Genomic DNA, 50,279 nt, shown 5'->3' with positions numbered 1-50,279 from the left:
ACTATACCATGTTATCTTTCGCTTTGCAACTCTTTTTTAAATCTTTTTTGATTTGTCTGATTTGCTTAGCTATCGCTTTTCAACAACAAAGACTATAATAGCATTTATTAAGTTGTCTTGCAACACTTTTTTTAAATATTTTTTGATTTGTTTATTTCGCGTTGCGTCGTTATTTAACGACAAAAACTATATTACCATGGCGTACTGACTTCGTCAATACTTTTGTTATGATTCTATAAAAAAAGAAGCCCAAAGGCTTCTTTTTCATTATTTGATAACTTCTACACCATTCATATAAGGAACTAACACCTTAGGAACGGTAATACTACCATCTTCATTTTGATAGTTTTCTAAAATAGCTGCAACAGTACGGCCTACTGCTAAACCGGATCCGTTCAAGGTATGAACATATTGAATCTTACCTTCTTCATCACGGTAGCGAATTTGTGCACGGCGTGCTTGGAAGTCAGTACAATTTGAACAACTTGAAATTTCACGATAAGTGTTTTGTGCAGGCATCCATACTTCTAAGTCGTAAGTCTTAGCTGAAGTGAAACTCGCATCCCCTGTTGATAATGCAACAACATGATAAGGTAACTCAAGTTTTTGTAATAGACTTTCAGCATCTTTTGTCAATTTTTCAAGTTCATTCCATGACTCTTCAGGCTTGGTAAATTTAACCATTTCTACCTTATTAAATTGATGCAGACGAATTAAACCACGTGTATCACGTCCAGCACTTCCTGCTTCTGATCTAAACGCTGGTGTTAAGGCTGTAAAGTATGTTGGTAATTGATCATCACTCAAAATCTCGTGTGAGTAGTAGTTAACTAGAGGGACTTCGGCCGTTGGAATTAATGTTAATGGACGTTCCCCATCTATAATAGTATAAACATCTTCAGTAAATTTAGGAAATTGACCTGTCCCTGTCATCGCTTCATTGTTTGCTAAGTATGGTGGGATGACCTCTTCATAACCTTCTTTTGCATGTTCATCTAAGAAAAAGTTGTAGATAGCTCTTTCAAGTCTAGCTCCTAATCCTTTGTAATACAAGAAACGACTTTCGGCAACTTTTGCACCACGTTCAAAATCTAAAATACCTAAACCTTCACCTAATTCATAATGTGCTTTAGGTTCATAATTAAATTTTGCTGGTTCATGCCATTTGCGTAATTCAACATTGTCATCTTCACTTTCACCAACTGGGACAGATTCTTCTGGAAAGTTAGGTAGACGTAATAGGATATCAGTTGTTTCTTCTGATAATTGACTGAGTTGTTCATCTAATGATTTGATTTCTTGTCCAACTTGTTTCATGTCAGCAATTTCTTGTGTTGCATCTTCTTTTTGACGTTTCTTTTGTGCAATTTGTTCAGATACTTGATTTCTTTGCTTTTTCAATTCTTCACTTTTAACAATCATTTGACGACGGTTTTCATCTAATTGTAGTAAGTGGTCAATTTGTTCTGCTTTAATACCTCGTGTCCCTAAACGTTCTTTAGCCCATTCAGGATTTTGACGGATTCTTTTAATATCTAACATCTTTAACAACTCCTAATTTTTTGTATAAAAAAAGACCGTATCCGTTAAAGGGACGAATCGGTCAATTCGCGGTGCCACCCAGATTTAGCTAAAAGCTACACTCATTAGTGACAATAACGCTGTCTGGCGTATGGCATTACCCATCCACTTTACGAAATCGGAAAAAGACACTGTTTACTTTCAGCAAAACGTAAACTCTCTGTACTCGGTCTATAAATTTCGACGTGTTTTAATTATTTATTAATCTTATTATATTAAAAAAGAAAATTAAATTCAACTATTATCTACTCAAAGTCATATATTGTGATTGCGTTAATCGATAATAATTCTCCACTGACTCAAACAAGTCTCCTATAAATGATGTTAGCTGTGAATAATCGAGTTGATACATATAGTTAAAACCTAATTTTTTAAGTAAATGCTGACAGCCTTCATTGTCAATATAACAAGCAGCCCACACCTCTAATTGGTTTAAATCTTTAAATAAGTAGTCAATCATTCGAGATAAAACTTCAGTCATTATTCCTTGACCCCAAAAACTTTGATCAACTAAAAACCCGACTTCTTTTGTTCTATCTAAACCTGATGTTTCATCAATACCGCGTTCGTTGATTTCAAAAACGCCGATTACTTCATGCGTTTTTTTTGACTCTATCGCAAATGTCAGCGAACTCTTCATGTAAGTTTTGCACAGATTGACAGCATCTTGTCTTGTTTTAACATCTGGGTATCCGGCTCTTTTTTTGTAAACCGGATTTTGTCCCCATTTGTACAAGACTTCACTATCTTCTAATTCAAACGTTCTTAATTTTGTTTGTTTTGTTTCTAAACTCACGCGATTTCTAGCCTCCAAACAATTGCATAATCCACTTAATCACTTGATCCAGTGCCAAACTGTAAACCAAAATCGTCCATGGCTTCAGTAAGATAATAACCATTAAAAACTTCTTGAATGACATTTTGGTTAGACCTGCAATCAAACACAATAAATCATCAGGTGCTACTGGAAATAAAATGGCCAAAGCAAAGAACCAGTCAAAAGCCCTTTGATTTTTCACTTTACCAATATATTTATTATATGTCTTTTCAGATACTATTTTCAAAATAAATTCTTTTCCATAATAACGAGCTAAAAAGAAATTGATGATAGAACCAATTCCTATTCCAATATAATTATACCAAAATCCCCAAAACGGGCCAAAGAATACAACGCCTACAACCAGCGTTATACCGCCTGGAATAACTGGAAATACAACTTGAATAATTTGAATTAAGATAAAAATAAATGGACCTGTCACTTGTTTGTCAGATAAGTAGGCTTGCATTGCTTCTTGAGAGTTAAAAATCCCAAGAGAATACCAGTACCAACCCAAACCTATAAAAATAATAATAGAGATAACTGTTGCGATATTAATTAGTCTTCTTGATGTTTTTGCAGACATAAAAATCCCCCTTACCAAGTATAAGGATAACATGTTGTTATCTTTGAAATACTCAGCAAAGGGGACTTATTACTAATTTTTAATTAATTAAAAAATAAGATGGAATAAGTAAACTGCTAAAATAGCAGCTACAGTTGGGGCAACTACTGGCACCCAAGCATAATCCCAACGAGATGTTCCTTTATTTTTTAAAGGTAGGATTGCGTGTAGAATACGTGGACCAAGGTCACGAGCTGGGTTTAACCCAGGACCCGTTGTTCCACCTAGTGAAGTTACTAACGCAGCTACTAAAAATCCTAAACCAATAGCAACAAAAGCTGTACTTGATTGAGTCATTTTTGCGTGGTTAGCCATTGTTAAAGCTGCAAAGAATAAAACAAAACTACCCACAAACTCACTGATAAAACCGCTCAATTTACTTTCAGTCTTTTCACGTGTAGAGAAAATACCATAAATAGCGTCAGCACTAGTTGTTTTTCTCAAGTACGGTAAGTAAAGACCCACAACAAGAAGTTGTCCAATAATTGCACCCACAAATTGTGCAACAATAAAGTAGAACGCTTTATCAAGTGGTGTAATACCGTTTACAAATTCTCCAATAACCATAGCTGGATTAATGATAGCTCCAGAAACAGATTTAAACATTAGAGCAGGTATCATAACACCGATACCAAATCCCCATGCAATTAAAAACCATGACCCTTTGTGGCCATTTGTACCTTTTAATTCAACGTTTGCAACAGCTCCGTTACCTAAGGCAACCATAAAAGCTGTTCCAATAACTTCCGCAATAATTTGCGTCCAAAGCGAATATTCCATTTACGTATAAACTCCTCTAAAAAAAATAATTAAACAGACCTATATAGCTTATAAGAGTTTTTTACAAAATGCAACAAAAAAACACACATTGTCGTGTGATTTTTTAAATTTTTTATTAAGACATCATTTTTTTAGTGAAATTTTTAATACGTTCGTTTTTGCTACTAAAGAATCCTTCAGCCAGTCCATAGTAATTAACTTGACCATCTTCAAGAAACAATATATGATCTGCAATTTCTTTTGCAAAGTTCAAATTATGAGTGACAACAATTTGTGAGTTGCGTTTTTTTGCTAAATCTTTAATTACTTTTAACACTTCACCTTCTAGTTCTGGATCTAGTGCACTGGTTGGTTCGTCATATAAAATAAATTCCGGTTCCATCGCTAACGCCCTTGCAATTGCTACACGCTGTTGCTGTCCACCTGACAATTCATTTGGAAATGAATCTGCTTTTTGAGCTAATCCAACTTGTTCAAGTAATACTTTAGCTTTTTCTGTCGCTGCAGTTTTTGATTGCTTTAGTACCTGTATAGGACCTTCAATTACATTCCCTAAGGCCGATAAGTGAGGGAATAGTTCGAAATTTTGAAAAACCATCCCAAAATTTTGACGATAATGACTGACTTCTTTTGCTGGATACTGCTTAGGGAATACAAAACTAGTTTGATTTAAATTCAAGGTCCCACTTGTTGGATAGTTCAATAAGTTAATCGTTCGAAGTAACGTTGACTTACCCGATCCAGAGGGGCCAACAATAACCGTGGTTTGGTTCTCATTAAAATCAGCAGAAAAATCTTTTAATACTTGTTGCTGATCAAATGAAACATTAATATCTTTTAAACTAAGCATGTGTATTGCCTCCTACATGTTTTGTTGTTCTTTTTTCTAAGTAACTTTGGATTCCAACTAAAATTGTTGAAATCATTAAATAGAAGAAAGCAACTACAATATACATAATTAAAGGCTGATAAGTTCTAGCAGCAACACGTTGTGAAACTAAGAACATCTCAACTAATGTAATACTTGCAGCAAGCGAAGTCCCCTTAACCAAACTAATCAATTCATTAAAAAGTGGTGGCAAAGCAATTCTGAAAGCCTGCGGTGCAATAATACGTTGCAAAATTTTCAAACGTGACATACCTAGTGACCTTGCGGCATCCCATTGCCCATTTGAAATTGACAAAATAGCGGCTCTAATTGCTTCAGAAGCATATGCCCCACTGTTTAGCCCAAACGTAATAACAGCAGCAGTCCAAGCATCAAGCGTCAATCCTAGACTTGCTAATCCAAAATAAGCAATGAAAAGTTGGACAATCAAAGGTGTTCCTCTAAAAATCCACACATACGTTGCAAAAACAAACCGTAAAATACGACTGTTTGATATCCTCGAGACAGCTGTTATTCCTGCGATTATTAAAGCTAAGATAAACGATACAATAGTTAATGGTATCGTAACTTGTAAACCTGCAATAAATATCGGTCCTAATGCTTGCCTGACCATATCAATAATTGACATTAAATCCATACTAACCTTCTTCTATCCTTGTGTAATATCTTTATTAAAGTATTTTTCTGAAATTGATTTCAATGTGCCATCTTGTTTAAGTTGTGTCAAAACTTCATCGACTTGCTTAACTAAATCTTCTTGTCCCTTTTGGAACATCGCAGCTGATGGTGTTGAATCTTTGACTTGATTGACAATTTTGATATTTGCATTTGGATTTTGTTTTAAGTAATCGTAAAATGATACATCACTATTTAACGTTGCATCTGCACGTCCTTGCGCTACTAAATCAGCTGCTTTACTAAAGCCATCCGTGCTGACTAAAGTTGCCCCGTAGCTTTCTGCTCTTGAACCATAGTTTGAAGTTAATGATTGAGCACTTCTTTTACCTTTTAAATCGGCAAAGTCTTTGATATCGTTGTTATCTTTTGCAACAATTAACGCTGCTCTAGAATATGAGTAAGGAGCTGTAAATAGGAAGTTTTTTTGACGTTCGGGTGTTATTCCAACTTGGTTGAAAACAACGTCAGTTTTCTTAGCATTGAAAGCTGCAAGCATTGCATCCCATGGTGCATCTTCAAACTTCACTTGATAGCCTAGCTTTGAAAAAACAGCTTTGGCAACATCTACATCAAAGCCAACTAATTCATTTTTTTCGTTAAAATATGAAAAAGGAGCATATGTCCCCTCTGTTCCGACCGTAATAACTTTTTGACCCGATTGACTGGTACCAGACTGATCAGACTGTGAATTTCCTTTCGTAGCGTTAACGCCGATAGCAACTGCTACAATTGCAACAATTGCGATTATTAAACCGATAATACCATTTCTTTTATTCATAATAGCTTCTCCTTCAAAAAATAAGTTGCACGCAACTAAAACCCCATAAATAAAAAGGACAGGCTAAGCCTGTCCTTTTCTAGTAATAAAACTTAAAGATAGGGAGTCTTAGCTACGACAAATTGTTTGGTCTTGTTCGTTGTTTTGCATTTGACACATGGACATTGAACAACAGTATTTTGTCATAACTAATGATTCTCCCTTCATAACTGATTTACTTATTAATTGTAACTATAGTTTATATTTAAACTTTTCTCAGCTATAAAGTCAACTCTTTTTTAATTAAATTCTCACTCTTGTTAATAATTGGTAAGCAACACGGTCATTATCAGCAACTTCTGGAAGATAAATCATGCCCACTTCTTCATATCCAGCACGCATGATTGTCTTTCTCATTGCAATATTTTTAGGATGAGTGTCGATTCTTAAATCGTGATACTCTAATTCATTTGCTTGAGCTTGTAGCATCTCTAAAAATCTCAATCCAATTCGTTTACCCTTAACAGAAGAATCAACCACAACACGATGCACAATCATATAGTTTGATTCAACATGGTTGTTGAAATTAACTTCTGAACCTTCTTCGTAAACTTTATCTGGACATGAGCTTAGCGCTGCATATCCTATAATTTTTGAGTCTAGGTCCTCATCGACTAAAACATATCCCTCACCGTGATTAATATCATTTTCAAAATCACTAGTTAACGGATACTTCCCATCGTGCCATTGAGGAATCTGCCTCTCGGCAAGTACCTTGATTGCAGAATTGATTAAATTCATAACGGTTGGTAAATCTGCCATAGTGGCTTGTCTGATAGATAGCATAATTCCCTCCTTGAAAATCATAAAAGTTTTTTGTCTTTAAGAATATAACGTGATTAACATAAAATCGTCAATAAATTTTATTTTTTGTTTTTTTTATTATATTTTTAAAAGAGCTAAACATTGATTTAACAGAGTTTCTAGCTTTTGAAAAATTACTACTTTTTCATGTTTTTTTCATGTTACTTTTGATGGAACACATGAAAAAAACACGTTTAAAAACGTGTTTTATAATTCAATTACCAATTTTCCAATCATCTGACGGGTTTCTAAAACAGCATGTGCTTGCTGAATATTTTCAACAGTTAATCCCGTTAAAGTCTGTGTTAATGGGGACTTGAGTTCTTTGTTATCTATCCATTGTGCAATTTGGTGTAGTGCTTGATGTTGTGAATTTAGATTTTGAGTCTTATAAAATGATTTTGTAAAGACAGATTCAAAACTCAAACTTAAGCTTTTTGACTTAAAGTCTTCACTATCAACAGTTAATTGTCCATCACCTACGGTACAAAGACGACCATTTGGAGCTAACAATTCAATTACTTCATCAAAATGACTGTCTAAACCATGTAAATCCAAAACATAATCAAATTCATATGCGGCGGGTCCTAGTAATTCACATTCGTCTACTAAATTGTGATGATGATTAATAACCGCATCAGCACCCATTGATTCAACCCATTGTCTGGTTTCATCTCTTGAAGCACTTGCGACAACATTTAACCCGGCAATTTTAGCTAGTTGGATTGCCATTGAACCAACACCACCTGCACCATTCAAAATCAAAATAGATTGCTTGGTTTTTGAATGCATTGGAATTGCTAGTCGTTCAAACAACGCTTCATAAGCAGTCAAGCTCACCAACGGCAAAGCAGCAGCTTCACTAAGTGAAACAGATTGTGGCACATGAGATGCCATTTTAGGATCTACTACTTGGAACTGAGCATTGCTACCCGGCTTAATCTTTGAATTAAGGTAATAAATTTGATCACCGACTTGATAATCACTGACGGCTTTACCGACCTCAACAACTTCTCCAACACCATCAAAGCCTAAAATACGTGGGCGTTTAATGGCTTGTCGAAGCCCCATACGAATTTTAGTATCAATTGGATTAACTGAGAACGCTTTAATTTGAACTAATAGCTCATCTTCGCTTGGATGCGGAACCTCAGTTTCAAAAGCGACTAAACTTTCTGGATTTGTGATGGGTAATGACTCTTTAACACCTATTGCTTGCATATTACTCACGGCAAAATAACCTCTTATCTTGTTAATTATAGGTCAGCAATGGCTTGTGAAATTGGTGTTTCACCATCAGACAAGTCAATTGTTTGATGGTTAATCGCATTATTTCTAACAACTTCAGCTAAAAATTCTGCGACACTTTCACGACTAATTTCAGATTGCAGCCCTTTGCGACCTACATTAATCAGACCATCTGAAGAGGTATCTGTCAAGGCTGTTGGTTGCGCAATCACATAGTCTAAGTCTGTTTGTCTCAACCATTCATCAGCATAGTGTTTTGAAATATAGTAATCGTGTAGTGCTTGACCAGGGAATGTTTCAGGACGATCTGCGTTAACCGCACTCACCATAATATAACGCTTAATACCAGCTTCTTTAGCAGCTGTCATCGTTTTAACTGCGCCATCTAGGTCAACTTTCAAGACATCTTTACCTGCCGATCCTGCCGCAAAGATAATCGCTTCACTTCCCTTGAAAGCTTCAGCCATTTGGGCAGCATCTTGATGTAAGTTAAATTCCACATAATTTACATTGTCAGCTTCAACTAAAGACTGTGTTTTAGGGTCACGAACACCTGCAATCACTTCATCTTGCTTTTGAGATAATTTTTGAACAACATGACGACCTACGCGACCATTTGCACCTACTACAAAAATTTTCATATTATTTTCCTCCTGATTACTTTATAAATCTGAAATAACTTCATGAATAGCTTCATCACCATTAGAGATATCGACCGTTAATCGATTAGCGCTTTGCTTTCTAACTACTTGAGCTAAGAATTCTGCAACATCTTCACGGCTAATATCATCTGATAATTTAGCATAATCAGATGATATTTCACCGGTTGCTGGTTTGTCACTTAATGTGACTGGCTGTACAATAACATAATCTAAATCTGTTTGTTTTAACCATTCATCAGCGTAATGCTTACCAATGTAATAATCATGTAAGGATTGACCCGGCCATGTCTCTGGATGGTCTGCATTGACAGCACTAACCATAATGTAACGCTTGATACCTGCTTTTTCAGCTGCTTTCATTGTCTTAACAGCACCATCTAAGTCAACTTTAGCAACATCTTTGCCAGCTGATCCTGCAGTAAATATAACTGCATCACTATTTGAAAAAGCCTCAACCATCTGATTAATGTCTTGATGCAAGTTAAAGGGTACGTAGGCTACATGATCATGCCTTAAAATGGACTGTGTTTTTGGATCTCTAACACCAGCTAAAACATCATCATCTTTTTGGATTAACTTATTGACAACATGACGACCGACACGGCCATTTGCACCTGCTACAAATACTTTCATTTATAAAACTCCTTCACTTCTTTTTTGTAAGTAATAGTATAACACATCTTTTTTTATTGGCCAAACCGACTACATTTACGTTAAAATTTAGTTAAGACTATTTAAAATTTTTTAAAAGGAGTGCTCAAATGAACAAATTGAGTCAAGAACTATTCTCACTAATTGGTGGTAAGAATAAGCTGACAGCCTTAGGACATCGAAAAGATTCTCTATTTTTTGATTTAGAAAGTGTCCCTGAAGTTGAAAAGCTTGAAAAATTGCCACATGTTAAATCAGCTACTGTTGAAAAGAACCACGTTTCTTTAAAAACTAATAAAGAAGCAACGGCTCTTTACTATGAATTGCTAGATGACCCCGATGAAACACAAAGCAAACCCAATCTATTCAATCGCTTACTTGATACTTTATCAGGTATCTTCATGCCTATCTTAGGATTCTTAGCTGCAACAGGGATGCTAAAAGGGTTGATGTCGGCGTTATCTGCTTTAAAACTAATGGACAGTCATAGTGGTACTTACCAAGTATTATATGCTATTTCTGATGGCTTCTTCTATTTTCTACCTATTGTTTTAGGATATAGCGCTTCAAAAAGGTTTAAAACCTCACCACTTATCGGTATTACAATTGGTGCAACGTTAACTTATCCTAGTATTGTTCAAATGGCTAGCCCAGAATCTGCTACGCCTTTATTTACACTATTTGCAAATACACCACTTCAGACACACGTTTTTGATACGTTCTTTGGAATTCCATTAATCATGGTTAACTACACCAGTTCAGTTATTCCTGTAATTGTAGGGGTTTTATTAGCTTCAAAACTTGAAAAATTCTTTACGAAATGGATTCCAGAAATCATCCAAAACTTTATTGTGCCATTTTGTACATTGATTATTACCATTCCACTTATATTTTTAATCATTGGGCCATTAACAACCTGGCTTTCTCAAGGAATGGGCTGGATTATTCAAACACTTGTCCAATTAAACCCTGCTATTGCTGGTTTAGTGCTGGGTGTACTTTGGCAGCCACTAGTTGTTCTTGGACTTCATTGGGGAATTATTCCAATTGCTTTTATCAACATTGCAACTGTTGGACAAGATCCAATTATGGCCTTAACTTTTGCAGCACTTTATGCTCAAATTGGAGCTGTTTTGGGAGTTATGCTTAAAACAAAAGATAAAAAATTCAAAGCTCTTAGTTTATCCGCTTTTATCACTGGGGTATTTGGGATTTCAGAGCCTTCCATGTTTGGAGTTACCATTCCAACTAAAAAGCCGTTTGTTATCAGTATGATTGGTGCTGGTATTGGTGGCTTAATTATGGGATTATTCAATACACTTGTTTATACTGTTGGTGTTCTTGGATTTTTCACTTTCCTAACATATATTCCAAATGACGGTAATTTAACAGGATTATTTGCGGCTATCGCTGCTTGTGCTGTTGCCTTTATTTTTAGCTTTATCGTGTCATATATTGTTTATACTGACAAAGATAAACCCACTGTTTAACCCTTATCAAAAAAGCTTAGGTCACTAACCTAAGCTTTTTCTTTTTGATCTAATTTTGTCATCAAATACGCAATGCCAATCCCAACTAAAAATAAACCCGCACAACTGATAATCGTCACAACATCATATGTGACGTTAAGTGGAATAATCACAATAGTTGAAGCAATGACGACACCAATTATGAAGTTGAATAATCTTGAATGATAGTTTTGAAGGATTAAATTAACTAATTTAGATAATGTTACCAAACTCAAAATACCACCGATTGCTAAAGGAATTACAATCCCTAAATCAAAAGTCTTCAACCCATCTGTCATCGGTTGATACATCCCCATATAAATTAAAAAGTTAGAAGGACTTAATCCTGGAATGATCACACCTAAACCAATCAAAAAGCCTGATAGAATCCAAGTAAAGAAATTCTGAGGTATTTGACTAAATAATCCCTGTCCAAAAATCAAGAATACCGTCATAATCAATGCTGTAGTAATTAATATAATCGTATCAGCTGTTGTTCGTTTAGTTTGCTCGGTTGATTGTCGAAATAAAGTTGGTAATGTCCCAACAATAGCACCTATAAATACCCACAGCATTTGGTATTCATATTTAGCTAGGGCTACACTCATCAACAATGAAAAAACAACAATACCTAAAATACCACCTATACCAAGTGGTAAAAAAAACAACACATTTTGCTTGAAGTTTTTTCGTATGTTGGCTAAAAATGTAATCACACGTTCATAAACACCAAACACGACTGCTAATGTGCCACCACTAATTCCAGGTAAGATAAATCCGGAGCCAATGAGCATCCCTTTAAATACACGTAAAAACCAATCCATATAATTCTCCCATCAGAAATATGATAACTATTATTTTACGTTATTTTACAGCTAATGCCGATAGTCTTTATCATTTTTTAAATAAAAAAAGATGATCTCCCAACTTTGGTTGATCATCTTTTAAGCACTAAGTGTGTGATTTAACTTTTCTACGGCTTCTTCAATTGTAGCGCCATCAGCATGATTGCCTTTGACATCACTAACTGTGAAAACCTGTGTTAATGTATTAAGTTGAACTTTATGTTGTAACATATTACTAGTACTCCCTTCAAAAATATAAAAGTACGAAAGGCTAGTAGCGAAATATTATCCCTTATACTAACAGGTTTTATCCAAATGTCAACAACTAACAATCAAAATGGCCCATACTATTTAATGACGCTGTCTCTTGTCTTGATGTAATGAACTAAATGAATAGTCAATAAAATATCAATACCTAGTAATAATACCATCTTAGGCATTATCGTTAATCCCAAATAAACTGCTAATTCTACTCCTAAGTAGATATACGCTCTATGTCTATTTTTAGGCAACATTGCAATAGCTCGGATTAACCAAATCATTGTCATACTAGCAAATAGTGTCAAAACAAACAGTAATCTGATTCCTAATGATTCATGGCCCTCTAAAATCAGATGTAATGCTATTCCACTAGTCATAATTAAATAAATATCACCTAAAAACAGCAATCTCATAGCCAGCATTTTAACAGCAGACTTCACATTAATTTCTAAGTCACCCAAGATACTATAAAAAATTGCTGCAGCTGAAGAAATCAAAACTGCACTTAAAACAAATCCGACAATTTTTTCAGTATAAATAGGATATTTTAAACTAGTATAAAACCCAGCAATTACTTCTCCAAGCGTTATCATCATTATTAATCCATAACGCTCTATCAAAGAATCTTTTATAGCATAATCTAAACTATGTTCTTCGTACTCTTTTTTCATAATTGGTGATAATAAAAACAGTCCAAAATAATTTATCAATAAACTGATGATAACTATCACCTTAGCTGATTCTAAACTAGCAAAGTAACCACTACTTAAAAACAATAAAACCATCATATATAACAACGCACATGACAATGCAACTTGCCTATGGATTTTGTCAAAATAACTTACTATTAACCAAATGATAATCATTAATAACTCAATAGCCATGAAAGCAATAATAATATGGCTAAAATCACCTTCAACTGCTTCTGGAATAAAGAGTGTCGCTATTCCCGTCAGAATGATTTGAGAGTTCATAATAACAGTATTAATAACACCTAGATTCCCATGATCATCGAAATAAACAGAGGTCTCATTCCAACTCCATAAAAATAAAAAGAACAACACAGTTGTATTTAAAAAGTTCTCAATTGTAAAATGATGCACTAACCCCTCTGTCAAATCCAACAAAACAACTGTAAAAATTAAATCATAAAACAATTCTAACCAAGTGACACTTCGATTTTCAATATCCTCTGTAATCTTTCGTGGTCGCTTAAATAAATTTTCCATTTTCAATTACCCCCAACTTTCTCTCCTTCATCATAAAACAAAAATAAAAAAAGTAACAGCTCCCTAGCGGGATGCCATTACTTTTTTGTTCAATTTATCTTGATACATTTCAACTTCATCATCTGAACAATAGATAAAGTGTCCGGGTGTTATTTCCTGCATACGACGTTCTTTATCATCTTCAACAGGTTGATAACTAACACGCTGACGAGAGCGTTCATACTCAGGATCGGGCATTGGAATGGCAGAAAGTAAACTTTCTGTATAAGGATGAACACCGTTATAGTAAATTTCATCACTTGAAGCAACTTCAAGTAATTTACCGTGATGCATCACACCAATACGATCACTAATATGCTTAACCATAGATAAATCGTGAGCAATGAATAAGTAAGTTAACTTATGCTCTTTTTGTAAATCTTGCAACAAGTTCACAACTTGTGCTTGGATAGAAACATCAAGAGCTGAAATTGGTTCATCAGCTACAATAAATTTAGGATCAACAGCTAGCGCACGAGCAATCCCTATACGTTGTCTTTGCCCACCAGAAAATTCATGAGGATATCTTGTCGCGTGGTTAGGATTCAATCCCACAATTTCTAGTAATTCATTAACACGTTTAGTACGTTGTTCTTTGTTTTTAACTAGGTGGTTAATGTCTAACCCTTCAGCAATAATATCTTCAACTTTCATACGAGGATTTAAGGATGCATAAGGGTCTTGAAAAATCATTTGCACATTTCGACGGAAGCGACGCATATCCTCTTTTGATTTCAAAGCCAGCACATCTTGGCCATCAAAAGTCACTTCGCCGGACGTTGGATTTTCAAGACGCATAATACTACGACCAGTCGTTGACTTCCCACTTCCAGATTCACCAACTAAACCAAAAGTTTCTCCTTCATAAATGTGAAAGCTAATGTCATCAACAGCTTTAACTTCGTCTTTACGACCTACGTTAAAATATTGTTTTAAATTTTTAACATCAAGCAAAACTTTATTATTCATTATCTTTCACCTCTTTTGCGCGTTTTAATTCTTCAAATTTCTTCCAACGCTTTTGAATTTCTTCAGGCGGTGTCACTTCAGGTGCTTGAGGTGCTAGTAACCAAGTTGCCGCTTTGTGCGTTTTTGAAACTTCAAAGTAAGGGGGTTGTTGTTCTGCATCGATTTTTAAGGCGAATTCGTTACGAGGATAGAAAGCATCACCTTTTGGTGGTTGCAACAAATCAGGAGGCGTTCCTGGAATTGCGTAAAGACGAGAAGCCGAGCTTTCAATAGAAGGCATTGACCCTAGTAGTCCCCATGTATAAGGATGTCTTGGATTATAAAAAATTTCTTCTGCTGTCCCAATCTCCACAATTTTACCCGCATACATAACCGCTACACGGTCAGCAATATTAGCTACAACTCCCAAATCATGGGTGATAAAGACAATAGATGTTTTTACTTTTTTCTGCAAGTCTTTTAATAATTCAAGAATTTGGGCTTGAATTGTTACATCAAGAGCCGTTGTAGGTTCATCGGCAATCAAGACTTCTGGATTACAGATTAATGCAATTGCAATAACAATACGTTGTCTTTGTCCACCAGAAAATTGATGAGGATAATTCTTGAAACGATCTTTTGCATTGGGTAGTCCGACCATTTCAAGTAATTCTAAGGCCTTTTTGTAGGCTTCTTTTTTAGAAGCTTGATGATGAATCATCAAAGGCTCTGCCACTTGTTTTCCAATTGGCATTGTTGGATCTAGTGAGGTCATTGGATCTTGGAAAATCATTGAAATTTTACTACCACGTAGTTTACGCATTTCACCTTCACTTTTTTCCAGGATATTTTGACCATCAAATAAAATTTCACCGTTTTCAACATTAGCATTGCTTGCTAATAATTTCATTAAACTTCTTGTTGTTACTGATTTACCACTTCCGGATTCTCCTACGATTGCAAGCGTTTCTCCTTTTTTAAGGTCAAAACTAACATTACGAATGGCTTGAACTTTTCCGGCAAATGTATCAAAAGAAATTTCTAAATTTTTAACTTCTAACATTTTTTTCATTCTTGTCACTCTTTCATCTTAGGATCTAAAGCATCACGTAGTCCATCAGCTAATAGGTTAAATCCAATCATGATAATAGATAACACAATAGCTGGAATCCACATTTGGTAACCTAAATATTGCCATGTCTTGTAACCATCACTTAGTAACATACCTAGGGATGCACTTGGTGGTTGAATTCCTAGTCCAATGAAACTTAGGAAAGCTTCGAAAAAGATAGCTGATGGAATACTAAACATCATTTGAACAATAATTACGCTAGAGATATTTGGCAAAATATGTTTAAACGCAATTTTTGAACGACTTTCACCTAAGGAAGTTGCGGCAAGTACGAACTCTTGATCTTTTAATTTCAAGGTTTGTCCACGAACCACACGTGCCATTGGTACCCAGTTAGTAATCGCCATAGCAGCCACAATTGAAAATACACCTGGTTTTAATACAACTAGCATTAAAATCATTACAACTAGGTTAGGAATACCCGAAATAATTTCGAGAAACCGTTGCATAATATTATCAACGCGGCCTCCTAATAGCCCTGAAATCAATCCGTATGTTACACCAAAAATAATATCTAATGCTGCTGCTGCAAAAGCAATTAATAATGAAATTCTAGTCCCAACAAGCAATCGGCTCAATAAATCACGGCCTAAACTGTCAGTTCCTAAGAAATAATGCACACCCTCTGGAATACCAGCTTGAGCGTACTTATCAACTAATTGACCCCCAACCATTGCTTTACCGTTTAATCCGTTGATATCGATTCCCGGAAACTTGGGTGGTAAGTTAATATATTTCAAATTTTGTGCAGTTGGATCACTAGGTGACACAAAAATAGTAATGATAGCAATTAAAACAATAATTACTAGTAAACTTAAACTAATCATTGCGGCCTTATTCTTTTTAAGGCGACGCCATGAATCTTGTAAGAAAGTTAATGAAGGTGCAGAAATTTGTTCACGTTCATCTTTAGTATTTTTAGCTAAAGGTTGGAATTCAGAAGCAGGAATTTGCTCAATTTGCTTTAATTTTGCTTTAGTCATAATTAATCCTTGCTCCCTTCTGTAATACGAATTCTAGGGTCTACAATTCCGTAAAGAATATCGACAACTAAAATGATAAAAATTAGTAAAGCAGAGTACAAAATTGTAATTGCCATAATTGTTGGATAGTCGTTTGTGGTGATTGATTTAACAAACTGTTCACCGATACCTGGGATTGCAAAGATATTTTCGACAACAAGTGACCCTGTCATCAATGCTATAGCTAAAGGTCCAAGTAAAGTTAGCAATGGAATTAAACTATTTCTCAAAGCATGCTTGTAAACGATTTGCCAACGGCTTAATCCTTTAGCCCGTGCTAATTCAATATAATCACTGTGCAAGACTTCTACCATTTCAGTTCTAATGAAACGAGCTGAATCGGCAAGCGGTGACATTGCTAACGCAAGCATTGGCAAAATAGTATATGAAAAATCTTCCCACTTTGCAATTGGTAAAATACGAAGCTGTAATGCAAACACAAACTGTAATAAAACAGCAAACACAAAGTTAGGAATTGAACGTCCTAAAATTGCAATTAAAGTTGAACCAGTATCAATCCATGTATTTTGCTTCATAGCTGAAACAGCACCTAGTAAAGTTCCTACAACTGTCCCAAATAATAAAGCTTGGAATCCTAATTGTAATGATGGTGCGATTCTTCCTAATAATAAGGCTGACACAGATTGGTTCTTAAATTGATAAGATGTTCCAAAATCTAAGTGGAACATATTAACAATATAGTTGAAATATTGCACAATAACCGGTTTATCCAACCCGTTTTGACGGTTCAATTGGGCAACTTGATCGGGTGATAATTTTTCAATGTTTGAATATGGACTACCTGGCAGTAATTTCATCAAGAAAAATGTTATCGTGATGATAATTAGTAAGGTAATGACCATGTAGAACAAACGTTTAAAGAAATACTTCCAAAAACTACTCATGATTTTCCTCCTAAACTTTGACTTATTCATAGAAATTAGATAAATTTAACTACATATTGATAAAATGAAAGGTCCACATATTTATGAAGCTAAATAAATCTACTCTATGGATAAGTACGGTTGCGCTTTTCTTTTCACTCATCTTTTCGATTTGGCGAAATAATCTATCCTGGCTGCACTTATCAGATATACTTTTTATTATAAGTCTTTTTTTCCTAATTGTGGGAGGATTTTTATGGGTTTTTGCTTCTGGTTCTTTTGATTTCTTCCAGAAGTCATTACACCTAAAGCAAAAAACCAATTACGAATCCGAGTGGAAACTTTCCACAATTGGAAAAGAACACAAGTGGTTCTTTTTACAACCAGGAATCACGTTGTTAGTAATCAGTGTCATTTTTTTAATCATAGACACCCTCTTCTAACTTTTTTAAAACAGGCTGAGAATTTAATTCTCAGCCTGTTTTTTATTCAACTATTTAAAGTGCTTAAATTAGTTTTGAATTTCCACCCATTTATAATCAAATTGGGCACCTGCTGGATGTGACACAAGGTTTTTAACTTTTGAGTTAATCATATGTGCTTCAGCTTTTTGATAAAGTGGCGCAACACCTTGAGTATTCATCAATACTTTGTCTGCATTAACTAAGTCTTCAAAGCGTTTTTCTGCATTTCTTGCGTCTTGGCCAGAAGCTGCATTCACGTAGTTATCATATTCAGTATTGCTATATTGACCTCTATTGTATGAGTTTCCTGAAACAAATAAATCAGTAAAACTTGAAGCATCTAGATAATCTGCTCCCCAACCACTCAATAGAACATCAAAGTTACCGGCTGTTGAACGATCCAGACGAACAGAGAATGGAACAGGTGTTAAACTAACTTTTACACCGTCCAATGTTGATTGGATTGCATTTTGTAAGTATTCAATAACCTTTTTAGATGAATCTGCATCTGAAGATAAAATACTAAAGTTTAATGTAGAAATACCTAATTCTTGTTTAGCTTTATTCCAATATTCTTTAGCTTTTTGAGCATCAAATGAAACCAACTTACCAGCAGAAGCTGTAAAGTCTTTACCATCCGGTGAGGCCATTGTTGTCTTAGGTACAAGTCCTGTTGAGGCAATTGAGCCATCACCTAAGATAGAGCTTGTTAATGCATCACGGTCAATAGAATATGAAATTGCTTTACGTAAGTTTTCATTTCTAAACGGTGAACTTTCTGTACGTTGATTAAATTCTAAATAATTAGTTGATGCTTGAGGTACAGCTGTAAATGCTGGGTTATTTCTATTTTGTTGTGCTAATTCACCAGTTAAAATAACGTCATCAGCTTTGTCATCATTGAATAGATTCAATGATGTTGAAGCTTCCTTAACAACATTAACATTAATGTTTTCAACTTTTACGTTGCTGTTATCCCAGTATTGGTCATTCTTTTTATATGTCCAGTCTGTATCAGTACCTGGGCCAGAAAAATTAGTTAGTGTAAACGGACCGTTATACACAGCATTTTCACTTGTTGCAGCATAATCTTTACCATACTTGTCAACTACCGCTTGATTTTGTGGGAAAAATGTTGGAAAGGCAAGTAATCTTTCAAAATAAGGAGTTGGTTTATTTAACTTGATTTGTAGTTCATAATCGCCAACTGCTTTAATCCCAAGATCACTGACATCTTTTTTCCCTGCCGTGATGTCTTCAGCATTTTCAATAGGTGCAAATAAGTATGAGTACTGTGAAGCTGTCTTAGGATTTACAGTTCGTTGCCATCCATATACATAATCTTGTGCCTTCACTGCATCCCCATTTGACCATTTTGCATTTTGTCTTAACTTAAATGTATAAGTGAGACCGTCTTCTGACACTTGAGGTTTTTCAGAAGCTCCTGCTAATTCTAGGTTGTTGTCTTTATCTTGACGATACAACCCTTCATAAACATTATTTAAAGCTGTAAAACTGATTGTATCAGTTGCCAAAGATAAATCTGCTGTTGGCATTTCTTGTTGTACAACAACATTTAAATCTTTAGTACTACCTGAGCCTGATGTCTGAGTTCCTTTTCCCGTTGAACATCCGGACAATACTAAACTAGCTGTCATTAAAAACGCAGCCGCTGCCCATCTTTTTTTCATAATATAACGCTCCTTCGTCCATTAAAAAAATATTAATATACTTAAAATTATACCCGATTTTAAATTAAAAAATCAATAGTGATTTTTAATAATAAAGCCATTATGAGACCTAATCTAATAGTAAACTCCTGCAATAGGGGTTTTCTTAGCCTATACGAAATAAAAAGATAGATTAAAAAATATTTTTTCAATCTACCTTTAATATAAATCTATTAATTTATTCTACAGTTAACCACTTATAATCAAACTTTGCTCCAGCTGGATGCGCAACATAATTTTTAACTTTTGGATTGGTCATATGAGCTTCAACAGCTTGATATAGAGGTGAGACACCTTGTTGTGACATCACAATTTTTTCGGCGTTTACTAAATCATCAAATCGTTTTTGCGGACTTTTAACATCTGATGTGGCAGCGGAATTTATAAGCTCATCATACTGAGTATTACTCCATTGTCCTCTATTATAGGAAACGCCTGATTTTAGTAGGTCGCTAAAACTTGATGCGTCTAAGTAATCTGCCCCATAAGAACCCATTAATAAATCAAAGTTTCCAGCAGCAGCACGATCTAGTCTTACTGAAAATGGAACGGGAGTTAGATTAACTTTTACACCTTCAAGATTTGTTTGAATTGCATTTTGCAAATATTCCACAATTTTCTTTGAAGCGTCCGTGTCTGAAGACAAAATACTGAAGTTTAAACTTTTAATTCCTAGTTCTTGTTTGGCTTTTTCCCAGTATTCTTTAGCTTGATTAGTATCTTGATTCAAGTAATTACCAACTGCATCAGTAAAGTCTTTACCATCAGGTGACTTCATAATATTTTTAGGCACAAATCCACTTGAAGGCATAGATCCGTTTCCTAAAATGGATTCAGTTAAAGCTTTTCGATCAATTGAATATGAAATTGCTTTTCGTAAGTTATCATTTTTAAAAATCGAATTACTATCACGTTGATTAAATTCTAAATATTGTGTTGTTGCTTGTAAAATTGACTGATAAGCTTCATCGTTACGATTTTGTTGAGCTAATTCTCCGGTTAAGACAATGTCATCAGCTTGGTTATTCTTAAATAGATTAAGTGCAGTTGAAGAGTCTTTCACAACACTGACATTTATACTATCTAAATTAACAGCACTTTTATCCCAATATTGTTCGTTCTTTGCATAGGTCCAGGAATCATCTGTCCCAGGTCCCGAGAAATTTTTCAAAACATATGGCCCATTATAAACAGCATTATCGCTATTAATAGCATAATCCTTACCATACTGTTCAACAACTTTTTGATTTTGAGGGAAGAATATTGGCAAGGTCAATAACCTTTCAAAATAAGGAATAGCTTGGCTTAATTTGATTTCAATTTCGTAATCGCCAACCGCTTTAATTCCTAAATCAGAAACCGCTTTTGTTCCTGCATTAGTCTCTTTCCCATTTTCAATAGCACTGAACAAATAAGCATATTGAGAAGCTGTTTTAGGATCAACAGTTCTTTGCCATCCATATACGTAATCTTGTGCTTTTACCGAATCACCATTTGACCATTTTGCATCTGGTCTTAATTTAAACTTATAAGTTAAACCATCTTCTGACACTTCTGGCTTTTCGGAAGCTCCCGCAAGTACTAGTTCATTGTTTTTATCTTGACGGTAAAGCCCCTCATAAACATTATTTAACGCTGTAAAACTAACAGTATCACTAGCTACAGATAAATCTGCTGTTGGCATTTCCTGTTGCACAACAAAATTCAGTGATTTTGCGTTTGCATTATTAGCCTGCTTACTACCACCTGTTGAACAACCAGACAATAGTGTCCCCACTGTTAATAATGATGCAAATACTGCCCATTTTTTTTGCATATCAACTACTCCTTCTAAAAAATAAGTACTATTAAATTATACATTTTTTTAGTAAGTAAGCCAATAATATAACTGCAATTTAATAAGTGAAAACAAAAAAAGATAATGCAACTGCATTATCTTTTTTAACAATTTTTATTCTACTTCCAACCATTTGTAATCAAATTTTGCACCCGCTGGATGTGATACAAAGTTTTTGACTCTTGAACTAATCATGTGCGCTTCAACACCTTGATAAAGCGGCGTCATACCTTGAGTATTTGACAACAATTTATCAGCATTAACTAAATCTTCAAACCGCTTATTTACATCATTAACATCAGTTGTTTTTGATGCTTTAATCAAGTTGTCATATTCACTATTGCTCCATTGTCCACGATTATACGAATTACCCGTTACAAATAAGTCGGTAAAACTCGAAGCATCTAAATAATCTGCTCCCCATCCACCTAATACCAAATCAAAGTTTCCAGCTTTTGAACGGTCTAAACGGACAGAAAAAGGTACTGGGTTCAATGAAACTTTTACGCCGTCCAAGTTAGACTGAATAGTATTTTGTAGGTATTCCAGTACTTTCTTAGATGAATCACTATCAGAAGATAAAATACTAAAATCAAGTGAACTAATTCCCAATTCTTGTTTAGCTTTATTCCAGTACTCTTTTGCCTTACTTGCATCGTAAGAGATTCCAGCGCTAGCAACATCTGCAAAGTCTTTCCCATCCGGTCCTGTCATTGTACCCTTGGGTACCAGACCAGTAGCAGGTTGAGAACCATCTCCCAAGATAGAATTAGTTAAAGCCGTTCTGTCAATTGAATAACCAATTGCTTTTCTTAAGTTTTCGTTTTTGAATTTAGAATTTGCATCTCTTTGATTATATTCTAAATATGATGTTCTTGCATCTGCAACAGCTTTGAATTGTGAAATATTTCTGTTTTGTTGAGCTAATTCTCCGGTTAAGACAATATCATCTGCTTGGTTACTATTAAATAAATTTAGTGAAGTCGCAGATTCCTTGACCACATTGACATCGATTTTATCAATTTTTACATTACTTTTGTCCCAATACTGGTCATTCTTAGCATAAGTCCAAGTCGTATCTGTACCAGGACCGTCAAATCCTTCTAACTTAAAAGGACCATTGTAAACCGCATTATCACTTTTTGTTGTGTAATCCTTACCAAATTTTTCAGCGACAGCTTGATTTTGTGGGAAAAACGATGGAAATGCTAATAATCGCTCAAAATACGGTGTTGCTTGACTCAGTTTAATCTCCAAATCATAATCACTTGTCGCCTTAATTCCTAATTCATTTTTATTTTTTTTACCTGCCGTAATATCCTCTGCATTTTCAACAGGAGCAAACAAGTAAGCATACTGGGAAGCAGTTTCTGGACTCACGGTTCGTTGCCAACTATACACATAATCTTTCGCTGTTACTGGATCGCCATTTGACCACTTAGCATCTTCTCTCAATTTAACTTTATAAGTTAGTCCATCAGAAGAAACTTCTGCTTTTTGACTAGCCCCAGCCGGAACTAATTTATCATCTTTATCTTGACGATATAGCCCTTCATACACATTATTTAACACTGTAAAACTAATTGTATCTGTGGCTAATGATAGGTCTGCAGTAGGTAACTCTTGCTGAGCTACGAAATTCAAAGATTTTAAATTGCTAGTTTCTCCACTTGAATTTTTACTGTTACTTCCTGTTGAACAACCCGAAAGTACTAAAGCAGCTGACATTAATAATGTTGCAGCTGTGAAACGCTTTTTCATTTTCATTCCTCCAAAAATTAATTTTTTATTAGTGTTTTTTAATTATACATGAGAACAAAATAAAAAATCAACGGTTTTTATTCATATTGTTTTTAATTATCGATGTGGTCGTCATTAAAAGCCTATAGTGTACCATCTATATCTTATGATAAAATAACTGAAAAAGAAGTTAACAGGAGAGTTATTATGAAAATTAGTATTATCGGTGCTGGTAAAATGGGCACAGCTATTATTAAAGGACTCATTAACAACGGGCAAAATCCAAAACAAATTTTAGTTAAAACAGGGCATTATGAAAACGCCCTAAATCTGCGACAGTCACTAGGGATTACAGCTGTTCAAGCTCTATCTGACTTAGCAACTAGTGATATTTATATTCTCGCAACCCCGGCTACTTTAATTACTAAAACATTATCTGAACTCAGCAATATTAACCAACAAAATGCGCCTATTATTTCCGTAGCTGCTGGGGTCTCGTTTGATGAGATGTTAGCTATCTATCCCAATGCACCATTATTAAGATGCATCCCCAACACTCCTGTTGCAATCAATCAAGGAATGACCAGTTTCAGCACTAGCTCACACCTTTCTGATAATCAAAAGACGTTAGCTATTAATTTACTCAATCAATTAGGACATACCATTGAAGTTCCTGAAGACAAACTAGGAATTGCGGGAACTATTGCTGGCTGTAGTCCAGCTTTCATTGATGTTTTCATTGAAGCTTTAAGCGATGCGGCTGTTACAAATGGTCTTGATCGTGCACTATCATATGAAATTATCACAGAAATGATGAAAGGATCTGCCGCTTTAGCTGCTGAAAGCAAGATTCACCCCGGCATCTTAAAAGATGATGTCACCTCTCCAGGTGGTGATACAATCAAAGGTGTTGTCGCTCTTGAAAAAAATAATTTTAGGTTTGCAGTCATTGATGCAATTAACACTATTTTACAAGATTAAAAACCCCCCCATTAGCCAACTTAAACTAACAGGGGGGTATTTCAGTTTCAGAAAAATCATAATTTTTTCCTTCGATGTTGTTCTATTCGAATCAATAAAATAACAGTAAACCAACGAATTTCTGCTGATAATCTCAACATGAAATCCCATCAAAGAGTGAATTAGTGATTGATGATGGTGTTTCGCTATGGCAACAATAAAGTCGACAATAAGCAATCCTAAATAAAGCAAGGTTGCACGTCGTAAATTTTGAACAAAAAATACTAAGTAAGGCGATTTTTGTGCCTGACGTCTTTCAAATTTCTTAACTTTTCTTTCTAAATAAGCCACTAAACTGACTCTTTTACTCAATTATTGGAATTCCTCCTAAATTTAATGATGATCCATACCTTCTCATAACCTCACTTTTTTTGCGAATTAAAAACCCTATGCGTAAAGTATAGGGTTTTTAATTAATCGTCGATTTGAGGGGCTTGATTGAGTTCTGCTTGTAACATCCAAATGTTCTTTTCAATTGCAGTTTTAAATCCAATAAAAATATCTTGTGTCCCAAAATCCTTTTCTTTTTCAGTAATTTCAATACCTTCTTGATAAAGGGTTGCTAAATAACGATAGTCATCAACTAAAGTTTGTAATCTTTCAGAAATCGAACGTGAAAAATCACCTTTTTCATCATCAATATGAGTATGGTCTACTAACTCTTGCAGTGTTGAGTAAGGTGTGCCATCTAGTGTGATTAATCTTTCAGAAACTACATCTAGTTGATTGTTAATTTCTGACATATAATCATCCATCAAGGGATGTAATTTCAAAAAGTTAGGACCTCTCATATACCAATGAGTCTGATGAATAACCATTGATAGTTGGCTCAAATCAGCGACCAATTGATTCAAAACGTTTTTCGTTTGTGAATATTGCATAATGAATACCTCCACTTTTAAACTAAATTGTTCACAACTTTATTATACTCATTTTTTAAAGTTTTCCAAAAAATAGGCATTTAATTCTCTTTTTCTAATTGAGTTAAACGTTCTTCAGTTAGCCTCATGTGATTATCATAATTTTCGATTTTGTAAGTCAAATGATCAATAGCATCTTGTAAATCATCGCGTTTTTCGAGCATGATTTCACGCTGTTCTTCAAGCAACGATAATTGTCTTTTAGTGTTATCTTCTTGTGCATCAAACAAACTAATATAGCTTTTTAATGATTCAATTGTCATACCTGCTGCGCGCATTTGTTTAATAAAGTTTATACGTCCAATAATGTTTTCATCAATTTCACGAATTCCTGATTCATTACGTTTAATAGCTGGAATCAGCATTTCTTTTTCATAATATCGAATAGTTGAGGCACTCACTTGTGTCTTTTGACTGGCTTCTTTAATTGAAATAGGCATCTTAAAAACTCCTTTACTTTATTAAGGGCGACTCACGCCAATACTTTGTCTTGAGTATAACTCATTTTGTTCAAGTAATTCAGCTGATAATTGGCCTAATGCTTTAATAGAAATATCATGGCCTTTAAAAGGTTCCCCTTTTAAGGAAATCTCATAATCATCAGTGCCATTATCAAACCAACCTGGACGGATAAGCGTATAGTTTAAACCACTACTTTCAACGATATCAGCTGCTCGACGATAAGACTTCAAAAATGGATTACTATTTAAATTACCACTTCCAACTAAACTTGGAATTTCATTATAAATTCCCATAGAAGTAATAAATACCAAACGTTCAACTTGGTGATTTTTCATCGATTCAACAACATTTTGCGCGATTTTGTCCAATTGACCACTTACTGCAACAAAAACAGCATCTTGATTAGCCATAACCTTTGCCAGTTCGTTAACATTAGTTGCATCACAAGACACTACTTTTTCATTTGCTTTCAAATAATTACCTGACAGATGACGTGAAACCAATGTTAATTGGATATCTTGTTTTCGGTTTAAAACACCCCTTACTTGTGAACCTACTGTTCCTGTTGCACCAATAATAATCATGTTTTTCATACTATTATCTCCCTTTAATTATTTTTAGATTTTTTGAATAAATTAAGATAATAACTGCTACTAAAGCAATTGCTATTAAAGTGGTTGTGACAATCATCGCAATATGATAACTTTTTAGGCTATCCGTTATGTTTTGGCTGATAATAGAAATAAAGGATACACCAAAACTGCCCCCAATTTGATGAAAGACATTGACTAATCCAGATGCTGCTCCTGATTCTTGTTGATTAACCTCAGCCACACCAGAAACAGTTAGAGGGCTTAATGTTAAGCCTTGTCCAACTCCCATTAAAATCATTGGTAGAGCGATTCCTAAAAGATAGCCTAAACTAGGTGAAAACAAAATTAATCCTGACACCCCAACCATTGTTATAAATATGCCAACTACTAATAATTTTTCATTACCAAATTTATGCGTTAGTTTAGAGACGGTTAAGGCAACTAAAAAGTTTACTATCGTAAGTGGGAAAAAGCCTATACCTGCCTGTAATGGTGTAAATCCTAAATTAGTTTGCATCATTTGAGGTGTTAAAAACCACAAACTAAGCATCCCACCCATATAAAAGAATCTTGCGATATAAGCACCTAATCGCTCTTTATTAGTAAATAAGTTTAGTGGCACCAATGGATTTTTGAAATTTCGTTCTCGTTTAATAAATAAAACTAACATTATAACGAAAAGTAAAATACTGATCCACCGTGCATTTTCACCAACAATACCATAGATAAGAGAAAGCATCATAACAAACGAGTAAATCGATCCTAGAATATCTAAAGATTGTTTTTGATGTACTTGAGAAGATGGCACATAAATCGCTGTCAAAATCAGCATTACCATCGCTATTGGCACATTAATTAAAAAGCCATCTCGCCAAGACAATAAACTGGCGAATAATCCGCCAATAACTAATCCTAAGCTAGCCCCAATACCTGCAGTTGCACCATAAGCTGATATAGCACGTGTTCTTTCATTTCCTTCAAAGTTTTCCATTAGCAAAGAAAGTGTTGTTGGTGCTAAAATAGCCGATCCTACACCTTGAAAAGCCCTTGATAAAATCATCATGATATCTGTTGTTGATATCGCAACCAATAGTGAGCCAAGTCCAAAAATAATAAGTCCCATTGAAAAAGCAACTTTTCGATTTAAACTATCACCCAATCTACCACCAACTAATAATAATCCGCCAAAAGTTAACGCATAAGCATTATTAACCCACGATAACATTATTGGTGTTAGATGTAGTTCTTCAGCTATTTTGACTGTCCCCGTAAAAATTATCGAGTTGTCTAATAAAATCATAAAATAACTAACCAAAATCACCAATAATATCAGTGTTTTATTCCGTTTCATTTCTGTCATCTTCTTTCATCGATTTCTTAACAATCTCTACTTTACCTCTTAAAGTTAACTTTAAGACAAGAGGTAATATTCACTTTATTGGTCAAATAAAAAAACATCTTAGCTAAAAAAGCTCAGATGTTTTTTATTTTAAGTAACGCTGAATAATATCATCATTATCCAAACGTTGTTGCTTTTCTGCTATGACTAAATCTTTAACCAAGGTATCTAGTGTCACCTTCGCCATTTCAGATTCAACCGTTTCTTGCAGTTTATCATACTGCTTTTCTAAAACAGACTGAATATTAGCACCCACAACACACTTCACATTAGTCTTTGGATCAACTTGAATTAAGTTAGTGTTACCTTCGATACTTTGGTAAACATCTAACAATGTAATTTGGCTAATCGATCGAGTTAATTTGGGGTTAGCTTTACCTGTTTGTGTCTGAATGAGTTGACTTTTTTTTAGTTGTGCCATGATTTTTCTCACATTAACAGGATTAGTTTGGACACTATCAGCAATTTTAGTACTAGATAAATAGTCTGTATTTTGATAAATCTCAATATAAAGCATAATATGAATCGCATCACTAAACTGGATTGAGTATTTCATTTTTGCACCTCAAGTTTAATTTATTGACTTATCTTATCATATTCTTTATGATGATGGTGTAATTTTAAAAAATACAGGTTAAGGATTGGAGATTTTATAATGAACTATTTAATCACAGGTGCAACAGGTGATTTGGGTTTTAAAACGCTCACCTATTTACAAAATAAAGTTGAGTCGATGCATCTTTTTGCGTTAGCTCGAAGCGAAAAAAAAGCAGCCCAGCTAAAAGAAAATGGTATTAACGTTAGACTAGGAGATTATGGTGACCTAAAAACTTTAAAGCAAGCATTTAAAGGGATTGATACGCTATTTTTTGTATCAGGTAATTCTGATAATCGCCAAGCTGAACATCAAAATGTTATTGATGCTGCAAAAACAGCAGGCGTTTCTCGTATTGTCTATACCAGTATTGCCAACCTAGACCAATCAAATAGCTTGCTTGCTCCTGATCACCGCTACACAGAAAAAGCCATCAAAGATTCTGGCATTACTCATACATTTTTACGTAACAACTGGTATCTGGAAAATGAGGCTGCTGTTTTAGATGCTGCCTTAAAAAACAAAAAACTTACAACAACTGCTCCAAATGGAAAGGTCGCTTGGGCTTTAAAACGCGAATATGCTGAAGCTGCAGCTAATGCATTACTTGATGCAACACTTCCTGAAATTGTCGAACTTTCTGGAAAACCCAAAAGTTATTTAGATTTAGTCGATGCTTTAAATCATAATAGTTCAGCAAAAATCACTATTAAATATGGTAATGATCAAGACTTTATTGACAGTTTAACTAGTAATGGACTACCAAATGAAGTCGCTCAATTCTTTTTAGCTATTCAAAAAGATATTGAAAATAATGAATTAAACTTTCATTCTGATCAATTTGAAAAACTACTGGGTCATCCCCTAATACCATTAAGTGAAGCTGTTACTGAAATTATTTCTTTTTAAAATCAAAAAGGACTCAACTAATTGTGTTGAGTCCTTTTTGGTGTCTTTTTAAGTCATTATATAACTATTGGCTATTCTAGCAAAAAGCCAAATTTGATGTAAGGATTTTTTTGAGTTGCATTTTATTTCTCAAAATGTTTTAATTTTAAACAATTAAACAATTAAACAATTGAAAGGACAGTTTTTGATGACCAATTTAACTTACTTACAACAACTCTTTTTTAACTTTAGTCACTTTAAGTAGTGCGGGCGTATAGTTGACTCGATACGAACGCACTTATTCGTTCGTATCTTAGTGATTAAAGTCAACTTGAGTTAATAACTAGATGCGATAATTTTAATTCATCTAGTGCTTAAGTTGAAAGTCTTTCTTAAAACTGTCTTTTTTACTCATTAAAACACCTAGATGAATAACAGTCATCTAGGTGTTTTTATTTTATTGGAGGAATTTTTATGCGTATTCATACCCTAGGACCTAAAACAACTGACAGCTACTTAGCTGCTGACCATTTAATTGACAACAAAAAAGCCAAGATTGTTTTACATTCATCTTTTGAAGACATTTATCAAAATTTAGATGATTTAAAAAATGACTATTTTTTAGTGCCGGTTGCTTATCAAAACCATCAACACCAGACTAGTTTTGCCAATTATCATTATCGCTACTGGCAAAAACTATCAATTATTGAGACTTTCAGCCTCGAAACAATGCCTATGGTTTTACTTAAAAATCTTGATAATCGGAATTATCAAATTGCTTTACATGCAGCAACTACTGAACTCATGAATAGTACTTTTGCTACGTCTGAGTCACCAAAGCCCATATTTGTTCAAAGTAAACCACTAGCATTTGATGCCTTTAAAAATGGTGACTGTCAGTATGCAATTGTCAGTCATAATTTTGATGAGTATGAGCTAAATCACCTAAATTATCGGACGCTAAAAACTTTTACTCCTCAAATGATTTGGTGCCTTTATCACATCAACTAATTTAATCAAAAACTTCTTTAGCAATTGTAAATGCTGACCAAGCTTTTGGCCAACCAACATAAAAAGCTAAATGTGTAATCATTTCTGACACTTCTGCTTGTGTTAACCCATTTTTTTGCCCCATTTGTAAATGAGCTTTTAATTTTTGAAAGTTTCCACCTGAGATTAATGCCGAAATTGTGATCATGCTACGATCTCTGGCTGATAATTGATCTTGTCTTGACCAAACCTCTCCAAATAATACATCATCATTAAGTTGTGCAAATTTTGGCGCAAATTCACCTAAATTATCTCTTCCTGCTGTTTGCTTAGCCGTTTTTATTCTCCTAACTGTTGATACCAATCTTCACTAACTGCTTCTAACCATTCTGGTGTTCCTTTAGTAATAGCAACATGTGAAAACCAACTATCTTTTTGAGCACCATGCCAATGCTTGACACCATCATGAGTAACGACAACATCTCCTGGTTTGAGTGCTCTGGCTGAATGGCCTTCTTCTTGATACCAACCTTCTCCACTTGTGACTAGTAGTAATTGATAACCTTGATGATGGATGTGCCAATTATTACGACATCCGGGTTCAAAAGTCACATTTGAAACGTTCACATCAATTTGATTATCATTTACTAAGCCATTTAAATAACTTTGACACATAAAGTATTTTGCAAATGCTTCATTTTTGTTTCCTAATCCAAATAAATTCGTTTTGTTTTGATTATCTTGTGTCATAATTATGCTTCTCCTTTATTATTCTTCATTTTTTCTAAATAGTTCTCAAACGATTCATCTTCATCAATTACGGCATTTTCTTTTTTGTCATACCAGTCAATTTTATGCGAAATAACTTCTAAATTACGTTTTGTTTCAGCAATTTGATCTAGTGCTCGTTTTTTAACTTCTTCTAACAATTTTTGACGTTTGCGATTAGTTGAATCGCCTTGAGCTCGAAACTGAACATAAGTTTTGATTTCTGACATTGTCATTCCGGTTCCCTTTAAATGAAGTAAAAATCCAAGCCATTTAACATCATCTTGTGTATAAAAACGGCGATTGTTGTCATCTCTTTTAGGAACTATAAGGTGTTCGTTTTCATAATATCGCAAAGTATAAGTCGACAATCCAACCAATTCTGAAAATTGACCAATCGTTAATTTTTCTTGTTTCATAACGCTCTCTCACCCCTAACGGTATATTGGCGTTTTGCCATCTGTACCTGGCTGACTAATTCCTAAACTACTAAAACTGTGTAACTCAGGATTCTTCACAATTTTAGTAATTAAATCGGCAATACTTGCTCGTGAAATTGTCGTACCCTGATAAGTTTCACCTTTTTGTGTTAACTGATAATCAATTTCATCCGCGTTACTCATATAAGCAGCCCGAATAATTGTGGCGTTAACTGCTGAGTCTTCGATTAACTGAGCAGCACGTCTTGTGTCTGCCATCACTTCGTGCCCAACTGAGTTTTCTACCCAACTGCCAAAAGGTTCTGGCACTTCATGATACAGACCTAAACCTGTAACATGAATTAAACGATTAACTGTATTTTTTGACATGGCTTGAAGAATATTTTTTACCATTGGTTCAAAAACGCCACCTAAATTAGCATAAACTAAAGCTTGGTAATCATTAACGTCAGCTTCAATAACCGTTTCTCGTTTATCATTAATTGGTTTAATGCGTTTTGCTTGACGTAAATATAAAGTCAAATGAGCATCTGTTTCTACTAGTAATCGTTTTCTTACGATTTGAGCAATTTGTCCGTGTGCACCTAAAATTAAAACATTCATCGTGCTTCCTCCTTATCATTTCTAATATGAGCCTATTACTTAGAGTAAACTCTAAGTCAAGTTTTTTGCAAAATAAATGGTGTGTTATCGTCATTGTAAACAAAGACAAATAAAAAAGGATGAGATTGTTTAAGTAATTAAACAATCTCATCCTTACTACAGTTATGATCACATCAACTTCTCCCTTAAATATAAGAGACTATATGCTAATAAATCACTTGAAAGTCATGCCTTATAACAAAAAACGCTACAATTATCAAAGATTTCAATATCAACTAATAATCCAATGAAAAAGTAGCTTTAATTCATCCGTATCAACAACATATACTGTTGACACTTTCAATAGGTTTAGGCTGACTATTATTTTAACGCTGATTTATTTTAAACAGGTGATGCAGTAACAGTCCATGTAGCGGTTCCTCTATATTCTCCAATTCGTGCAGTCCCTCCTGGAACGATTAGTTGGATGCTCTTATCATCAGCAGGTCTTTTGTTAATAATAGATTGGAAATTTCTATCGGTTCCGTTTAAAGAAAGAGAGTCTAATCGAAACGTCGTATTTGGAGATATAATGTTTTTATCAAACAGATAATTTGCGCTAAGCGCGGTCCCGTTCATGTATAAGTCAGAAATACTTCCATAAATCGTAAATGTGCCCTTTGATTTCATTGAAAATCCTTCCCATCTTAGATATTGATTATTGATAGTTGGATAGGTTGTTGTTTGGGAAGACAGTTCTATTTTCCCAAAGTCTAAAACCTCTGATTGAGCATCGGGTTTTATTGAGACATATATAAAATTGTCGTAGACATTTTTCATTTTTTTGATGCCTTCGTCTGCAATTTTTTCAATTTCTTCAATGTCTTGATTTGATGTCACTACTTTATCTTCTAATTTTTTCGTATATGCATTATAGATAGGCGTTAAGTCTTCAATCAGTTTAGTCTTACTTGCGTTATCTTTTATAAAGCTTGGCGTTAAAGAACTCACTAGCTCATCATAGGTTTGCTTCAAACGATTGGGTCTAGATGATATCCGTAGTGCTCGATATACAAGAGATTTGGGTCTTGGCCCGCTAGCGTAGGTATTCGTTTTTACGTAAGTTGCGATGTAGCTATCATCTTCAAGAGGTATCGATGAATTTTTTTTGAGTTTAATCGTGATTTTAGCCATCAAATTTTGATAAGACTCTGATGAAGTTATTCCTGTCTGAAAGGAAAAAATGCGTTGACCAGTTGAATCGGTTACAAATTGGTTTGATTCATAAGGGGTACGAATCGTTTGCTGCAATGGTCTAACTGTAACATTATCAATGTTATTCAACAATTTGTCAGAAAATGCAATATTATAGGTCGTAACCTTCTGAGCGCCCGAATCATCACCATTCAAATATCCAGCCTCATAGGTCATATAGGTATCTCCATTTAAATCAGTCACAATAGTAGGAGGAGTTGCGATTAACTTGTTAGAATCTAAATAATTACTGGTTAAGTTTGTAGTATATTCTTTATTCATAAATCCCATGGAACTTTGCTGTGTGGGTAAATCAAATGCAAACACCTCATGTTTATCGTAATTGCTTAACAAAATAAAACTTACCATTAAGCTAAATATCAGCAAAAAAAAATTTTTGTTCATAAAATATACTCCTTTTATATAAATCAAATGAAATATCTACTGCAATTATATTACCTGAACTAAATCATAACAAAATGTCGGGAACCAAATGCAATGAACTTATTGCGTGCCTTTTTCAGTTTTAATTTCAGTAAATTAGTAACTTAAATTTAATAAGAGTTTACCTAAATATGACTACGAAGTATTTTTAATGAAGTAGAGGTTATTAATTAATACCCAATACGTGATTATTTAACTAAATCACAAAAGTGCGGTAGCTTGGTTCAAGCTCATTTAACAACTAATCGAAGTTTGGAAATTACTCACCACTATATTTGAATACTAATTCAACTTTCCTAATTAGGTAGATACAATTGAAGCATTTCATATAGTACAGACAATAAACATATTTTTATATTGTAAGATTTTAAATAATGACAAATATCATCAGACAAAATGAAAATTAGTTGATGTAACAAAAAATGGACTTGTTATTAAGTACTTCTTTTTTTAATCGTATAAATCACAATTGGTATAGCTATTATAAGTTGAAAAATCAAAATAAAAAGTGCAATTGCGCTTACATTATTGTTTGTCAAAGATCCAGATATTATCACCATATCCCATATAAAATGATAAATCATTAAAGGAATAATATTTCTTATTAAAATAGCTAAGCACGAAAATACTATCCCGAAAACAAAAGTAAGAACTAGTTGCAGAAGCATCGCTCCAAAAGGTTCTCCCCCTAGAACATTAACACTATGCAATAACGAAAATGCTATTGCACTAGCTATAATTGAATATCTTATACTTCTTTTTTCCAAAAACACGTGTAACAAAATCCCTCTAAACATTAATTCTTCAGAGAACCCAACAAAAAAAGTCGTTATAATGACTATTAAGACCTGTGTAAAGTTAAGCGAAAAGTCACTCTTTACCAAAAAAAACGAAACTATTACAATTTCAAAAATAATATATGGTATTAACCAGTTACTGTACTTAAATGAATTACTAAGAAATCTCATGTTTAATTTTTTATATCCGATAATCGTAAAAATACTCATTATTAGTTCAAAAAAGACTAATACGTTAGTCATATTAGGATTTTGATATGATAAATTGAATTTAGTAACAGTAATCATTCCAATACCCATCAAAAAAATATATATAAAGGCTATAATCAAAGCTTTTTTTTCTCTTGTATGCAATATAAACATCCTCATTTCTCTCTATAATCTCTGCTATAAGTTTACACCAACTTAAGCTCATACTGTTGAGAGCACTAATATTTACTAACTTGGTTAATACACTCTTTGTACAATATGTGATGCTACTGCTTCTTTTTAATTACTCTAGACCATCAACTAGCGTCCATGAAACTTTTGATTTGTACTCACCTTCAAGTACATTGGGGGTATTAATTTGCATTTTAATACCTTTATCTGGGGGAGTATTAATTATAAAGTCACCTGATACTGGTTCTTCATTTTTTTGCTCATAATAAGTAAACACTGTATTTGGTTTATATACTTGATTATTAAAAAGAAAATCAGCGTTCAACTTTCTTCCGTTATTTGTAAAATCATCAAAAGATACTAGTATTTTCCAATTTTTGACATTGTTTCTTTTAACAATAATATTTTGATTTTCTTTTGTTTTAAATTGAACTTTATCGATCTGAGCTACAGTAGATAATTCATGTTCACCAAAATCAAAATCATTGAGTTTATTAAATGCTAAAATTGTTTGAAGTTTGCCAGTCACAATCTGCTTCGCAATGGCTACTTTACCAGATAGTTCATCAAATGCTTGTGCGGTGACTTCGTCTCCTTCTTTAAGATGAGTGTTATTTGGCAAATCATATGAAAACACTTGGTCATCATAAATCTGTAAATTGTAATACGAGTCATCTAATTCATTTAGTTGGAGCTTTCCTTTAGGTAACATTTTACTACTATCTATAAATTTCACATAAGTATTGGGTGAAATATTTCCCTTAAGATTAGTCGATTCAGTCGTTACTGGGGCTAGTGTAATAGAAATATCTGGATACCCTTCAAATAATACTCGATTAAAGTTCTGTGTTCTATAATTATTTTTCAAATCATCAATTCTAGCTTTAGATCCGCCCGTTGCCTGTACACTGTTGATGTTACCGCTGTTATAAACTGGGACTAAATTATAAATAGACTGCCAATCATAATTGGGTTTATCAGAAATATTTTTAGTATTCCATGCTTTAACTTTTGTGTTTTGAGCTTCAAACGTACCAGCAGTTTTAAACAGATAGAAGTTTCCAGCAATACTTTGCAAATTGATGTCAACTTTTTTAGCATCATTAAATGAAAAAGAGGTATTAGCATTCATATTGAGAACCTGATTACTAGTTCGTGGGCCCTTAAACTCGCCCTGTAAATCTATTACTAATATACCCTGGGAATTAATCTGAAATTGACTCCTATTTGACGCTGAGATAACAGAACTTCTAGATCTTTTATATGTTCCTAAAACTTCAAGTTTTGCTTCACTATCTACAGTTAGACTAGCATTATTATTCATTTCAATAACTGGCCTGTCTGATGTTGAAAATCCCCTACCAACACCAGTATCTGATAGTTGAATTCTTAAACTTGAATTTTTACTTAAATTGATATTGCTACTTCTACTTGGCATATTGATAGCCATTTGAGCTGAGTCAGAACGTGTGTTTATAAATAGTTGGGCATCTTGTTCGCAATAAAGACTTCCTGGTAAATAAATCACTTCATTAGAATTTACTCTGTTAGTAGGATATGAGTTATCTGAGTTCGTTGATACACTAGTTAAGTGAACTTCTGCCTTTTTTCCTAAACTCACACTTCCACCATCTCTTAAAAAAATAACATCACTTGAGTTTGCAGTTCCATAATATTTCGCACCGTCCAAAAATTTAATATCACGAGCTTCAACATTTTCTTGCCCAGACCCTTGAGAACTATAGATATTTCCGTTGACTGGTGACACATAACTAGGAACACTATCGACTTTGACTACATTAGCAAAATTTATATCCTGATAAAGTGAAGAAGTTAACTGTGCACCTGTGTAAGTAATATCTTGATACACAAAATCGGCTTTCCCACCTTCATTAATTGATCCCCAAGAGTCATATAATCCATAGAAGCATGCACCTGTTATATTCATATCAGAAAATATAATTCGTCTATTTATATTTGAAGGAATGTTCATGTCATTATAAAAATTATAACTTTTCAATTCAATATTATGACCATTCCCGTTCACTTTCATCCCTTTAACACCTGTCATGATACGGGTTTCATTATTATTCGCAACATCTCCAGCCTCAAGATCTTTTTTAATATTTATTTCTGTTACAGAAACATTTAGCATTGCTTTAATCAAATCGTTAAAAGTATAAACATCTCTTACGTTAGCATCGCTGACTGTTTTATTGTATTTTTTGAAGCTTAGTTTTTTATAAAAGGCTGGATTAAAGTTGGATATAAAGCTGGATTTAACAGCATCATCATCATTTTTAACTACCATTTTAGCATTTGATGAACTACTTATTGAAGTTGAAGCAGAACTTGTTACAAAATTATTAGTCTCTGCCATAAAAACGTGTTTTAATCCGTTCCATTTTAATTCTCCCCAGTTCAATCTATCAAAATTACCATAACCCGTTCGACTCGGTAGATTAGTACTCCCCCTACTAGACAATTCATTATTTAATGCATTAATCGTTTGATTAGTGAATTCAAAAGTGCTGCCAGTTGAAAAATCTATTACTCTGCTAAAACTAGATTCTTCACTGGTTAACTCAAGATTCACTAATTCTGAATCGGTAAGCTTAAACTGACTGCCTCGGCCTAAATCTACCAAGTTTGAATACTGTCTATTATTCATATTCGATTTCATATTTAAAGTTGCATTTTCTTCTATATTTAAAATCGAATCACTTCCTAGGCTTAGAAGAGATGTTCGAGCCGTATAATTAGCAATATCCGAGTTATTGTAATTTGTCTCAATGTTCCAAGCAGAATTAGTACCTATTAAAACAGTCGCATTGTTTCCCATTGTAATTGTATTGTTATAGCCATTGGCATTATTCGAATTGGTCGGAGACACTTTAGAATTAATAGTCAAGTGAGCATCATCAACTGTTTCAATAATAGCGTTAGCGTTCATAGATATTATATTAGATGTTTCTGTATTAATAGTATCCTTCATATTCTGAGTATCCACTGTTAAATCCGCTTGTTTTAACTTGATGTACTGATTTCCATTAGTACCGAAATTCATCAGGTTGGTATTATTTGCCATAGTTCCACTGTGACTTATATTAACTTTGGATCCTTCTTTTAACTCCATACCGGAGTTTGAAACGTTGGCAAAATTTATTAACCCGACGCTATTTGTTAGTGAAGCATAAGAATCAATAGTTAAACTAGATTTTTCTCTCACAGTTAAACCGCTTGTTTGTATGATAGCTCCATCAGACAATCCATCGTTAATTTCTAATTTAACACTATTGTTTATTTCGGTATCAAATCCCGGTGCATATTGAAATTGTGAACCGCTATACGTCATATTTTCATACGTGAATGTTCCGTTCCCATAGTTTCTGTTGTTACTTGTTCGCGCAGTCTGAATCCCATAAGCTGCTATAAACCCATATCTACTGCCATTGACTATATCAATATTTTTTATTTTGAATTCAATATCAAAACCTTCTCGGATTGGACCATTACCGTCTAAACTGATTCTAGCACGCTTATTCAAATCTATCTTATGCGTATTACCATCGATTACCAAACTTCTTAATCTATTGTTTCGGTATGTCAACACTATGTTTTCAGGTCTAGTACTTGGATAAGATATATCTTGAGTTAATCTAATATAAGTCACTTCACTATTTGTGATTGCTTTTTCAAACTCATCCCAGCTTGAAACATACGTTATGTTTTGATTGGATTCATCATTAGAATAGACTGTATCCTTTAAAGATTGATTTTCTGCAAAAATTTGCTGTTCTGTAGTAAATGCTACAACACACACAAAACCAAGAAATAACATTATCGAAAAAAATTTTTTCATCTTATATCCTTCCCTTACCCTACTTAAATAATTTGTCAAAAGTTTCTAAATAATCCAGTTGCTACTTAACTTCACAATGAAAAAGACGGAAAACATCATGTTGTCATGATGATTTCCCGTCTAAACTAATTTTTGCTATATAATAAAATTACAATTTTTATTGAACTGGAGATGTACTTAGTGTCCATGTAATGTTAGCTGTATATGCTGTATCAATTAAAGCTTGGTTTCCTGGCACAGTCAAAGTAACTTTTGATGGATCATATTTTTGAATCCATGCACCTGTACCTGTACCACTAACAGCATTAATAAGGTTCTGAGAATCATTTGATAATTGAATATCTCCTGTTTTCCCTTGAGGAGCTGTAGTTGTATTTCCATATGCTCCCTGAATGCCACCGTTTTCACCTAAACCTGCAATAGAAACTGTTGCCCCTTGCAGAGTTTTTGCAGCTTTTCCAGCATCACCGTTAGAAAATTGGAAGTTATCAATTTTGGCATTTAATGACCATCCAGCAGCAGTCCCTCTATTATCGGTTACTTGAACAAATGGCCTTTGTTGGTCTGATGGCACCAATAAATTACCATTTTGATCTTTAGCTTGATTTAAAGTATATGTTTTACTTTGAGAAGTTACTTCACCTACACCAAAGTCAAAAGAAGGAGCATAGTCGATACTTAAAGGCCCATTTGCATTTGTACCTGTATTACCCTTATCACCAGGGTTAGGTAGCTTACCGTCATCTGGTTTTTGACTTGGATTTGTAGGATCAACGGGTGGTGTTACGTTTGTCTTATTGTTATCGGGCGCTCTGAAAGTAACCTTTGCTGTCGTAGGACGACTTTGATCACCTTCAGCAGCCTTCGTAATGCCACCCATTGAAGATACAGATACACTTAGTAAAGCTGCGGCTGTTACACTGTATTTTAACAATTTTTTTGAATATTTCATAATTTTCTCCTTTCAAAAAGAAACAATGGTTTTTAGTTTGATAACTAAATTATAATAAATTAAATGCTTATATAAAGTAGGACTATCACTACATTCTTTTTTATTCCTCACCCCTTTCAAAATATTAATAATTAGTCATTCTTTTCCTCATCATCTTCATCATCTTTTCTACGTTTCCATAATAGGAAGAATAAGATTAGAATAATTAAAAGCAATAAGATAATGATAATAGTTCCCCACGGCATAACAAAAGGTGCTTTGGTAACATCTTGTTTATCAGTATCCTTATAATTATCATCCGTGATGACCAATTTTTTGTTCCAATGCCATTCATCTCCAGTTCTCTCTGACTTAGCACTACCCTCAATATCATATTCCCCGGGTTTAAGAGAGCCTTTTTTCAAAGAAGTCACAATGTCAAACTCACTAATAGGAGCAACTTGTCCCATATTGCTACTGCTTTCTTCTAACAATTCACCTTTACTATTTTTCACCGAGACATGTGTAGATAATTGTGAAATGTAGGCTGGTTTTGGGTTTTGAATTGTTGTTTTTAGAACCGGCATACTATTATCAACGGTTTGTTTAACATCTATAAAGTTAAATTCTGGTTTTACTTGACTGGTTAGATTTGATCTTAATTGAATTGCCAACGCATATTTATAAATATTTTGTATGGATACTTGAGATTCAGATTTTTTCGTTTTTTCATAATCTGGATCTTTGTATAGTGTCACTCCACCGAGTACAACTCCATCAAATTGGGTGGCCGGATAATTCAATTTGAGTGATACCTGCTGCGTACTATTAGGAGCAAGTGTCAACTTTTTACTTGCATCTTCTGGACTAACCATTTCCGATAGTCTTGGCGACTTGATAAGCTTGTTGGTAGCCTTACCATAGTCTATCGACAGCCCATTACTTGTTGTCGCATCACTGGCATCTAAGATGAAGTGTTGCTCAGTATTAGAACTGTTGGATACATTAAATGTTACATCTTGATTTGTCCCTGGATTAACTAGCAAATCCAGGTAACTAGCATTTTTACTTGTGTCAACCTGATTCTCAGGAATATTGGCAGTAATTTGAAACGGTATTTGAGATGAATCATCTGCAAAAACCCTATCACCAATCGTTCCTAAAACTGATAAAAATGCTAATGCTAAAATAGTCAGTCGTTTTACTATTTTCATAAATTTTCCTTCCTTATCTAGACAACAGTTTAGTCTACCTTTGCCTTTTGCTAAACAGGAGAAGCTGTAACTGTCCATGTTGCCGTCCCTTGATACTTACCAAGGCGTGCCCTTCCAGGTGGTACAATCAACTTAATACTGTTATTGGCTCTTGGGTTTCGATTCGTTCTTATCAAGATATTTTTTTCTTTTTTTATGTTTGGCTTATTCACACCATACCAAAACTGTTCTTCTGGATATCTGACCCTTCCCTCCATCAAATATGTTGCACCAAGAGGCTTTCCATCATGATACAAGTCTGACATAGTTACGCGCACCGTATAGTTACTCTCTGCTTTCATGGCAATTCCTCGCCATTGCATTCTTTGAGGTAGCGTGGTTTGATAAGTCATTGGTTGAGCCGAAATATCAAGTGTTCCAAAATCTAAAAAATCAGTTATTTGGTCCATGAATGCATCAGTAAAGTTATCATAAGCAGTCTGCATTGCGGCAATTCCGTCATTTGTTATTGCTACCAATTCCGTCAGATCTTGATTTGATACTACTCGTTTTTTTTGCAACATATTATAGTAATCGTCATAAATTTTTGATATTATCGCTGTCAATTTGTTACTGCTGGCAGCGGGTATAAAATTAGGGGTCTGGGCATTTCTTATCAAGCTATCACGAACTTCTTTTAATCGATTTAGCTCTGCTGGCTTTTTATTTTTAATGAAATCATCATTATGCTTCTCGAAATCAGTTAATCGGTTAGCATTTAGTATTCTTAGAGCTGTGTAATTATCTCCTATTCTTTTCTCAATTTCTTGACCTAACATATCTATTCTCTTAGAACTCATGTAAGTTGCAATATAACTATTGCTGTCAATCGGCATATATCCAACATCTTTTAAGTGAAGAATAATTCTCGCTACTTGAGGTGAATCCCCTCTTTGGACGAGAACTCCTGCAGAGAAAACTTTTTGACCATCAGAATCAATGGTAACTTTGTTGTTATAATTATAGTTGTCATTGTCTACTGAATTTGAAGACTCTACACTAATACCATCTACAAATTCAGCTAAGCTTGGTGATAATTTCACCCTATACTCTAAAACCCGATTCAGCACAGTAAATCTAGAACCTTGATATCCTGCATCGTAATAAATCAAATTATTCCCAACTGAACCTGTCTGCAAAACGGGGGTGGTGACACTCACTTGACTTGAGTCAAAAAAAAGCGAGTAAGAATCTGTATACTCTTGATCAGAAAACCCCATTGAAGTAGCTGCTGAAACAGAATTGGAATTATACACTATAGCAAAAAGACCAACAATTAAAACCGATATTATGTAAGTGATTTTTCGCAAAGGCAACCCCCCTTATCTCTTTTGACTACACGTTATTGTAACACCAAATCTAAGACGTATAAAGCAAAACTCAGCTTTTTTTTTCAGCTTTTAACTTTCTGTAAAGTGTTACTTTGCTCATACCGTTACTTACTGCAATTTGTTGTACTGTTAACTTATTTTGTTTTCTTTCGTTATACATACGAATAGCATTTGTTAATTCCTTACTTTCTGGAGTAAATTTTATTTTTCGTCCTTTATACACGCCTTTTCTTTTAGCAATTTCTATTCCCTGTCTTTGCCTTTCTAGCATCATTTCACGTTCACTTTCAGCAACATAACTAAAAAGATCAATTATTAAACTATTTAATAATTCCCTTAAGTTCCTGTTTTCTATGCCCCGAAAACTAGGCATGTTCAGTATTGTGACAGTTGCTCCTTTTTGCTGTATTTGCTGCATAATGTTTTTTATATCAGATGAATTACGTCCAATCCTATCAAGGCTACAAACAACTACTTCATCATTAACGAGAATGGTGTTTAATAGTTGAATCAGTTGAGGCCTATCAACATTTTTTCCTGAAATTTTTTCCTGAAATATTTTGTCTACTTTCACATTGGTCAATTCTTGTATTTGTCTATCAAGATTTTGACTGGGGCTTGAAACACGAGCATAACCAATTTTGCTCATTCACATCTTCCTTTAACTAAAATTAGTAAACACTAATTATATCAGTATCCAGAATCTGTAACAATAGTGTGTAAGCTAATGATTCAAAAAATGATACAATTTGGTAAAAATTACCAAATTGTATCATTTACAAACTAAATATTTAATGATTTAACATAAGTGTCTTCTATCCATTGTTTACTTGTACCTACTCTGTAATAAGTATGACCATGTTGAGTCTTTTGAGCAAATACACGCCAACTGGTATGTGGTTCTATTGTTTGACTAGTCATATTTCCAGATTCATCTCGTAAATAAATAAGATAATCAACATTGCCAGCTTCTAAAGTTCCTGTTACTGTTTTTTCGGATTTTTGTTGCGAACTTTGCAAGTATTGCTCTTGAACCCAGTACTGACCGTTATTTTCTTCAAGATTAACATACTTAATACCATCAACAACTTTAGTTTTACCTGTCAAAGTAACTGTAGAGTTATTATATAAAAAGCTAGATGCAGATGTTAATGTCCCTTGATCAAGTTTCCATAGCAAAACACCACTATCATTGAAGTAAGAAATTTTGTCAATCACCCTGTTAAGTGGTACCTGTGGGACATAACTCGTTGTTGGTATACTTTCAACGTTATTCTTCGCTAAGTCTTTTTTTAGATTTTCTCGAGCTGTCTTTATGTTTTGAGTAACACTTTCTTTATCTTGGTTGGCTGAAATCACAGCGTTCTTAGAGTCACTAAGTTTATCTTGCCCACGTTCATGGTTTTCTCTTGCTTCTCGCATTTGTTTGGGATTTAACTCATTGTTGCTTAATTTTTTCGCATAATCCAAAGCTTGAGATGCATTGGCTTGTAACTGTTGAGCATATTTAAACTCTGCGTCTTTTACTTTGTAGTCAGCTTGTGCAGCTTCCAATTTGAATTTTGATTCTGCTTTTTCAGAAACAGACTTAGAATTGTCTTTTTGGATGTCTTCATTTTCAGCATTCAATTTATTCATCAAGTCTAATGCATCATCACGGCTTAATTCTTTATCAGCCAATTCTGCTTCTGCTTTATCAAGTTCTACTTCATTTAGCCCTTCAGCTATCTGTTTTTGTGTATCTAATTGAGTTGATTTAGCATCTTTAACTTTTTGAGCTAATTGTTCAAGCATTTGTTGATTATCTTCATTTTTCTCTGTTAGTTCTGATAATTCTTTTGCTTTATCATTTTTCTCTTGTCCATCTGGAATAGAATTGTAGTCGTTTAATACCTTAAGATAATTGTTTGAATCTTGTGCATTATTATAAGCTTGTTGAGCATAAGCCAATTCTGCTTTAGCAACATCGTTATTTGTTTCTGCTGTTTCATAGTCAAAGTTTTCGATTGATTGTGTAGTTGAATCTAGCACGCTTTGTGTTTGTTGTTGTGCTGCCTTTGCCTTATTCAATGATGCTTCTGCTTGTTTCAGTGCAGCATCATTTTGATTTCCAGCAATGCTCTTTTGAACATTTAATTCTTTTGATTTAGCATCTTTAACTTCTTGAGCTAATTGTTCAAGTGTTTCTTGCTCAGAATTTTGATCCCCAAGTCTTTGTCTTTTTTCATCATCTGTAAGTTTATTTTGATTTAGCTTTTGTACATATTCCAAAGATTTAGTTGCATTATTATAAGCTTGTTGAGCATAGGCCAATTCTGCTTTAGCAACATCGTTATTTGTTTCTGCTGTTTCATAGTCAAAGTTTTCGATTGATTGTGTAGTTGAATCTAGCACGCTTTGTGTTTGTTGTTGTGCTGCTTGTTTTTCCCTTAGTGTTTTCTGAGCTTCATCAACTTTTGTTTGGTTTTGAGAAATAATTCCTTCTATTGTAGGTATTTCCTGAGCTGATACCATTTGTGTTCCCATAGCATTGTTTTGATTGTTTTCGACTACCGCTACTCCTAGTAATGCAGAGCAGGCAAACGCAGCCACAATATTTTTAGTTGTTACTTTACTTTTTTTCATCGATATTCGCTTCCTTTTTATACTTTCTCCAAAATAAACTGACTTTACTATAACTAAAATTCCCTTAACTAATTCACCTTAATATCCCCCCTTGCAAAAAACATTGTCAATTATATATTTTTTCAAGTTAAATGTCCACGTTCATATTTAGTTGTAGACCAACATAAAAACACATATAACAATTGTTATATGTGTTTTTATGTTGGTCTACAACTGCTTTAATAGTCTAAAATCCTTAGATAATACACTATCTTGCTCATAGTCAACTAAAACTAATTATGAATTTTAGTCCGTTATACCTTCAATTATTTTCGTAATATTCCAGTCCATCATACTGTAGTAAGTATCACCTGGATTCCCTGCTTTGGCTAAAGAATCGGTAAACAATGTTGAATAAATCGGCAACCCTGTTTCTTTAGCTACTTGTTCCATTGCCTTAGGTGAAACTGATGATTCTAAAAATAAGCTTTTAACATTAGCGGCTTTAATTTTAGCCAACACTGTTGTCATTTGTTCAGGTGTTCCTTGTGATTCAGTATTAATTTCCCAAATATAAACTGGGGTCACTTGATAAGCATTGGCAAAATATTTAAAAGCACCTTCAGAGGTGACTAATAATCGTTGATTTTGTGGAATAGTTGCAAATTTTTCTTTAGCTGATTGATGTAACTGTAATAATTTTTGACAATAATTTGTTGCATTTGCTTGATAAAATTCAGCATTTTTTGGATCTTTTTCACTCATTACTTTGGTAATATTTTGAACATAAATGATACCATTTTCAAGATTTAACCAAGCATGGGGATCGACTTCATTTTCATCCGTCGTCAACTGTTGTGGCGTAACTGACTCACTAGCGGAAAATACGTCCTGATTGAATACTTTATGACTGGTTTCAACTAATTTAGTAAACCAACCATTACCTCCTGTTTCTAAATTTAACCCATTATAAAACACTAAATTAGCTTCCGTCGTTTTAGCAATATCACTAGGTTGAGGTTCATATTCATGTGGATCCGTTCCTCTTTTAACAATGCTATATAAGTCAATTCGGTCCTGTCCCACAGTTTTAACCATATCTTCTAGAATCGAATTGGTTGTCACGATGTGTAATTTTTCACTTTGATTTTGTTGAGAAGTACGATTGCCTTTTCGATTTTCCAAAAACCAAAACACACTGCTAATCATTACCAAAACAGAAAGCAAACTAATTAAAATTCGTTTCATTTCATGCCACCTCGCTGTTTAAGTGTTTTTAATAACACACCTTGTTTTGGAGAAAATAGGAAAGATAAAAAGAAAATAATCGCTGCAACTAGCACAATCGCTGGGCCCGATGCCCAATTTAGCGTGTAGCTTAAGTACAACCCAATCATTGCCGATACCGTTCCCATTACTGCGGATAAAATCAATAAGTTTAATAGTCTTTCCGTCCATAAAAAGGCAGTTGCAGCTGGTGTGATTAACATAGCCACCACTAAAATAATGCCAACGGTCTGAAGTGCCGACACTGTCACTAACGTCAACATTAGCATCAATCCATAGTGAATGACCTGAACTTTTAAGCCATAAGTCTTAGCATACACTTCATCAAATGATGTAATGACTAATTCTTTATAAAAAATTGAAACAAATAAAATAACTAGCCCTAAAACAATCGCTGTTGTCATAATATCGCTGTCACTGACTGCTAAAATATTTCCAAACAAAATATGATGTAAATTAGTGGAACTTTCAGCCATTGAAATCAAAATGAATCCTAAAGCATAAAAAGCACTAAAAATAATACCAATAGACGTATCCATTTTAATTTTAGTGCTAGAAGCCACGAATCCAATCAAGATGGCTGCAATAATTCCAAATATAGAAGCACCTAACAGGACATTAACGCCTAGCATGTAGGCGATAGCCACACCTGGTAAGACAGCATGTGAAATAGCATCACCCATCAATGACATGCCTCGCAAAATAATAAAACTCCCAATAATTCCCGACATGACCCCGACCATAATTGCCGTTAATAACGCACTTTGTAAAAAGTCATATTGAGATAGTGCTTGCAAGAAATCAGTAATAGAACTCATTTGGTCTGATCCTCCTGACGATTTTTAAATAAAACGTGCGACAAGTCAGCACTAAAGGCTTGTTGAATATTTTCTGGCTTATAAACAGCTGATGTTGGACCAAAATCGACAATGCCATGATTCAAAATTACTAAATCATCAAAGTACTGTGGGGCTTTATTCAAGTCATGATGCACCACAATAATCGTTTTACCCTTTTGTTGCCAATCATGCAAAATATCCATAATAGCACGTTCACTTTGTAAATCGATACCCACAAATGGTTCATCTAAAATGACAACTTGAGCATCTTGAACAATAGCTCTAGCCACAAAAACACGTTGCAGTTGCCCACCTGAAAGTTCACCAATTTGACGGTTTTTCAACTCTAATAATCCGACTTGCTCAAGGGCGTTAGTTGCTTGCTTTTTTTCTAACTTACCTGGATTTTTAAACAGGCCTAACTTGGCGTAAGTTCCTGATAGTACAACATCAAAAACACTAATTGGAAAAGTTAAATCTAAATTCTTACGTTGTTCGACATAGGCAATCTGTTTTTGAATTGTCTTAATGGATTGATCATTATAACTAATTGTGCCATTTTGTTTCTTTACTAACCCTAGAATTGATTTCACTAAAGTTGATTTACCTGCCCCATTTGGTCCTATAATTCCTGTAATTTTCCCTGAGTGAAAAGTCACATTAATATTGGCTAAAACGGGGACTTCTTGATAAGAAACTGTTAAATCCTTAACAACTAACATACTAACCCTCTTTTCTTAAAACTTGTCCTACTAGTTTAACGTTTTTTAAGCTTGTTTACAATATTATTTAGGTTTACTTAACTTTTGAGAATAATAAAAACGCATCTTCGACTTAGTCGAAAATGCGTTTTTTGTTTAGTATTAATTATTGAAGATTTGTAACATATTTAGCTTCAATCCATTGATTGTCATTTCCTAGACAATAATAAAGTTCACCACTAATACGTTTTTGGCTAACGACTTTCCATGCTGTATTTGCAAAAATAGCTTGGTTTGTCATATTACCATTTTTATCTCTTAAATAAATCGCATGGTTGGCTGGCACATTACCAACACTTGCTACTCCTGTAGTAGGCGTTGGTTCTGCTGGTTTAAAATATTGCGTTTGGACCCATTGATCACTATCTTTGGCATTGATTCGAGTATAAGAAATACCATCAATCACTTTTTCATCGTATGTTTTAACATTTGCAAGCGATAATTCTGTCATCTCACTCGACTTCATTGCATTCTGATTTGAATTCCAAACCAAAACACCATATCCTGAAATATAATTCACGACACCAGCTTTGGATGATGGGTCTGCTAGATATTTAGTCTGCAACCACCCTCTATTATTCGCTAGTTTAGTATAGGAAATACCATCCACGACTTTTGTTTCTTTAGTTGCACGAACACTATCTTTGTGATGTTCGTAGCTAGTTGTTTGCACCGGCTTACCATCTAACATGTCCCAGATTAATACCCCTTCATTAGGTACGTGAGTAACAGTTGTTTGCTCCATATTCGCACTAATCGAGTTATAACCATTGATGTAGGCTTTTGACTTACCTGTTAAATCAACTTTAACACCATTTGTTAAGTCTTTATCTGCTTGTGCAATACCATTTTGATAATTGTCATAAGCTTGTTTATAAGCGGCCATATAACTACTACTATAAGTTCCACCAAACATAGATAAATCAGCTAATGGTCGACCATTTTCTCCATCGTTTTGTCCTGATAACTGACCGCTACCTAAGTTATTTAGGTAGCTTGAGTAACCACTATCATAACCGAATTTATAACCTACTTTATAAGCTGCTGATTTATCTTTAGTATTTGCTGACGCACCTGATAATCCACTATCTTGACCGGCTTTGGCTCCTTCAAAACCTTCAGTATAAAAATCTTGATAGTCTGGGTATTTGTTTTTGTTATTTTGACTACGACTATTAAGATAATCTTTTTGGCCATAAAGTGCTGCTTTAGTCGCTTTGTAACTATCTTGGTATTGCTTGGATTGACCAGATAAATCATCTTCTTTATTCAAACCGGACTTCAACGCATCATCATGCCCTGTTTGTGCTTCTGTGTAGCCTTTTTCATATGCTTTAGTTCTATCTGTTGGCATTGGGGTTACGCCATCTTGGTAATCTTTTACACCTTGAGCAATGGCTTCATATCCTTTGGTATAAGCTTGTCCTGAGTCGGCTGCTTTGTTGTCTTTGTTTAGACTAGCTTTCATACCTGTTTGAGTATCTCTGTACCCTGCTTTATAACTTTCACTATGAGTATCAGATTCTAACAATTCAACAGTTGGATTAGCTAAAGCTGCTTTAATTCCTTCAACACGATCATATGCTGCTACATATTGGGCATTTGCATTGTCAGGTTTTCGATTTCCAGCAAATCCAGCTTTAGCTCCATCAAATCCTGACTTAAAGTCATCATTATTACTTTCTTCTGATACTAAATCAGATTGGCTTCTACCTGCTAGTGCTGCTTCTACACCTTTTCTTGCCTCTTCTGCTTTTGGATAAGCTGTATTATATGCATCTTGATATGCTGGTGCTTTATCCGAAAAGTCTGTCTTGGCTGGAGCTTTTTCTAGACCATCTTCTGTTGCTTGTTTAGCTCCTTCATAACCTGTTTCATAAGATTGACCTTTGTCAGACTCTTTCGCAGTTTGGCTTTGATAAGCATTGCTTCCTTCAGTTCCAACTTGAGCACTAGTGAATCCTTCAATAAAGGCTTGGCTCTTACCTGTTATGGCTGTTTCTGCATTATCTTGATAAGCATCATGCCCTTTATCTGCTTGGTCATAACTTTCTTGATAATTCTTAGATGCTTCTGCTTGTTTATCTTGACCATTCACATAGTCTGATGCACCTTTAACAGAATCATACGCATAATTATAACTAGCTGATGCACTTACTTCTTTTTGTGGATTTGATTTCACAGCTTCTTGGGCCGCTCTGTAAGCATCTTGATAATTAGTTTTTGATTCTCCAGTATAATTATTTGACTTATCTTGATCTACTTTAGCATCTGCCATCGCTTTTTGACTTGTCACAATCATATTATAAGCATCTTGATAAGCTTTTGATTTTCCTGAGAATTCTGTTTTTACTGCACCATTATTATAATCATTTACACCATCTTGACTACCTGTATAAGCTTCATCATAACCTTTTTGACTGATTGGATTACTTTCATACTGTGATGCATTTACCTTATCACGGCTATTTAAGTAGTCATCACGACCTTGTAAGGCTGCTCTTGTTGCATTGTAACTATCTTGATATTGCTTAGATTTATCTGTTGCTGCTTGAGCTTCAGCACCTGACTTCAGCGCATCATCATGCCCTGTTTGTGCTTCTGTGTAACCTTTTTCATATGCCTTGGTTTTATCTGTTGGCATTGGGGTTACGCCATCTTGGTAATCTTTTACACCTTGAGCAATA

The 50,279-nt window shown here is 34.2% G+C and carries 47 protein-coding genes and 1 pseudogene; 5 read left to right on the top strand and 43 right to left on the bottom strand.

Annotation, left to right across the window (positions count from 1 at the left end; all coding sequences use genetic code 11):
* Positions 1 to 267: 267 nt before the first annotated feature.
* The 11 genes from serS to FC86_RS01655 all read right to left on the bottom strand — a co-directional run bounded on the left by serS (position 268) and on the right by FC86_RS01655 (position 9,534).
* Complete coding sequence (gene serS / locus FC86_RS01705) at positions 268 to 1,542, bottom strand: serine--tRNA ligase (RefSeq protein ID WP_056974306.1); 1,275 nt, start codon at positions 1,540 to 1,542, stop codon at positions 268 to 270.
* 280 nt (positions 1,543 to 1,822) lie between these two features.
* The gene (locus FC86_RS01700) at positions 1,823 to 2,377 is read right to left on the bottom strand and encodes a GNAT family N-acetyltransferase (protein ID WP_056974305.1); all 555 of its coding nucleotides are present in this window, start codon (positions 2,375 to 2,377) and stop codon (positions 1,823 to 1,825) included.
* A gap of 7 nt (positions 2,378 to 2,384) precedes the next feature.
* Positions 2,385 to 2,984 carry a TVP38/TMEM64 family protein gene (locus FC86_RS01695; RefSeq protein WP_056974304.1) on the bottom strand — a complete coding sequence of 200 codons (600 nt, stop codon included), beginning with the start codon at positions 2,982 to 2,984 and terminating at the stop codon, positions 2,385 to 2,387.
* Positions 2,985 to 3,071: 87 nt separating this feature from the next.
* The gene (locus FC86_RS01690; protein ID WP_056974303.1) at positions 3,072 to 3,803 is read right to left on the bottom strand and encodes an MIP/aquaporin family protein; all 732 of its coding nucleotides are present in this window, start codon (positions 3,801 to 3,803) and stop codon (positions 3,072 to 3,074) included.
* 115 nt (positions 3,804 to 3,918) lie between these two features.
* Entirely contained in the window at positions 3,919 to 4,653 is a 735-nt protein-coding gene (locus FC86_RS01685) for an amino acid ABC transporter ATP-binding protein (RefSeq protein ID WP_056974302.1), read from the bottom strand.
* A complete protein-coding gene (locus tag FC86_RS01680) occupies positions 4,646 to 5,320 on the bottom strand; it encodes an amino acid ABC transporter permease (protein WP_420835996.1) in 675 nt (224 codons plus the stop codon). Before FC86_RS01680 ends, FC86_RS01685 begins: the two co-directional genes overlap by 8 nt.
* Before the next feature lie 21 nt (positions 5,321 to 5,341).
* Positions 5,342 to 6,148: an amino acid ABC transporter substrate-binding protein gene (locus tag FC86_RS01675; RefSeq protein WP_056974300.1), complete on the bottom strand. Its 807-nt coding sequence runs from the start codon at positions 6,146 to 6,148 to the stop codon at positions 5,342 to 5,344.
* A 282-nt stretch (positions 6,149 to 6,430) separates the two neighbouring features.
* Complete coding sequence (locus FC86_RS01670) at positions 6,431 to 6,973, bottom strand: GNAT family N-acetyltransferase (RefSeq protein WP_056974299.1); 543 nt, start codon at positions 6,971 to 6,973, stop codon at positions 6,431 to 6,433.
* A gap of 225 nt (positions 6,974 to 7,198) precedes the next feature.
* A complete protein-coding gene (locus tag FC86_RS01665; protein WP_236692278.1) occupies positions 7,199 to 8,212 on the bottom strand; it encodes a zinc-binding alcohol dehydrogenase family protein in 1,014 nt (337 codons plus the stop codon).
* A 35-nt stretch (positions 8,213 to 8,247) separates the two neighbouring features.
* The gene (locus FC86_RS01660; protein ID WP_056974297.1) at positions 8,248 to 8,880 is read right to left on the bottom strand and encodes an SDR family oxidoreductase; all 633 of its coding nucleotides are present in this window, start codon (positions 8,878 to 8,880) and stop codon (positions 8,248 to 8,250) included.
* Between the two features lie 21 nt (positions 8,881 to 8,901).
* Positions 8,902 to 9,534, bottom strand: a complete 633-nt coding sequence (locus tag FC86_RS01655) for an SDR family oxidoreductase (protein ID WP_056974296.1) — start codon at positions 9,532 to 9,534, stop codon at positions 8,902 to 8,904.
* 128 nt (positions 9,535 to 9,662) lie between these two features.
* Here FC86_RS01655 and FC86_RS01650 point away from each other — a divergent pair, with 128 nt between their 5' ends.
* Positions 9,663 to 11,042: a PTS transporter subunit EIIC gene (locus FC86_RS01650; protein ID WP_056974295.1), complete on the top strand. Its 1,380-nt coding sequence runs from the start codon at positions 9,663 to 9,665 to the stop codon at positions 11,040 to 11,042.
* Between the two features lie 29 nt (positions 11,043 to 11,071).
* On the opposite strand, the gene FC86_RS01645 is transcribed toward FC86_RS01650, so the two are convergent.
* From FC86_RS01645 to opp3b, 7 genes are all read right to left on the bottom strand, one after another.
* Positions 11,072 to 11,884, bottom strand: a complete 813-nt coding sequence (locus tag FC86_RS01645) for a DUF368 domain-containing protein (protein ID WP_056974294.1) — start codon at positions 11,882 to 11,884, stop codon at positions 11,072 to 11,074.
* A gap of 120 nt (positions 11,885 to 12,004) precedes the next feature.
* Complete coding sequence (locus tag FC86_RS06690) at positions 12,005 to 12,136, bottom strand: hypothetical protein (RefSeq protein WP_269082353.1); 132 nt, start codon at positions 12,134 to 12,136, stop codon at positions 12,005 to 12,007.
* A gap of 116 nt (positions 12,137 to 12,252) precedes the next feature.
* Positions 12,253 to 13,395 (bottom strand): low temperature requirement protein A, encoded by a 1,143-nt coding sequence (locus FC86_RS01640; RefSeq protein WP_056974293.1) that lies wholly within the window; start codon positions 13,393 to 13,395, stop codon positions 12,253 to 12,255.
* A gap of 63 nt (positions 13,396 to 13,458) precedes the next feature.
* Entirely contained in the window at positions 13,459 to 14,403 is a 945-nt protein-coding gene (locus tag FC86_RS01635) for an ABC transporter ATP-binding protein (RefSeq protein ID WP_056974292.1), read from the bottom strand.
* Entirely contained in the window at positions 14,396 to 15,454 is a 1,059-nt protein-coding gene (locus tag FC86_RS01630; protein ID WP_056974291.1) for an ABC transporter ATP-binding protein, read from the bottom strand. The genes FC86_RS01635 and FC86_RS01630 overlap by 8 nt, the downstream gene beginning before the upstream one ends.
* Positions 15,455 to 15,459: 5 nt before the next feature.
* Positions 15,460 to 16,497 carry an ABC transporter permease gene (locus FC86_RS01625; protein WP_056974290.1) on the bottom strand — a complete coding sequence of 346 codons (1,038 nt, stop codon included), beginning with the start codon at positions 16,495 to 16,497 and terminating at the stop codon, positions 15,460 to 15,462.
* 2 nt (positions 16,498 to 16,499) lie between these two features.
* Complete coding sequence (gene opp3b, locus FC86_RS01620; protein ID WP_056974289.1) at positions 16,500 to 17,441, bottom strand: oligopeptide ABC transporter permease; 942 nt, start codon at positions 17,439 to 17,441, stop codon at positions 16,500 to 16,502.
* An 83-nt stretch (positions 17,442 to 17,524) separates the two neighbouring features.
* Between opp3b and FC86_RS06710 the strand changes: the two genes are divergently transcribed.
* On the top strand, positions 17,525 to 17,863 hold the full coding sequence (locus FC86_RS06710; RefSeq protein ID WP_082618819.1) for a DUF3899 domain-containing protein: 339 nt from the start codon (positions 17,525 to 17,527) through the stop codon (positions 17,861 to 17,863).
* Positions 17,864 to 17,931: 68 nt separating this feature from the next.
* On the opposite strand, the gene FC86_RS01615 is transcribed toward FC86_RS06710, so the two are convergent.
* The 3 genes from FC86_RS01615 to FC86_RS01605 all read right to left on the bottom strand — a co-directional run bounded on the left by FC86_RS01615 (position 17,932) and on the right by FC86_RS01605 (position 23,212).
* Positions 17,932 to 19,575, bottom strand: a complete 1,644-nt coding sequence (locus tag FC86_RS01615; protein WP_056974288.1) for a peptide ABC transporter substrate-binding protein — start codon at positions 19,573 to 19,575, stop codon at positions 17,932 to 17,934.
* 217 nt (positions 19,576 to 19,792) lie between these two features.
* Entirely contained in the window at positions 19,793 to 21,430 is a 1,638-nt protein-coding gene (locus FC86_RS01610; RefSeq protein ID WP_056974287.1) for a peptide ABC transporter substrate-binding protein, read from the bottom strand.
* A gap of 135 nt (positions 21,431 to 21,565) precedes the next feature.
* Positions 21,566 to 23,212 (bottom strand): peptide ABC transporter substrate-binding protein, encoded by a 1,647-nt coding sequence (locus FC86_RS01605; protein WP_056974286.1) that lies wholly within the window; start codon positions 23,210 to 23,212, stop codon positions 21,566 to 21,568.
* A gap of 186 nt (positions 23,213 to 23,398) precedes the next feature.
* On the opposite strand from FC86_RS01605, the gene proC reads away from it, so the two are divergent.
* Positions 23,399 to 24,172 (top strand): pyrroline-5-carboxylate reductase, encoded by a 774-nt coding sequence (gene proC, locus FC86_RS01600; RefSeq protein ID WP_056974285.1) that lies wholly within the window; start codon positions 23,399 to 23,401, stop codon positions 24,170 to 24,172.
* Here the strand turns inward: proC and FC86_RS01595 are convergent.
* The 6 genes from FC86_RS01595 to FC86_RS01570 form a co-directional block, all read right to left on the bottom strand.
* Complete coding sequence (locus FC86_RS01595) at positions 24,161 to 24,523, bottom strand: hypothetical protein (RefSeq protein WP_056974284.1); 363 nt, start codon at positions 24,521 to 24,523, stop codon at positions 24,161 to 24,163. The two genes, proC and FC86_RS01595, sit on opposite strands and share 12 nt — an antisense overlap.
* 101 nt (positions 24,524 to 24,624) lie before the next feature.
* Complete coding sequence (locus FC86_RS01590) at positions 24,625 to 25,092, bottom strand: Dps family protein (RefSeq protein WP_056974283.1); 468 nt, start codon at positions 25,090 to 25,092, stop codon at positions 24,625 to 24,627.
* Positions 25,093 to 25,172: 80 nt separating this feature from the next.
* Positions 25,173 to 25,571: a MerR family transcriptional regulator gene (locus FC86_RS01585; RefSeq protein ID WP_338033312.1), complete on the bottom strand. Its 399-nt coding sequence runs from the start codon at positions 25,569 to 25,571 to the stop codon at positions 25,173 to 25,175.
* Positions 25,572 to 25,592: 21 nt separating this feature from the next.
* Positions 25,593 to 26,186, bottom strand: coding sequence for an NAD(P)H-binding protein (locus tag FC86_RS01580; protein ID WP_056974282.1), 594 nt, complete (start codon positions 26,184 to 26,186; stop codon positions 25,593 to 25,595).
* 4 nt (positions 26,187 to 26,190) lie between these two features.
* Positions 26,191 to 27,537 carry an MFS transporter gene (locus tag FC86_RS01575; protein WP_156403320.1) on the bottom strand — a complete coding sequence of 449 codons (1,347 nt, stop codon included), beginning with the start codon at positions 27,535 to 27,537 and terminating at the stop codon, positions 26,191 to 26,193.
* 133 nt (positions 27,538 to 27,670) lie between these two features.
* Positions 27,671 to 28,141, bottom strand: coding sequence for an Rrf2 family transcriptional regulator (locus tag FC86_RS01570; RefSeq protein WP_056974280.1), 471 nt, complete (start codon positions 28,139 to 28,141; stop codon positions 27,671 to 27,673).
* Positions 28,142 to 28,240: 99 nt separating this feature from the next.
* On the opposite strand from FC86_RS01570, the gene FC86_RS01565 reads away from it, so the two are divergent.
* Both FC86_RS01565 and FC86_RS01560 read left to right on the top strand, forming a co-directional pair.
* Positions 28,241 to 29,089 carry an SDR family oxidoreductase gene (locus FC86_RS01565; RefSeq protein ID WP_056974279.1) on the top strand — a complete coding sequence of 283 codons (849 nt, stop codon included), beginning with the start codon at positions 28,241 to 28,243 and terminating at the stop codon, positions 29,087 to 29,089.
* A gap of 453 nt (positions 29,090 to 29,542) precedes the next feature.
* Positions 29,543 to 30,079 (top strand): hypothetical protein, encoded by a 537-nt coding sequence (locus FC86_RS01560; RefSeq protein WP_056974278.1) that lies wholly within the window; start codon positions 29,543 to 29,545, stop codon positions 30,077 to 30,079.
* Position 30,080: 1 nt separating this feature from the next.
* Here the strand turns inward: FC86_RS01560 and FC86_RS01555 are convergent, their stop codons facing one another.
* From FC86_RS01555 to FC86_RS01480, 16 genes and pseudogenes are all read right to left on the bottom strand, one after another.
* Entirely contained in the window at positions 30,081 to 30,422 is a 342-nt protein-coding gene (locus FC86_RS01555; RefSeq protein WP_236692276.1) for a carboxymuconolactone decarboxylase family protein, read from the bottom strand.
* Positions 30,398 to 30,808 carry a cupin domain-containing protein gene (locus tag FC86_RS01550; RefSeq protein ID WP_056974277.1) on the bottom strand — a complete coding sequence of 137 codons (411 nt, stop codon included), beginning with the start codon at positions 30,806 to 30,808 and terminating at the stop codon, positions 30,398 to 30,400. The genes FC86_RS01555 and FC86_RS01550 overlap by 25 nt, the downstream gene beginning before the upstream one ends.
* A 2-nt stretch (positions 30,809 to 30,810) precedes the next feature.
* Positions 30,811 to 31,245, bottom strand: a complete 435-nt coding sequence (locus FC86_RS01545) for a MerR family transcriptional regulator (RefSeq protein WP_056974276.1) — start codon at positions 31,243 to 31,245, stop codon at positions 30,811 to 30,813.
* 15 nt (positions 31,246 to 31,260) lie between these two features.
* A complete protein-coding gene (locus FC86_RS01540) occupies positions 31,261 to 31,869 on the bottom strand; it encodes an NAD(P)H-binding protein (protein ID WP_056974275.1) in 609 nt (202 codons plus the stop codon).
* 381 nt (positions 31,870 to 32,250) lie between these two features.
* On the bottom strand, positions 32,251 to 33,507 hold the full coding sequence (locus FC86_RS01535; protein ID WP_056974274.1) for a hypothetical protein: 1,257 nt from the start codon (positions 33,505 to 33,507) through the stop codon (positions 32,251 to 32,253).
* 473 nt (positions 33,508 to 33,980) lie between these two features.
* Positions 33,981 to 34,697 carry a CPBP family intramembrane glutamic endopeptidase gene (locus FC86_RS01530; protein WP_156403319.1) on the bottom strand — a complete coding sequence of 239 codons (717 nt, stop codon included), beginning with the start codon at positions 34,695 to 34,697 and terminating at the stop codon, positions 33,981 to 33,983.
* 139 nt (positions 34,698 to 34,836) lie between these two features.
* The gene (locus tag FC86_RS01525) at positions 34,837 to 38,565 is read right to left on the bottom strand and encodes a pectate lyase-like adhesive domain-containing protein (RefSeq protein WP_156403318.1); all 3,729 of its coding nucleotides are present in this window, start codon (positions 38,563 to 38,565) and stop codon (positions 34,837 to 34,839) included.
* A 178-nt stretch (positions 38,566 to 38,743) separates the two neighbouring features.
* Positions 38,744 to 39,538 (bottom strand): WxL domain-containing protein, encoded by a 795-nt coding sequence (locus tag FC86_RS01520; RefSeq protein WP_056974271.1) that lies wholly within the window; start codon positions 39,536 to 39,538, stop codon positions 38,744 to 38,746.
* Between the two features lie 131 nt (positions 39,539 to 39,669).
* Positions 39,670 to 40,731 carry a DUF916 domain-containing protein gene (locus FC86_RS01515; protein WP_056974270.1) on the bottom strand — a complete coding sequence of 354 codons (1,062 nt, stop codon included), beginning with the start codon at positions 40,729 to 40,731 and terminating at the stop codon, positions 39,670 to 39,672.
* 50 nt (positions 40,732 to 40,781) lie between these two features.
* Positions 40,782 to 42,080, bottom strand: coding sequence for a hypothetical protein (locus FC86_RS01510; RefSeq protein ID WP_056974269.1), 1,299 nt, complete (start codon positions 42,078 to 42,080; stop codon positions 40,782 to 40,784).
* 70 nt (positions 42,081 to 42,150) lie between these two features.
* The gene (locus FC86_RS01505) at positions 42,151 to 42,750 is read right to left on the bottom strand and encodes a recombinase family protein (protein WP_056974268.1); all 600 of its coding nucleotides are present in this window, start codon (positions 42,748 to 42,750) and stop codon (positions 42,151 to 42,153) included.
* Between the two features lie 134 nt (positions 42,751 to 42,884).
* Positions 42,885 to 44,726, bottom strand: coding sequence for a hypothetical protein (locus FC86_RS01500; RefSeq protein WP_056974267.1), 1,842 nt, complete (start codon positions 44,724 to 44,726; stop codon positions 42,885 to 42,887).
* A gap of 285 nt (positions 44,727 to 45,011) precedes the next feature.
* On the bottom strand, positions 45,012 to 45,953 hold the full coding sequence (locus tag FC86_RS01495; protein WP_056974266.1) for a metal ABC transporter substrate-binding protein: 942 nt from the start codon (positions 45,951 to 45,953) through the stop codon (positions 45,012 to 45,014).
* Complete coding sequence (locus FC86_RS01490) at positions 45,950 to 46,810, bottom strand: metal ABC transporter permease (protein WP_056974265.1); 861 nt, start codon at positions 46,808 to 46,810, stop codon at positions 45,950 to 45,952. The genes FC86_RS01495 and FC86_RS01490 overlap by 4 nt, the downstream gene beginning before the upstream one ends.
* Positions 46,807 to 47,553, bottom strand: a complete 747-nt coding sequence (locus tag FC86_RS01485; RefSeq protein WP_056974264.1) for a metal ABC transporter ATP-binding protein — start codon at positions 47,551 to 47,553, stop codon at positions 46,807 to 46,809. Before FC86_RS01485 ends, FC86_RS01490 begins: the two co-directional genes overlap by 4 nt.
* 145 nt (positions 47,554 to 47,698) lie before the next feature.
* A pseudogene (locus tag FC86_RS01480) lies at positions 47,699 to 50,279 on the bottom strand (hypothetical protein); the annotation flags it as partial.

Origin of the sequence: Holzapfeliella floricola DSM 23037 = JCM 16512 (assembly GCF_001436605.1) — a bacterium.
GTDB lineage: Bacteria > Bacillota > Bacilli > Lactobacillales > Lactobacillaceae > Holzapfeliella > Holzapfeliella floricola.
Note: the sequence above shows the minus strand (reverse complement) of the source record. Positions and strands in the feature narration are given on the sequence as shown.

Bases quoted from the DNA above. Each gene is read 5' to 3' on its own strand.
- serS (WP_056974306.1), bottom strand. From the start codon at position 1,542: ATGTTAGATATTAAAAGAATCCGTCAAAATCCTGAATGGGCTAAAGAA.
- FC86_RS01695 (WP_056974304.1), bottom strand. From the start codon at position 2,984: ATGTCTGCAAAAACATCAAGAAGACTAATTAATATCGCAACAGTTATC.
- FC86_RS01690 (WP_056974303.1), bottom strand. From the start codon at position 3,803: ATGGAATATTCGCTTTGGACGCAAATTATTGCGGAAGTTATTGGAACA.
- FC86_RS01685 (WP_056974302.1), bottom strand. From the start codon at position 4,653: ATGCTTAGTTTAAAAGATATTAATGTTTCATTTGATCAGCAACAAGTA.
- FC86_RS01680 (WP_420835996.1), bottom strand. From the start codon at position 5,320: ATGTCAATTATTGATATGGTCAGGCAAGCATTAGGACCGATATTTATT.
- FC86_RS01675 (WP_056974300.1), bottom strand. From the start codon at position 6,148: ATGAATAAAAGAAATGGTATTATCGGTTTAATAATCGCAATTGTTGCA.
- FC86_RS01670 (WP_056974299.1), bottom strand. From the start codon at position 6,973: ATGCTATCTATCAGACAAGCCACTATGGCAGATTTACCAACCGTTATG.
- FC86_RS01665 (WP_236692278.1), bottom strand. From the start codon at position 8,212: ATGCAAGCAATAGGTGTTAAAGAGTCATTACCCATCACAAATCCAGAA.
- FC86_RS01660 (WP_056974297.1), bottom strand. From the start codon at position 8,880: ATGAAAATTTTTGTAGTAGGTGCAAATGGTCGCGTAGGTCGTCATGTT.
- FC86_RS01655 (WP_056974296.1), bottom strand. From the start codon at position 9,534: ATGAAAGTATTTGTAGCAGGTGCAAATGGCCGTGTCGGTCGTCATGTT.
- FC86_RS01650 (WP_056974295.1), top strand. From the start codon at position 9,663: ATGAACAAATTGAGTCAAGAACTATTCTCACTAATTGGTGGTAAGAAT.
- FC86_RS01645 (WP_056974294.1), bottom strand. From the start codon at position 11,884: ATGGATTGGTTTTTACGTGTATTTAAAGGGATGCTCATTGGCTCCGGA.
- FC86_RS06690 (WP_269082353.1), bottom strand. From the start codon at position 12,136: ATGTTACAACATAAAGTTCAACTTAATACATTAACACAGGTTTTCACA.
- FC86_RS01640 (WP_056974293.1), bottom strand. From the start codon at position 13,395: ATGGAAAATTTATTTAAGCGACCACGAAAGATTACAGAGGATATTGAA.
- FC86_RS01635 (WP_056974292.1), bottom strand. From the start codon at position 14,403: ATGAATAATAAAGTTTTGCTTGATGTTAAAAATTTAAAACAATATTTT.
- FC86_RS01630 (WP_056974291.1), bottom strand. From the start codon at position 15,454: ATGAAAAAAATGTTAGAAGTTAAAAATTTAGAAATTTCTTTTGATACA.
- FC86_RS01625 (WP_056974290.1), bottom strand. From the start codon at position 16,497: ATGACTAAAGCAAAATTAAAGCAAATTGAGCAAATTCCTGCTTCTGAA.
- opp3b (WP_056974289.1), bottom strand. From the start codon at position 17,441: ATGAGTAGTTTTTGGAAGTATTTCTTTAAACGTTTGTTCTACATGGTC.
- FC86_RS06710 (WP_082618819.1), top strand. From the start codon at position 17,525: ATGAAGCTAAATAAATCTACTCTATGGATAAGTACGGTTGCGCTTTTC.
- FC86_RS01615 (WP_056974288.1), bottom strand. From the start codon at position 19,575: ATGAAAAAAAGATGGGCAGCGGCTGCGTTTTTAATGACAGCTAGTTTA.
- FC86_RS01610 (WP_056974287.1), bottom strand. From the start codon at position 21,430: ATGCAAAAAAAATGGGCAGTATTTGCATCATTATTAACAGTGGGGACA.
- FC86_RS01605 (WP_056974286.1), bottom strand. From the start codon at position 23,212: ATGAAAAAGCGTTTCACAGCTGCAACATTATTAATGTCAGCTGCTTTA.
- proC (WP_056974285.1), top strand. From the start codon at position 23,399: ATGAAAATTAGTATTATCGGTGCTGGTAAAATGGGCACAGCTATTATT.
- FC86_RS01590 (WP_056974283.1), bottom strand. From the start codon at position 25,092: ATGCAATATTCACAAACGAAAAACGTTTTGAATCAATTGGTCGCTGAT.
- FC86_RS01585 (WP_338033312.1), bottom strand. From the start codon at position 25,571: ATGCCTATTTCAATTAAAGAAGCCAGTCAAAAGACACAAGTGAGTGCC.
- FC86_RS01580 (WP_056974282.1), bottom strand. From the start codon at position 26,186: ATGAAAAACATGATTATTATTGGTGCAACAGGAACAGTAGGTTCACAA.
- FC86_RS01575 (WP_156403320.1), bottom strand. From the start codon at position 27,537: ATGAAACGGAATAAAACACTGATATTATTGGTGATTTTGGTTAGTTAT.
- FC86_RS01570 (WP_056974280.1), bottom strand. From the start codon at position 28,141: ATGAAATACTCAATCCAGTTTAGTGATGCGATTCATATTATGCTTTAT.
- FC86_RS01565 (WP_056974279.1), top strand. From the start codon at position 28,241: ATGAACTATTTAATCACAGGTGCAACAGGTGATTTGGGTTTTAAAACG.
- FC86_RS01560 (WP_056974278.1), top strand. From the start codon at position 29,543: ATGCGTATTCATACCCTAGGACCTAAAACAACTGACAGCTACTTAGCT.
- FC86_RS01550 (WP_056974277.1), bottom strand. From the start codon at position 30,808: ATGACACAAGATAATCAAAACAAAACGAATTTATTTGGATTAGGAAAC.
- FC86_RS01545 (WP_056974276.1), bottom strand. From the start codon at position 31,245: ATGAAACAAGAAAAATTAACGATTGGTCAATTTTCAGAATTGGTTGGA.
- FC86_RS01540 (WP_056974275.1), bottom strand. From the start codon at position 31,869: ATGAATGTTTTAATTTTAGGTGCACACGGACAAATTGCTCAAATCGTA.
- FC86_RS01535 (WP_056974274.1), bottom strand. From the start codon at position 33,507: ATGAACAAAAATTTTTTTTTGCTGATATTTAGCTTAATGGTAAGTTTT.
- FC86_RS01525 (WP_156403318.1), bottom strand. From the start codon at position 38,565: ATGTTATTTCTTGGTTTTGTGTGTGTTGTAGCATTTACTACAGAACAG.
- FC86_RS01520 (WP_056974271.1), bottom strand. From the start codon at position 39,538: ATGAAATATTCAAAAAAATTGTTAAAATACAGTGTAACAGCCGCAGCT.
- FC86_RS01515 (WP_056974270.1), bottom strand. From the start codon at position 40,731: ATGAAAATAGTAAAACGACTGACTATTTTAGCATTAGCATTTTTATCA.
- FC86_RS01505 (WP_056974268.1), bottom strand. From the start codon at position 42,750: ATGAGCAAAATTGGTTATGCTCGTGTTTCAAGCCCCAGTCAAAATCTT.
- FC86_RS01500 (WP_056974267.1), bottom strand. From the start codon at position 44,726: ATGAAAAAAAGTAAAGTAACAACTAAAAATATTGTGGCTGCGTTTGCC.
- FC86_RS01495 (WP_056974266.1), bottom strand. From the start codon at position 45,953: ATGAAACGAATTTTAATTAGTTTGCTTTCTGTTTTGGTAATGATTAGC.
- FC86_RS01490 (WP_056974265.1), bottom strand. From the start codon at position 46,810: ATGAGTTCTATTACTGATTTCTTGCAAGCACTATCTCAATATGACTTT.
- FC86_RS01485 (WP_056974264.1), bottom strand. From the start codon at position 47,553: ATGTTAGTTGTTAAGGATTTAACAGTTTCTTATCAAGAAGTCCCCGTT.